This window comes from Chryseobacterium sp. JAH, from assembly GCF_001507335.1.
Lineage (GTDB): Bacteria > Bacteroidota > Bacteroidia > Flavobacteriales > Weeksellaceae > Chryseobacterium.
Genome location: NZ_LMAH01000009.1, coordinates 115,343 through 158,012, shown reverse-complemented (window position 1 = coordinate 158,012; position 42,670 = coordinate 115,343). Strand labels below are relative to the sequence as shown.

Annotated in this window: 43 protein-coding genes (1 of these 43 only partly in view); 15 read left to right on the top strand and 28 right to left on the bottom strand. The window is 35.3% G+C overall.

What is annotated here, in order from left to right; translation table 11 throughout:
• Positions 1–349: 349 nt before the first annotated feature.
• Entirely contained in the window at positions 350–820 is a 471-nt protein-coding gene (locus AR685_RS16530; RefSeq protein WP_052188073.1) for a VanZ family protein, read from the bottom strand.
• A 186-nt stretch (positions 821–1,006) separates the two neighbouring features.
• Positions 1,007–2,635: an acyl-CoA carboxylase subunit beta gene (locus AR685_RS16525; RefSeq protein ID WP_047447421.1), complete on the bottom strand. Its 1,629-nt coding sequence runs from the start codon at positions 2,633–2,635 to the stop codon at positions 1,007–1,009.
• Positions 2,636–3,028: 393 nt separating this feature from the next.
• Between AR685_RS16525 and AR685_RS16515 the strand changes: the two genes are divergently transcribed.
• The 4 genes from AR685_RS16515 to AR685_RS16500 all read left to right on the top strand — a co-directional run bounded on the left by AR685_RS16515 (position 3,029) and on the right by AR685_RS16500 (position 6,822).
• Entirely contained in the window at positions 3,029–3,976 is a 948-nt protein-coding gene (locus AR685_RS16515) for a hypothetical protein (RefSeq protein ID WP_131777647.1), read from the top strand.
• Between the two features lie 23 nt (positions 3,977–3,999).
• Positions 4,000–4,878, top strand: a complete 879-nt coding sequence (locus AR685_RS16510; RefSeq protein WP_059125230.1) for a DMT family transporter — start codon at positions 4,000–4,002, stop codon at positions 4,876–4,878.
• A gap of 12 nt (positions 4,879–4,890) precedes the next feature.
• On the top strand, positions 4,891–5,973 hold the full coding sequence (locus AR685_RS16505) for a PorV/PorQ family protein (protein ID WP_059125229.1): 1,083 nt from the start codon (positions 4,891–4,893) through the stop codon (positions 5,971–5,973).
• 87 nt (positions 5,974–6,060) lie between these two features.
• A complete protein-coding gene (locus AR685_RS16500; RefSeq protein ID WP_059125228.1) occupies positions 6,061–6,822 on the top strand; it encodes a hypothetical protein in 762 nt (253 codons plus the stop codon).
• A gap of 62 nt (positions 6,823–6,884) precedes the next feature.
• Here AR685_RS16500 and AR685_RS16495 read toward each other — a convergent pair whose 3' ends face one another.
• Positions 6,885–7,454 carry a fasciclin domain-containing protein gene (locus AR685_RS16495; RefSeq protein ID WP_047447400.1) on the bottom strand — a complete coding sequence of 190 codons (570 nt, stop codon included), beginning with the start codon at positions 7,452–7,454 and terminating at the stop codon, positions 6,885–6,887.
• 136 nt (positions 7,455–7,590) lie between these two features.
• Positions 7,591–8,067, bottom strand: a complete 477-nt coding sequence (gene msrB / locus AR685_RS16490; protein WP_228376456.1) for a peptide-methionine (R)-S-oxide reductase MsrB — start codon at positions 8,065–8,067, stop codon at positions 7,591–7,593.
• A 142-nt stretch (positions 8,068–8,209) separates the two neighbouring features.
• Between msrB and AR685_RS16485 the strand changes: the two genes are divergently transcribed.
• Positions 8,210–8,776: an RNA polymerase sigma factor gene (locus AR685_RS16485; protein WP_228376455.1), complete on the top strand. Its 567-nt coding sequence runs from the start codon at positions 8,210–8,212 to the stop codon at positions 8,774–8,776.
• A gap of 2 nt (positions 8,777–8,778) precedes the next feature.
• Positions 8,779–9,609 (top strand): anti-sigma factor domain-containing protein, encoded by an 831-nt coding sequence (locus AR685_RS16480; RefSeq protein WP_047447394.1) that lies wholly within the window; start codon positions 8,779–8,781, stop codon positions 9,607–9,609.
• 70 nt (positions 9,610–9,679) lie between these two features.
• Here the strand turns inward: AR685_RS16480 and AR685_RS16475 are convergent, their stop codons facing one another.
• From AR685_RS16475 to AR685_RS16465, 3 genes are all read right to left on the bottom strand, one after another.
• Complete coding sequence (locus AR685_RS16475) at positions 9,680–10,465, bottom strand: GEVED domain-containing protein (protein WP_059125227.1); 786 nt, start codon at positions 10,463–10,465, stop codon at positions 9,680–9,682.
• Positions 10,466–10,594: 129 nt separating this feature from the next.
• Positions 10,595–12,385, bottom strand: a complete 1,791-nt coding sequence (uvrC, locus tag AR685_RS16470; RefSeq protein WP_059125226.1) for an excinuclease ABC subunit UvrC — start codon at positions 12,383–12,385, stop codon at positions 10,595–10,597.
• Between the two features lie 79 nt (positions 12,386–12,464).
• Positions 12,465–13,226 carry a hypothetical protein gene (locus AR685_RS16465; protein WP_047447383.1) on the bottom strand — a complete coding sequence of 254 codons (762 nt, stop codon included), beginning with the start codon at positions 13,224–13,226 and terminating at the stop codon, positions 12,465–12,467.
• Between the two features lie 128 nt (positions 13,227–13,354).
• Here AR685_RS16465 and hutH point away from each other — a divergent pair, with 128 nt between their 5' ends.
• Together hutH and AR685_RS16455 are read left to right on the top strand one after the other, a co-directional pair.
• Complete coding sequence (gene hutH / locus AR685_RS16460) at positions 13,355–14,845, top strand: histidine ammonia-lyase (RefSeq protein ID WP_047447457.1); 1,491 nt, start codon at positions 13,355–13,357, stop codon at positions 14,843–14,845.
• A 412-nt stretch (positions 14,846–15,257) separates the two neighbouring features.
• Positions 15,258–16,760: a S8 family serine peptidase gene (locus AR685_RS16455; protein ID WP_047447380.1), complete on the top strand. Its 1,503-nt coding sequence runs from the start codon at positions 15,258–15,260 to the stop codon at positions 16,758–16,760.
• 58 nt (positions 16,761–16,818) lie between these two features.
• Here the strand turns inward: AR685_RS16455 and AR685_RS16450 are convergent, their stop codons facing one another.
• The 3 genes from AR685_RS16450 to AR685_RS16440 form a co-directional block, all read right to left on the bottom strand.
• Positions 16,819–17,988 carry a carboxypeptidase-like regulatory domain-containing protein gene (locus AR685_RS16450; RefSeq protein ID WP_052188072.1) on the bottom strand — a complete coding sequence of 390 codons (1,170 nt, stop codon included), beginning with the start codon at positions 17,986–17,988 and terminating at the stop codon, positions 16,819–16,821.
• 211 nt (positions 17,989–18,199) lie between these two features.
• Positions 18,200–19,027, bottom strand: a complete 828-nt coding sequence (gene ygiD / locus AR685_RS16445) for a 4,5-DOPA dioxygenase extradiol (RefSeq protein WP_059125225.1) — start codon at positions 19,025–19,027, stop codon at positions 18,200–18,202.
• A 75-nt stretch (positions 19,028–19,102) separates the two neighbouring features.
• Positions 19,103–19,615: a YceI family protein gene (locus tag AR685_RS16440; protein WP_047447374.1), complete on the bottom strand. Its 513-nt coding sequence runs from the start codon at positions 19,613–19,615 to the stop codon at positions 19,103–19,105.
• Positions 19,616–20,274: 659 nt separating this feature from the next.
• Here AR685_RS16440 and AR685_RS16435 point away from each other — a divergent pair.
• Positions 20,275–22,416: a S9 family peptidase gene (locus AR685_RS16435; protein WP_059125224.1), complete on the top strand. Its 2,142-nt coding sequence runs from the start codon at positions 20,275–20,277 to the stop codon at positions 22,414–22,416.
• Positions 22,417–22,632: 216 nt separating this feature from the next.
• Positions 22,633–23,652, top strand: coding sequence for an LLM class flavin-dependent oxidoreductase (locus tag AR685_RS16430; protein ID WP_047447371.1), 1,020 nt, complete (start codon positions 22,633–22,635; stop codon positions 23,650–23,652).
• 52 nt (positions 23,653–23,704) lie between these two features.
• On the opposite strand, the gene AR685_RS16425 is transcribed toward AR685_RS16430, so the two are convergent.
• The 4 genes from AR685_RS16425 to AR685_RS18175 are packed head-to-tail and all read right to left on the bottom strand — an operon-like array spanning position 23,705 to position 28,657.
• Positions 23,705–24,154 (bottom strand): STM3941 family protein, encoded by a 450-nt coding sequence (locus AR685_RS16425; protein ID WP_047447368.1) that lies wholly within the window; start codon positions 24,152–24,154, stop codon positions 23,705–23,707.
• Between the two features lie 40 nt (positions 24,155–24,194).
• The gene (locus AR685_RS16420; protein ID WP_059125223.1) at positions 24,195–27,233 is read right to left on the bottom strand and encodes an AAA family ATPase; all 3,039 of its coding nucleotides are present in this window, start codon (positions 27,231–27,233) and stop codon (positions 24,195–24,197) included.
• A 57-nt stretch (positions 27,234–27,290) separates the two neighbouring features.
• Complete coding sequence (locus AR685_RS16415) at positions 27,291–28,490, bottom strand: exonuclease SbcCD subunit D (protein WP_047447363.1); 1,200 nt, start codon at positions 28,488–28,490, stop codon at positions 27,291–27,293.
• A complete protein-coding gene (locus AR685_RS18175) occupies positions 28,487–28,657 on the bottom strand; it encodes a hypothetical protein (protein WP_165592829.1) in 171 nt (56 codons plus the stop codon). Before AR685_RS18175 ends, AR685_RS16415 begins: the two co-directional genes overlap by 4 nt.
• A 503-nt stretch (positions 28,658–29,160) precedes the next feature.
• Between AR685_RS18175 and AR685_RS16410 the strand changes: the two genes are divergently transcribed.
• Both AR685_RS16410 and AR685_RS16405 read left to right on the top strand, forming a co-directional pair.
• On the top strand, positions 29,161–29,412 hold the full coding sequence (locus AR685_RS16410; RefSeq protein ID WP_047447360.1) for a VF530 family DNA-binding protein: 252 nt from the start codon (positions 29,161–29,163) through the stop codon (positions 29,410–29,412).
• Between the two features lie 102 nt (positions 29,413–29,514).
• The gene (locus tag AR685_RS16405; protein WP_047447445.1) at positions 29,515–30,015 is read left to right on the top strand and encodes a peptidylprolyl isomerase; all 501 of its coding nucleotides are present in this window, start codon (positions 29,515–29,517) and stop codon (positions 30,013–30,015) included.
• Between the two features lie 161 nt (positions 30,016–30,176).
• Here AR685_RS16405 and AR685_RS16400 read toward each other — a convergent pair whose 3' ends face one another.
• From AR685_RS16400 to AR685_RS16390, 3 genes are all read right to left on the bottom strand, one after another.
• Complete coding sequence (locus AR685_RS16400) at positions 30,177–30,554, bottom strand: YchJ family protein (protein WP_047447356.1); 378 nt, start codon at positions 30,552–30,554, stop codon at positions 30,177–30,179.
• 22 nt (positions 30,555–30,576) lie between these two features.
• Positions 30,577–30,909: a superinfection immunity protein gene (locus AR685_RS16395; RefSeq protein ID WP_082671958.1), complete on the bottom strand. Its 333-nt coding sequence runs from the start codon at positions 30,907–30,909 to the stop codon at positions 30,577–30,579.
• Between the two features lie 135 nt (positions 30,910–31,044).
• Positions 31,045–33,186 (bottom strand): M3 family metallopeptidase, encoded by a 2,142-nt coding sequence (locus AR685_RS16390; RefSeq protein ID WP_059125222.1) that lies wholly within the window; start codon positions 33,184–33,186, stop codon positions 31,045–31,047.
• Positions 33,187–33,354: 168 nt separating this feature from the next.
• On the opposite strand from AR685_RS16390, the gene AR685_RS16385 reads away from it, so the two are divergent.
• Entirely contained in the window at positions 33,355–34,164 is an 810-nt protein-coding gene (locus AR685_RS16385) for a head GIN domain-containing protein (RefSeq protein WP_047447351.1), read from the top strand.
• A 2-nt stretch (positions 34,165–34,166) separates the two neighbouring features.
• Here the strand turns inward: AR685_RS16385 and AR685_RS16380 are convergent, their stop codons facing one another.
• The 8 genes from AR685_RS16380 to AR685_RS16340 form a co-directional block, all read right to left on the bottom strand.
• Positions 34,167–36,053 (bottom strand): monovalent cation:proton antiporter-2 (CPA2) family protein, encoded by a 1,887-nt coding sequence (locus AR685_RS16380; RefSeq protein WP_059125221.1) that lies wholly within the window; start codon positions 36,051–36,053, stop codon positions 34,167–34,169.
• A gap of 1 nt (position 36,054) precedes the next feature.
• Complete coding sequence (locus AR685_RS16375) at positions 36,055–36,576, bottom strand: NAD(P)H-dependent oxidoreductase (protein ID WP_047447345.1); 522 nt, start codon at positions 36,574–36,576, stop codon at positions 36,055–36,057.
• Positions 36,577–36,648: 72 nt separating this feature from the next.
• The gene (locus AR685_RS16370; RefSeq protein WP_082671957.1) at positions 36,649–36,969 is read right to left on the bottom strand and encodes a TlpA family protein disulfide reductase; all 321 of its coding nucleotides are present in this window, start codon (positions 36,967–36,969) and stop codon (positions 36,649–36,651) included.
• A 187-nt stretch (positions 36,970–37,156) separates the two neighbouring features.
• Positions 37,157–37,573, bottom strand: a complete 417-nt coding sequence (locus AR685_RS16360) for an NTF2 fold immunity protein (protein ID WP_059125219.1) — start codon at positions 37,571–37,573, stop codon at positions 37,157–37,159.
• A gap of 10 nt (positions 37,574–37,583) precedes the next feature.
• The gene (locus AR685_RS16355) at positions 37,584–37,886 is read right to left on the bottom strand and encodes a hypothetical protein (protein WP_047447343.1); all 303 of its coding nucleotides are present in this window, start codon (positions 37,884–37,886) and stop codon (positions 37,584–37,586) included.
• Positions 37,887–37,903: 17 nt separating this feature from the next.
• Positions 37,904–38,698 (bottom strand): TPM domain-containing protein, encoded by a 795-nt coding sequence (locus tag AR685_RS16350; RefSeq protein WP_059125218.1) that lies wholly within the window; start codon positions 38,696–38,698, stop codon positions 37,904–37,906.
• Positions 38,679–39,107 (bottom strand): TPM domain-containing protein, encoded by a 429-nt coding sequence (locus tag AR685_RS16345; RefSeq protein ID WP_185096022.1) that lies wholly within the window; start codon positions 39,105–39,107, stop codon positions 38,679–38,681. Before AR685_RS16345 ends, AR685_RS16350 begins: the two co-directional genes overlap by 20 nt.
• Positions 39,107–39,715 carry a LemA family protein gene (locus AR685_RS16340; protein WP_047447333.1) on the bottom strand — a complete coding sequence of 203 codons (609 nt, stop codon included), beginning with the start codon at positions 39,713–39,715 and terminating at the stop codon, positions 39,107–39,109. Before AR685_RS16340 ends, AR685_RS16345 begins: the two co-directional genes overlap by 1 nt.
• A gap of 131 nt (positions 39,716–39,846) precedes the next feature.
• Here AR685_RS16340 and AR685_RS16335 point away from each other — a divergent pair, with 131 nt between their 5' ends.
• Together AR685_RS16335 and AR685_RS16330 are read left to right on the top strand one after the other, a co-directional pair.
• Positions 39,847–40,338, top strand: a complete 492-nt coding sequence (locus tag AR685_RS16335; RefSeq protein ID WP_059125217.1) for a dihydrofolate reductase — start codon at positions 39,847–39,849, stop codon at positions 40,336–40,338.
• Between the two features lie 86 nt (positions 40,339–40,424).
• Positions 40,425–40,991: a hypothetical protein gene (locus tag AR685_RS16330; RefSeq protein WP_059125216.1), complete on the top strand. Its 567-nt coding sequence runs from the start codon at positions 40,425–40,427 to the stop codon at positions 40,989–40,991.
• Between the two features lie 73 nt (positions 40,992–41,064).
• Here AR685_RS16330 and AR685_RS16325 read toward each other — a convergent pair whose 3' ends face one another.
• The 3 genes from AR685_RS16325 to AR685_RS16315 form a co-directional block, all read right to left on the bottom strand.
• Positions 41,065–41,697: a trimeric intracellular cation channel family protein gene (locus AR685_RS16325; protein ID WP_059125215.1), complete on the bottom strand. Its 633-nt coding sequence runs from the start codon at positions 41,695–41,697 to the stop codon at positions 41,065–41,067.
• A 76-nt stretch (positions 41,698–41,773) separates the two neighbouring features.
• Complete coding sequence (coaD, locus tag AR685_RS16320) at positions 41,774–42,238, bottom strand: pantetheine-phosphate adenylyltransferase (protein ID WP_047447322.1); 465 nt, start codon at positions 42,236–42,238, stop codon at positions 41,774–41,776.
• 95 nt (positions 42,239–42,333) lie between these two features.
• Positions 42,334–42,670: the 3' portion of a D-alanine--D-alanine ligase gene (locus AR685_RS16315; RefSeq protein ID WP_047447437.1), read on the bottom strand. Its footprint extends 653 nt past the window's final position; the window shows 337 of its 990 coding nt (coding positions 654–990); its start codon lies beyond the right edge, outside the window — the gene reads right to left on this strand; it ends in the stop codon at positions 42,334–42,336.

The window sequence follows — 42,670 nt, the reverse complement described above, 5'->3', positions numbered from 1 at the left end:
CATCAATCTGATTTATAAAACAATGATCGGCAAACAGAATCATTTTAAATTGAGTTTGAAACAGATTTAATATAAGAAAGAATTCTAAAATTTCAGTAATGTTGAGTTAATGGATAACTACAGCTCTCCTACGGAGCTCACGGGACTACAGAGTATAATTGAGACAGTTGGTTAAAATCTAATTTTGATTTAGTGTCTTACTTCTAGTATAGGTGATATTATATATAATGTTGTTTGCTTTCCAAGCACTAAATTATGCAAGGATTGACATTAAAATGTACAATAATCTGCCCTTCAAATAATTTAGTAATAGCAAAAATATCACTAATTAAAATGTAAGATGCTCTAGCTAGGTGGTGCTTGAAATGTGTCTTTTAGGTTCAATCAAATCAAAATGGAATTTAATATTCGCAATGTTTTTCCAAGTTGCATATTTGAATAAAATAAAGCCAAAGAGCATTCCTATGGTATTCAAAAAGATATCATCAACGTCAGCAACGCCTCTTCCTGTCATGTATTGGATTGACTCAATAATGCTTATCGCAATGAGAAAAAACAGAGAAATGTGAACGAAACGATTAAATTTTTTAATACATAATCCTAACCACCCAAACGGACTGAATAAAAATATGTTACCAAATATATTTATTATAAATGCTTGATTGTCGATATTATTATCATTGAAAAAATGCTGTATTGTTATAAATGGCTGATGTTGGATATACGATATTTCTGAAGGTTCTCTACCTGAAGCATAAAACATCATGTATAATAAAACAATGGAATATAAGGCAATAAATACTGCAAAATATCTTTTCATAGGTTTCCTTTTGGGATTAGTAATTAAAAAGAGGTTGAAGTGCTTATTAGTTTTTGTATTCTTTAATAACAAAAATCTTACCCTTATGGTATGTCATTAAGACAGTTTATCATTCTTTAGGACTCTTTAACATAAAAAAAGCCTCACTAATAAGTGAGGCTGAAAATTTTGTCTAATATGGGTAAATCAAACTTGAATAACCCCTAAATTGAATTTCTCAGTAATAGGTGAATGGTCGGCAGCTTCAATTCCCATCGAAATCCATTTTCTGGTATCGATTGGATTAATGATTGCATCGGTCCACAATCTTGATGCCGCATAAGTGGCTTCTGTCTGTTTTTGATATTTTTTTGAAATAGAATCTAAAATTTCTTTATGTGCTTCTTCAGTAATTTCTTTTCCTTGTTTTTTCAAAGTAGATTCCTGAATCTGAGCTAAAACCTTTGCAGCCTGTGAACCACCCATAACTGCTAAATCTGCCCAAGGCCACGCAACGATTAATCTCGGATCATACGCTTTTCCGCACATTGCATAATTTCCGGCTCCGTAAGAATTCCCTGTAATAATTGTGAATTTAGGAACGACAGAATTTGCAACGGCATTCACCATTTTTGCACCGTCTTTAATGATTCCGCCGTGTTCAGATTTTGAACCCACCATGAAACCTGTTACGTCCTGTAAGAAGATCAAAGGAATTTTTCTTTGGTTACAGTTCGCGATAAATCGCGTTGCTTTATCTGCAGAATCAGAATAAATCACCCCACCAAACTGCATTTCACCTTTACCACTTTTTACAAGTTTTCTTTGATTAGCAACAATTCCTACAGACCAGCCATCCACTCTTGCTGTTGCACAGATGATACTCTTGCCATAATCTGCTTTGTATTCTTCAAATTCAGAATTGTCAACCAAGCACTTTATAATTTCTAAAGTATCGTATTGATCAGCACGTGAAACCGGCATGATTCCGAAAATATTATCAATTTTTTCTTTTGGTGGGAAGCTTTCAATTCTGTCGAAACCAGCTTTTTCATAACTTCCAATAGATTTCATGATATTTTTTATTCTGTTCAAGGCATCTTGGTCATCTTTAGCTTTGTAATCTGTAACTCCGGAAATCGAACAGTGCGTTGTTGCGCCACCCAAAGTTTCGTTATCAATGCTTTCACCGATTGCAGCTTTTACCAAATAACTGCCGGCAAGGAAGATAGAACCTGTCTTGTCAACAATCATAGCTTCGTCGCTCATAATTGGCAGATAAGCTCCTCCTGCAACACAACTTCCCATTACTGCCGAAATCTGAATGATTCCCATCGCGCTCATTTTAGCATTATTTCTAAAAATTCTACCGAAGTGTTCTTTATCTGGGAAAATTTCATCCTGCATTGGAAGATACACTCCTGCGGAGTCAACAAGATAAATAATTGGAAGCCTGTTTTCCATCGCAATTTCCTGTGCTCTTAAGTTTTTCTTCCCCGTAATAGGAAACCACGCACCAGCTTTCACAGAAGCATCATTGGCTACAACTAAACACTGTTTTCCGGAAACATAACCCATCACTACCACAACGCCGCCACTTGGACATCCACCGTGTTCTTCGTACATTTCGTAACCTGCAAAAGCACCGATCTCAATGGAATCTGAATCTTTATCGAGAAGATAATCTATTCTTTCTCTCGCTGTCATCTTTCCTTCATCGCGAAGCTTTTGAAGTCTTTTTTCTCCACCACCTTTTTTTATTTCAGAAAGTAAACGATTTATTTCAGCTAATTTTAATTTGTTTTGATCTTCCCGCTTGTTGAATTCAATATCCATGAAATTTCTATTTTAATGTGCGTAAGATACTACTTTTATAAAAAATAAAATGACATAAAGTTTTATGATTCAACGCATTGAAAATCATAAAATTATGAAATATTTAACACTGATATGTTTTTTTATGTTTGTTTTTTTTATAATTTTACATAAGAGGAGAGGAGCTGATTACTCCGTTATAATCCTCTGTTCCTAGTTTATTTTTTTAATAGTTTATTATTTGAAGGCCCTGAAAGTTGAACAGACTTTCAGGGTTTTTTAATGGATTTTAATTAAATGCATTTCAATAGGCTTAAAAGTCAAATTTATATTGCAGAAATAGCATTTTTTATAAAAACGTATTTGTAAATTTGCGCTACTTTAACAGTCACATTAATAAATATAATTGCATAGATGAAACAATATTCAGGAATTATTTTTTCTACTATGTATGCTTTATTCTTCAGAGTTTTAGTGGAATGTAATGTTGTTGAAATTAATTCCTGGACGTACATCATTCTTGTTCCAATTATAATTGGTTTCATACCTTTTATTCTTGACAAGAAACTGATTCTTGAAAGTCGAGTAAAATCAGCTTTTTTTCCGATAATCAGTGTTTCTCTTTTTTTGGTTATTGCATTCATATCCCGATTGGAAGATTTAGGATGTGCTCTTTTCCTTTTTCCTCCATATGTGGTTTTTTCACTTGCGATCAGCATGTTTCTAAGAGCTATCTTTAGAGAATATGACGATACTGATTCTTCTAATACTATTACAAAGAATAGCTTATTCATCGTTGCGATACCAATCTTATTGGGTAATGTTGAAAAATTATTTGAAAAAAGAGAAGAACAATTTACTGTTTCTGATAAAATCATTATTAAAGTTCCTAAACAAAAAATCTGGAAGAAATTATATTCTGTTCCAGATTTATCAAATTACATTGAAACTTCAGCATTCAACTATTTTGGTTTCCCAAATCCCGTAAGATCCCGATATGATAAAAAATCAAATACAAGATTGGGATATTTTAGTAACGGAATTGTTCTGAATGAAAGTGTTGGATATTCAAAACCATTTGAAGAATTATCATTCAAGATAAATGTTGACAAGTCTGATTTAGAGCAAAGTCAAACTTTCAGCCATATTTTAAAAAATAAAAATTTGGTTTTTAACAGAATCTCTTACCAATTACGAAATATTGGTAATCACTCTACTGAATTAACGTTGGTTTGTGATTATAAAGTTAAATCTAACCTTCCTTTTTATGGAGAGCTATGGTCAAAAAGAATAATTGAAGATTTTGAAGAAAAGCTTTTAAAGGCTTTAAAAAACCAAAGCGAAAATATACCAGTACGATAATAGTAATTATAAATAACTAACGAATGCAAAAACTAGCTCTTTTCAGATTGCACTTAATTGTTTTTTTATGGGGATTTACTGCAATTTTGGGAAAACTGATTACCGCCAATGCACAAATTCTCGTTTTTTACAGAATGTTGTTTGCATCCCTATTTTTATTTGTCTTCATCCGGGTTTTTAAAAAAGAAAGTATTAGAGTTTCCAAAAAACTTTTTTTGCAGCTTGCTGCGATAGGATTTTTTATGGCTTTGCACTGGCTCTGTTTTTTTTACTCCATTAAAGTTTCCAATGTTTCTATTGCCTTGAGCTGCCTGTCTCTTTCAACATTATTTGCAGCCATTTTAGAACCTTTGGTATTTAAAAGAAAAGTAGATATTTCAGAAGTCGTCATGGGAATTGTCATCGTTGCCTGTATTCTTCTGATTTTTAAAACAGAATTTCAATATAAAGAAGGTATTTTCTTTGGAATACTTTGCGCAGTTTTTGGAACAATATTTTCAGTTTTTAACGGGAAAATGTTTGGAAAAACCAGTCCTGGAAACATTATTTTTTACGAAATATTCAGTGGATGGCTTATTTTGACTATATTTTATTTATTGTCTGGTCAAATATTTTCAATGAATGAAATAAATTACAGCGATTTGGCGTTAATATGCTTGTTGGCAAGTGTTTTCACGGCTTTTCCGATGCTCGAATCGGTAAAGCTGATGAAGTATATTTCGCCTTTCACACTAATTTTAACAGTAAATTTAGAACCAGTCTACGGAATTATACTAGCTTTTTTTATCTTTGGGGAATCAGAACACATGAGTCCAGTATTTTACGTGGCCTCAATCGTGATGATTTTGGCAATTGTAGTCAATGCGCTGATTAAAACCAGGAAACAAAAAACAATTAACTAAGCGTCAATTTGCATGATGAAAAAATATCTTTTATTACTATTTTTCCTTGTATTTGGGTTTTCACAATCTCAAATAATCAGAAAATATTCCAATGAATTTTTAAATATTGGAGCCGGCGCAAGAGGTCTAGCCATGGGTGGAGCTGTCATCTCAAATCAGGATGATGTGTACTCACCAATGTGGAATCCTGCAGGTTTAAATGGAATCACGAGAGACTGGCAGGGTGCTGCAATGCACGCAGAATATTTTGAATCGATAGCGAAGTATGATTATCTGGCTTATGCAAAGGTTCTAGAAGAAGGTGTTTTTGGAGTTTCGATCGTAAGATTGGGAGTGGATAATATTTTAAACACAACTCAATTGATTGATACCGAGGGAAATATTGATTACGATAAAATCACCAAGTTTTCTCAGTCAGATTATGCAGGAATTGTTACGTATGCATTCCATCCCGGAGGTAATCCTAAATTAGATGTAGGTATCAATGCGAAAATCGTTTATAGAAATGTTGGGAAATTCGCAAGTGGTTACGGTTTTGGTTTTGATGTAGGTGCAATTTATAAAGCAGATAACGGTTGGAAATTCGGGGGAATACTTCGAGATGCTACGACTACGGTGAATTTCTGGAGCATCAATCAAAATGAATTGTCTGCAGTTGTAAATGGTGAAGAATTTAACCCTGCTCCAACAGACAAGATGGAATTGACCATGCCTAAACTTAATGCAGGAGCAAGTAAGCTTTTTGAAATTAACAGCAGCTTGTATATTTTGCCTGAAGCGGGTATCAATGTAGATTTTGCGAAAACGGCAGCACTTCTTTCGACAGATTTTGCTAGTATCACTCCTTATGCAGGTGCTGAATTGGGGTATCAGAAAATGATTTTCGTAAGATTAGGAATCAACAGATTCCAGTCTATTACAGATATTGAAGATTTGAGCAGAAAAGTTTCTTTTCAACCGAGTGCTGGTTTGGGAATCAGATATAGAGGATTGACGCTTGATTATGCGATTAGCAATTCGGGAATTGGTGGATCTAATTTCTTTTCCAACTTTTTCTCTCTGAAACTGGATATGGGAGAGTTTAGGAATGATTAAATACATCAAAAACATCTCCTAGCAGTTAATAGATTTGGATGAATTTTTAAAAGTATTAAAAAAAACAATTATTTTAAACGTATTACAATGAAGAAACTTTCAACTATTATAGCCGCACTTTGCATTACATTTTCGTACGCACAAAAAGTTTCCGATTATAAATATATAGCAGTTCCTGAGAAATTCAGCGGATTTAAAAATGATCAATACAAAATGGATATTTTGCTTTCTAAGACACTTCAACAGAAACAGTATTCTGTAGTTGCAGGAAACAGAAGTCAATGGACGGCCGAAGCTAATTCAAATCCATGCAGTGTTTTGAATGCAGATGTCATTAACGATAGTGGTTTTTTGAGGAATAAAATCGTTTTAGAATTTAAAGATTGTAACGGTAAATTGGTTGCAAGTCAAAAAGGAAGCACCTCGATTAAAGAATTTGAAGAAGGTTATCAAGATGCTTTGAAACAAGCATTGGTGAGCGTTCCTGTTTCGAATCCCAAACCAATGGCAATTCAAACAGAACCTGCCGTACGGGAAGTACAGCCATCAGAGCCTTTGAAAGAAATTGCTCCTCAATCCACGGAAACTTCCTTGGGGGAATCTGGAAAATATTCTAATGGAAAAGTAAGCTTGCAGAAAGTTCAGATTGACGACAGTCAGTTTATTTTAGTTGAAAGCAATAGTGCTGTACCGTTTGCAACTTTTAAATCAACAAGCAAGAAAGATACGTTTAAAGTAAAACTAAAGTCGGGAGAATCTACCATAGGATACTACGAAAACGGAAATATCGTGATTGAAATGCCAAAAGGAAATGATGATTATTCGAAAGAGTTTTTTACACTGAAATAAAAAACAAAGAAGCCTTATCTGTCTGCAGATAAGGCTTCCTAATAAACCATAAAAAACTAAAACTATGGTAATAGAACGGTGTCTATTACATGTATAACTCCGTTTGACTGATTAACATCGGCAATGGTTACTTTTGCTTTGTTGCCTTTTGCATCAGTTACGTATAAATCCTTTCCTTTTGTCCAAAAAGTGAGTTCTTCACCTGCTACCGTTTTCATCATTGCTTTGCCGTTTCCTGCTTTTACTGCTGCCCAAACCTGTTTAGCGCTGTACTTTCCAGGAAGAACATGGTATGTTAAAATCTTGGTAAGCATTGCTTTGTTTTCAGGCTTTACCAAATTCTCAACAGTACCTGCTGGCAATTTTGCGAAAGCTGCATCCGTCGGAGCAAATACAGTGAAGGGACCCGCACTCTGTAATGTTTCTACCAAACCTGCTGCTTTTACTGCGGCAACTAATGTTTTGTGATCTTTAGAATTTACTGCATTTTCTACAATATTTTTAGAAGGATACATTGGCGCTCCGCCAACCATTACTGTCTTTTCTTTCATTTTCTGTGCAGCAACATTTCCACTTAATGCGAATGATAATGCGACCATCCCTAATGCTGCGAATTTTAATCTTGTGTTCATTTTTTGATTTTTTAAATTATTTTTTATTTGAGTTTATCTAAAACTGTGTTCTTGCATTCATCTACGACAGTCTGTGGGTTTTAGTTTTAAAAAATTTAAATATTATTTCATTTATCTGAAAATCAGTATTTTAAATTTATTTTTTTGCTTTTTGTTTTGGAACAAAGTCCAGAGAAACAGAATTCATACAGAATCTTTTCCCGGTTGGTTTCGGTCCGTCATCGAAAATATGTCCCAAATGAGAGTCACATCTTCCACAAAGGACTTCAGTGCGCTCCATGTTATGAGAATTGTCTTTTTTATATTTTACGCCCTCCTTCCTCAATGGCTCGTAGAAAGAAGGCCAACCGCAGGTAGTGGCAAATTTTGAAGTGGAGAGAAATAATGCATTTCCACAAACGGCGCAGTAATATGTTCCTTTCACATCAAACTCATAATACTTTCCTGTAAAAGCCATTTCAGTCGCTCCTTCTCTTGCAACCTGATAAAGTTCGGGTTTCAGAATTTTTTTCCATTCAGCATTCCTTACTTTCAATGGTTTTGTATTTGTTTTTGAGTAATAGGGATTTTTTGTTTTAAAGTTTCCGGTTTGTGCAGCCATATTTCCAAACATCAGAATTAGCAGGAGAGACGAAAATATTTTCGTGATTGTACTTTTCATGTTTACTTATATTTTATAATCGTTGTTGATAAATATATATACGAGATAAATTTTTTGAAAGATTTTTGCAGATGTCCATTTTATTTTGATAAATTTGGTAGGTAAAATACAAGATATTAAAACAACCTATTCGGAAGATGAACTGATTGCTTTACTACGAGAAAAAAGTGAAGCAGGTTTCCACCATTTATATGACCATTACTCTGGTGCATTATATGGGGTGATTCTCCGAATCGTGCAGTCAAAAGAATATACTGAGGAGATTATTCAGGATGTTTTTATGAAAATCTGGAATTCTATCCACCAATATGATTCTGCTAAAGGAAGATTTTACACTTGGATGATCAACATAGCTAGAAATACAGCTATTGATTATCTAAAATCCAAAAGCTTTCAAAACGAATTAAAAAACCAATCCTTGCCTGATTTCGTATATAATAATGCGGAACTTTCAACGACTAATAATTCTGATTTTATTGGTTTTAGCAATGTGCTTGAAACTTTAGAATCTGACAAGCAGGAGCTAATCAATCTTGCCTATTACCAGGGGTTTACGCAGAGTGAGATATCAGAAAAACTGAATATGCCTTTAGGTACTGTAAAAACGAAAATGCGTAATGCATTGATGAAATTAAAAGATTTATTAAAAGATTATCAATAAAATTGAATAGTAAAGAATACATATCATCCGGAATTCTAGAATCTTACATTCTAGGCCAAGCTTCTCCAGAGGAAGCAGGTATCTTGGAGTGTGTAATGAAGAACAATAATGAAGTAAGAGAGGCTTTTGAAGAAGCACAAAAAACTTTTGAGATGCTTGCCACTGCGCAGGCCGTGACCCCGCCAGATAATTTAAGATCTACTATCTGGAACAAAATTCAGCAACAGGAAAAAGTTGAATTAAATATTGAACAGCCAGCTAGTCCTATTCAAACCAATATCCGCCTAACTGAAGAAAAAAAGGAGGTTTTGGAAATTGAAAAAGAGAAAAAAGATAATTGGAAAAACTATGCTATTGCTGCATCACTACTGTTTTTAGTAAGTTCAGGTGTGAATCTTTATTGGATGAACAGTCAGGCTGAGATTAACGAAAAAATGGTAAAACTGGAAAGTGAAACAAAATCTAAAAATCTTGCGATGCAGAATATGCAGCAGAAATTAGATATTGTCGCAAATCCCGATATGAAGAAAGTGGTTTTGGCTGGTGTAGACAAACATCCGGAATCTAAAGCAACAGTTTTATGGGATACTAATTCTAAAGATGTTTACCTTAATGTAAATAGTCTCCCGGAAGCTCCTGAAGGAATGCAGTATCAACTTTGGGCCATTGCTGACGGCAAACCAGTTGATGCAGGAATGTACTCTGAAGACAAAGACGGAAGAATTGCTTTATCTAATATTCCGAATGCACAGGCATTCGCCATTACGCTCGAGAAAAAAGGAGGAAGCGATGTTCCGACCATGGAAAACATGTATGTGATGGGAGGTGTATAAGTGATTTTAGTGAAAGTAGATAAAAAAATCAGCTCAAAATTTTGAGCTGATTTTTGTTTTTTAGAATTAATTATTTTTTGATAAATTTTATGACTTGATTGCCGGTTGCAGTATTGACTTTAGCAGTGTAATTTCCAGAAACTAATTCAGATAAGTTAATTGATATTTTAGTACTGTTTTCAGAAATAGTTTTTAATAATTTTCCATTGTAATCATAAATTTCCACAGATTTTACCGTTTCTTTATTTTCAATATTCAAAACGTTTGAAGCAGGAATAGGATATACTTTTGCTGTTGATTTTGTAACTTCTGAAGTTGATAATTGACTTAGATTTACGTTATAATCAGTCCATGTTCCGTATCCATATGTTGCGCAAGCAGAATTTGGTACAGGAGTACCATCTCCTGAGTTAGCAACACGATTCCAGACCCTCATTCTATAATTTCCAGCTGTTACAGAAGTGGGAATAGTAAAGTTTCCTGAATAAGTCTGATTCTGATTTGCAATGTAGCTAGGTAAAAATAGCGCTTCTCCTGTATCGTCAAAATCTCCGTCTTTATTAAAATCTATCGCCATTCCACAAGAAATCCAGTTGGTTGTAGATATATTTATTGTATAACTTACGTTAGTACTTAAATTAATGGTTACAGATGTTCTGTCTCTCCCTGTGATACATGTTCCTGCTGCAAAGGTGTTGTCGAAATTTGCTAAAGGAATTGTAACCTGCGAAATTCTCCAAGATGTACAGCCACTTGAATAAGTTGGATAGCAATAGGTTTGGGCACTGAAAAGATTTGAGATCGTTGATGCCACGAAAAGCACAAAAGCTTTTGCTAGAATGTAATGTTTGTTCATGCTAAATTTTTTTTGTTTCTGAAAAACGAAATTAGTAATTACATCATAAAAATACAATTATAACTTAACTTTATTTAACTATAAACTATTATGGGTGATTTAAATTGAATTTTTTAATTTAAATACAGATTAGTTATTAAAAAATTCAAACACGATTTTTGCTTTACTTTTCCCCAAAATTTCTTCTAAGGTTTCCTGGCTGGCTTCTTTTATTCTTTTTACAGATTTTAATTGAGATAAAAGCATTTCAATTGTTTTACCACCAACGCCAGGAATTTGCTCGAGCTCAGATTTTATCGTAGAATTACTTCTTCTTGTTCTGTGATGTCTCACTCCGAAGCGGTGTGCTTCATCACGCACCCTCTGTAGGATTTTCAACGTTTCAGATTTTTTATCGAGATATAAAGGAATAGGATCTTCGGGAAAGAATATTTCTTCCAGTCTTTTGGCGATACCTACGATGGTTATTTTTCCATAAAGTCCGAGTAATTTTAAACTTTTAATAGCTGAAGAAAGTTGTCCTTTTCCACCATCAATCAAGATCAGTTGTGGCAAAGCTTCACCTTCTTCAAGCATTCTCTTATACCGGCGGAAAATCACTTCTTCCATGGTTTTGAAATCATCGGGTCCCGTAACGGTTTTAGGGTGAAAAATTCTGTAGTCTGCTTTACTAGGTTTTCCGTCTTTAAAAATAACACATGCCGAAACAGGATTTGTTCCCTGAATATTGGAATTGTCAAAACCTTCAATATGACGTGGTTCCACAGGCATTCTCAAGAGTTTTTGCATTTCTGCCATAATTCTGTTGGAATGTCTTTCAGGATCTATGATTTGAACCTGTTTCAGCTTTTCGATTCTGTATTCCTTGGCATTTTTTTCTGAGAGTTCCACAATGCGTTTTTTATCACCCATTTTTGGAACAATGAGTTTCACATTCGGAATTTCCACTGTTAAATGAAAAGGAATCAAAACTTCTTTTGAATCTGAATCAAATTTCTGACGGATTTCAATCATTGCTTCTTCCAGAATATCTTCGTCGCTTTCCTCAATGATTTTTTTGATTTCTGTGGTAAAACTCTGAATAATATTTCCGTTTCTGATTTTAAAGTAATTCACATACGCTGCCGTTTCGTCGCTTGTCATCCCGAAAACGTCTACATCATCAATATTTGCATTTACTACAGTGTTTCTAGATTGATAATCTTCTAGAATGTCTATTCTTTCTTTGATTAATTGAGCGTTTTCAAATTGTAAATTTTCCGCATATTTCATCATTTGATTCACCAAATAATCTTTTGCTTTTCTAAAATCTCCTTTTACAATTCCGCGAATTGCATCAATCTTCTCGTCATAATCTTCCTTGTTTTCCAATCCTTCACATGGTCCTTCACAATTTTTGATATGATATTCTAAACAGACTTTATATTTGCCATCTTCAATCTTTTTTGGAGCTAAATTGAGATTACAGGTTCTGAGTTTATAAATGTGTTTTATGGTATCTAAAAGAATCTTTGCCGGGCGAACTTTTGCATAGGGTCCATAATATTCTGAGCCATCTTTAATTTTTGTACGTGTCAGAAAAATTCTTGGAAAATCTTCATTTTTAATGCAAATCCATGGATACGTTTTATCATCTTTCAGCATTACATTGTAGAAAGGCTGGTGTTCTTTAATCAGATTATTTTCTAATAGAAGAGCATCATATTCGCTATTTACAATCGTAGTTTCCAGTCGGTGAATTTTCCCAACCATGATTTTTATTCTGGAACCTAGAAGATTTTTATTAAAGTAGGAGAGCACTCTTTTCTTCAAATGTTTAGCCTTTCCCACGTATAGCAAATTTCCGTTCTTATCGTAGTAACGATAGACACCAGGTTCTGATGGTAAAGTTTTGAGCTGTAATTCTAAAGAAGGATTCATAATGCAAAATTAAGGAATTTAGAGGCGTAAAAAAAGCTACAGATTTTTCTATAGCTTTTTAAATATTTGTATCTTGAATTTATTGTGCAGACATTTCCGTATATTTCATCACCAAAAAACTGAAGTATCCCCAATCTACTGATTTTTTAGGATATTTTGCCATGAATTCGGGATTGTCTCCAAAAAGGAAATCATAATTGTCGTCAAAATCACTTTTCTCCAGCCATAAAATCTTTTCACCCTTTTTAACATAATAAGACTTTAGAATACCTCCTCCCAATTGTACCGGACCGACAGCTGCAAATCCATTTGTTTGATTTGCTCTGGGATCATTGTATACTGAAATAATTTGATCGAATTCAGGATTGATGAGCTGCATTAAAAATTCTTGATCTTCTTGTTTGTTTTTTAAAGATGCCGATTGGTTTACGAAACGGACATATTCTTTTGAAGTAATATCACCCAGCTTTTTAGTCTGATAATTTCTAATATTGGTCATGTATTTACTTACCATCACTGCTTTACCAAAGCCAGATTTGTACAGATATAATTCACTAACATTTTCTGCATCAAAGGTCATGGGCTTTTTAGTAGCGCTATCTTTAATAGAAATCGAATAAATTTGGCTTTTTTTTGATTTTATATTTTCGTAATAACCTTTATGAACGCTTCCGTCTTTAAGGATAATTGTAGAAACCTTTTTTTTGGAAGACCCTGGAAATTGCGCATCAAAAAAATAGGTTTCCATAATTTTTTCTTCTTCATCTGTGTATTTTACCTTTTGAGCAAAGGTATTAGCTCCTAATAATGAAGCTAGAAGGAATAAAGCTTTAATTTTCATACATTTAGTTTTAATGATAGGGTGTAAAAATAATAAATAATTTGATTGGTTTTTTAAAATAAATTATGACCTCTGTTCTGCATTTTCAGTTCTCTTCAAAATGTGTATTTTTAACCAAATTTTTTGAAATGATATACGGAGTAGACGTTTTAAGTTTCCACGATGTTTTGGAAATCTGTAAAACCCCAAATAAGGCTAGTTTAAATAAAGCTGCGAAAGAGCAGATCCTAAAATCTCAGGATAATGTAAAGAAAATTGTAGAGTCAGATCGTTGTGTTTATGGGATTAACACAGGATTCGGGCCACTTTGTGATACTAAAATTTCCGCTGACGAAACGGCTCAGCTTCAGTATAATTTAATAATTTCTCATGCAGTAGGCGTTGGTAAACCGATTGATAAAGAGTTTTCAAAAATCATGATGATTGCGAAAGTTCATGCGTTGTCAAAAGGTTTTTCGGGAGTTTCTTTGGAAGTAATTGAAAGATTGATTCTGATGCTTGAAAAAGACATCATTCCTGTCGTTCCGGAACAAGGTTCTGTAGGTGCTTCAGGAGATTTGGCTCCTTTGTCACACCTCGTTTTACCGCTTTTAGGATTAGGACAAGTTTGGGTTGGCAATGAAATCTTCGAAACTGCTGAAATTCTAGAAAAAAATAACCTTGAGCCTTTAGTTTTAGGCCCGAAAGAAGGTTTGGGATTAATCAATGGAACTCAATTTATTCTGGCGCATGCGATCAAAGGCTTAGAAAAATTCGAATATCTTTTAGATCTAGCTGATATGACTGCTGCAATGAGCCTTGAAGCATATCGAGGTTCTGCAAGCCCGTTTAAAAAAGAGCTTCACGACATCAGACCTTTCGAAGGAAGCAAGAAAGTAGCGGCAAGAATGCTGAAGTTTTTGAAAAACTCAGATAATTTGAAAGCCCATGAATACTGTGATAGAGTGCAAGATCCGTATTCGATGAGATGTGTTCCTCAGGTACATGGGGCGAGCAGAAATGCTTTTGAACATTTAAAGTTAATGGCAGAAACAGAATTGAATTCTGTAACCGATAACCCAATTGTTTTGAGCGCTGAAGAATCTATTTCTGGAGGGAATTTCCACGGACAGTTGATGGCGATGCCTTTAGATTATGCAACTCTGGCGGCGGCTGAACTGGGAAATATTTCAGACAGAAGAAGTTATCTGCTATTGGAAGGAAAATACGGCTTACCAAGATTATTAACGGAAAGTTCAGGATTAAATTCAGGATTTATGATTCCTCAATATACTTCTGCAGCTTTGGTTACAGAAAATAAAACATTATGTTTCCCTGCTTCAGCAGATTCTATTCCTACAAGTTTGGGGCAAGAAGATCACGTTTCGATGGGAAGTATTTCGGGAAGAAAATTTAATCAGGTTTTAGGAAATTTGGTGAATATTTTAGCAGTTGAATTGATGTTTGCAGCGCAGGGATTAGAATTCAGAAGACCGGCAAAATGCTCAAAAATTATTGAGGAAAACCATGCAGTCATTCGTTCAAAAGTTGCAAAACTTGAAGATGACAGATTAATCGGGAAGGATATGCTGGCGATTGCTGAATTGATTAATAACAGACAATTTGTAGTGAATTTTTAATTCTTTCATTTTATAAATAAATCAAAGCTTCCATTTCGGAAGCTTTTTTATGTTGAAGTACTAAGTAAATCTTGTTTTTCAAAAATAAGTGAAACGCATTAATTTATCTTAGAACCTGTTTAAATTTCATCAAAATTAATTTCCCCGACCCTAAAGGGTATAATTTTGATGAAATTTTCGAAGCTTTTTCTCCCTTTAGGGTCGGGGAAAAGAAAAAAGCTTTGGAAATTTGTTTTTTACTCATTTTTAAACAGGCTCTTTAAAAGAATTAATAGTTTAAAATAATCTTAGTTTGCCTTTGCGTTTGATGTTAAGCTTGAAAATTCTATGCCTTCAATATTAAATTTCAGCCATCAAGTATCTGTAATTCAGTAGAAAATACTAATTTGGTTAAACCAAACAAAATTTTACTATGAAAAAATGTGTATTCCTCTTACTCAGTGCATTTGCTTTGAGTTCTTGCAGCAATGATGATCTTCAGACATCAGCTATTGAAAGTGAAATGGTACAGACTGATCCGCTCACGGCGAAGCAAATCAATGATAAAATTAACGAAACGACCAAAGCCAAAGGCAGATTTTCATGGAATGAATCTTCTTCCTATTTTTTATGGAGCGGAATTGTTCGAGGAAATAAAATAGCATCCATCGGTTTTGGAGATTCTAAAGACGATTTCGACAGAAGTAAATCTTCCAATTCTGAAGCTTTACAAAGTGAAATTCTTGAGGTAATTTCTAAATACGAAGGTAAGAAAGACCGGATTCTCATGGCTTCCGACGAATATCTGAACCAAATTGATGTGTACATCGAGAAGCAGGAAACGGTTATTGCGTTGCGTCAATTACAATCAATTCGCTATTTTGAACCCGCAGATTATCATTATTTTGAAAATGAAAGCAAAATAAGCGGTGCTGCTAAATCAAGCGGAAGCTCATCCGGTTGCGGATTGGAATCAACAGCTTTAAGTTCCGCAGATTACACAACAGTTTCACCCAATGCTAAAGTACCTTGGTCATTCGCAAAACACAATATTACCAGCGCATGGAATTACAGCACTGGAGCAGGAATTACGATTGGATTGATCGATTCAGGGGTTTCTTTCAATCAAGGTTTGTTGAGTGGCAGTTTTAATAACGGTTCATCTTCGGGACGGACGATTAGCAAAAATGGAGTCTATGTAGATTCTGTCTGGCCCTGGAGTTCCGGTTATGACGGCGCAGATGACAAATGCGGTCACGGAACGAGCATGGCTTCGGCAATGGCGGCCCCGAGAAACAGTTTGGGACAGCCGGTTGGTGTGGCGTATAATGCAAATCTTGTTTCGTATCGAGCTGCTTCGAACGTAGTATTAGACGGTTATCATGAGCAGGAAGGTGTAAAATTAGCATTCACGGCATTGGCTAATAATACTTCGGTAAAGATTATCTCGATGTCGATGGGACATATTTTTTCAGTCGGAAAAATTGAAGACGGTGTAAAATATGCGTACTCAAAAGGAAAATTAATTTTCTGTGCGGGGGGAACATCTACAAGTTTTACCACTTTCGTCGGCGTCATTTTCCCTGCATGGATGGCTGAAACACAGGCGATCACAGGGGTGAAAGAAAATACATCCAATCAAAAATGTGATGTCTGTCACTCAGGAGCAGAAATTGATTTCACTTACCAAATGGAAAGAGCGTCTGGAAATAATATTCCGGTGTTGAGTTATTACAATGCACAGACCGATTACGTGGGAGGTTCTTCGGTTGCCACAGCATCCACAGCAGGAATTGCAGCATTGGTCTGGTCAAAAAATCCTTCATGGACTAGAGATCAGGTTTTAGCTAAAATGAGACAGTCTTCCACTTATTATCCTACCAAGAATGCAGATTTTGGCTATGGAAATATCAATGTACTGCAGGCTGTGCAATAATATTGACATTCAAATTTAAATAAAGAGAGCTTTCACATTGGAAGCTCTCTTTATTTAATCAATCACCAAGTTTATAATCCAGCGGTAGTAATTTTTCAATTTTATCTTTAGCAAATTCTCCCTGATTCGTCAGCATTCCGGGATTCGAAGTGTTGCCATCAGGATAAATTTCAAATGTGTCACCGTCGGGATGAAGAAAAGAAGTCTGAATAATAGGAATTGTAGATTTCACAAACTGTCCTTTCTTCAGCTCATAAAAGTATCTTTTAAAATTAATCTGCATCATAAAATCGTAATCCAAAAACAATTTTCCGTCTGTTTTTTTAGTGTAGTCAGACTCTGGTATCTGAGTTTTAGTGACCGCTATTTTATAAGGTGGTTCGTTTCTTTTTCTGGTTCCGATATCCAGAATGTCTTCCGGAACGTTGAGCGTACTCTTTGCTTTCAAAGTTTTTGCAAAATCTTTCAGCCGCTGCAATTCTTCTTCTGTAGGATATTTTGAATTTGGAAACTTGGTAATCTGATTGACGATATAGCCTTCATCTGCTACTCTTTTGTCATATACACTTCTAAAAAAATGAACCTGACTGCCGTCATAAGCATTCATTCTGTTCAGTTTCACTTTATCATTGGCTTTTGTTTCTCTGAAAAAACTGGTACCCATAAAGCGGGTGGTGTTTTCATCAAAATTGGCGGAAAATTCCACCAGATTATAATCAATCGTGTAGCCTAAATTTTTATTTTCGATAATTAAAGTCTGTGGAGCTTTTACTTTTAAAATTTTATTTTCTTTATCATAAGAGAATTTCAGTGAACGTTGATTTTTGATTCTTACATTCTCCTTATCGTAGCCTATAAAAGAATCCAGAAAAAAGTTAATATAATTTTTGTAAGCTGCTTCTGTGTAAGGAACGATTCTTACTTCCTCAATTTCTTGGGCTTTAATTAAAACCACCTTCAAGGTCTTATTCAAAACTTCCGAAGTGCTGATGGTAAATGTTTCGTAATCATCCTTCTGAAAAACCAAGCTGTTGTTGTTCGCAGAAGGCAGTTGAAGTGTAAAACTTCCGTCTGGCCCTGAAATTGTTCCGGTCTTGGTTCCGTCAAGATAAATATTGACGTTGGGAATCGGTTTCTCAATATCATTCACCACTTTTCCCTTAACAGTCTGGGCGAAAGAAAGATAAAACGGTAAGATAATTAATAAAAGGAATACTGTTTTTTTCATGGTAAACAATATTACTAAATTTATAGTGATAAAAAAAGAGGAGGAAATAAATTCTACTTGTCCGTACGTGTTAATGATTAAAAACCTGGTGAACTTTTTGTAAGTGAGATGCATTTTTGTACCTTAAAAGCAGTCACCTCTCAAAAAATATTTGCACGTTTTGCCTTTAAATCAGCATTAGGATTAACAGGCATCATCAAAATAAATTCACCTATCCAATCTTTACACTCGTCATACTCAGTGATCCCGCAATTAAATCATCATTAAATAAAACCAGACCCTCAGACTTATTTTTCAAACCTAAAGAATAAATCAACGACAGATAATGATCAGGTGTTGGGATTGCATATTGTAAAGAAAGTCCTTGCTTTTGATAATCAATCAGATTTTGGAAATTTCCGTCTACAAGCCAGTTGTTGGTTTTTTCTCTCGCTTCAATAGCCCAATCCCAGCCGGCGCCGACGGTATTGATGTTTTTCCAGTCGACCATTCTAAGATTATGAACGATGTTTCCACTTCCGATAATCAAAATTCCTTTTTCTCTCAGTTTTTCCAATCTTTTAGCCAAGTTAAAATGATACTGTGGCGGTTTTGTATAATCAATGCTCATCTGAATGACCGGAATATCGGCATTCGGATACATGTGTTTAATCACCGACCATGCGCCGTGATCTAAACCCCATTGATGATCTTCTTCCACGAAAACAGGAGACAGAAGTTCAGCTGTTTCTTTTGCCAGTTTAGGATTGCCGGGAGCTGGATATTGTACATCAAACAAAGCCTGCGGAAAACCTCCAAAATCATGAATCGTTTTCGGCATATCCATCGCAGTGACTTTCGTTCCCTGAGTAAACCAATGTGCAGAAATGCACAGAATTGTATTCGGTTTCGGGATTTCCTTTGCCACATTTCTGAATCCCTGAACAAACTGATTTTCTTCAATCGCATTCATAGGAGAGCCATGGCCAAGAAATAGTACTGGCATTTTCTGAGTAGTTTTAAACTGATCGCTGATGTTTTGTAAGTCGTTAAGTTGCATAACCTTTATTTTTTAAAATAAAAAGATTCGGTGATTATAGCAAACCACCGAATCTCAAAAACTATATTTAATTTACTATGCTTGCTTTACAAACTGCAGTTCACCTGCAACTTTCACATCTTCACCTACCATTACACCTCCTGCTTCAAGAGCTGCATTCCAGTTCAGTCCAAATTCTTTTCTGTTGATTTTTCCTTCAAAAGAAAAACCAGCTTTTGTATTTCCCCATGGATCTACATTGATTCCTCCGAACTCAACATCCAAAGTAATAGGCTTTGTAATACCATTTACAGTAAGATTTCCTGTAACAGAATTATTTAACGCATCAGATTCAAAAGTAATTGTAGGGTTAGCTTCTACATTGAAGAATTCTGCAGACTTTAAATGGTTATCTCGGTCTGTATTGTGTGTAGAGATAGAATCTGTCTGAATGGTAGCGGTAGTTTTTGCGTTCGCAAAAGTATCGTCTTCAGCATCGATTTCTGCAGTGAAGTTGGTGAAATTTCCTTTGATGTTTGAAATCATCATGTGCTTTACTTTAAAAGTAATTTCACTGTGTGCTGGGTCTAAATTCCATTTTGTAGCCATTGTATTTATTTTTTGTTGTTATTTATAATGCAAATCTACGGCAAGAGCGATCTCGGATTCATTGATTTAGGATAAGAAATTAGATTTACTATAAATTTAAAAAGAATTCTTGTTTTGATCATTACTTATTACCAATTACTCATTACTCATTATTTTGGGGAGCTTAATCCCGCTGTCCACTATATCTTTTTTGCCAACGCTTTTCTCAAGCCAATGCAAAAAAGGATGTCGTTTCCATCGGGGCTAGCGTAGTGGTCTGTTGATTTTGGTTCATCTGAGAAATAATTACTGTCCATTCACTGACGATGCGCATTTTGAAACCACCCCGTCAAAAATTCTATAAGAATTTTTGACACCCCTCCAGAGGAGGGAAATTCTACGATTTGTCATTGAGAGGAAAAGAGCAATCATACTTGGAGGTCTAACCAATAATTAAAAATTATTTTTTTACCACTAAGGTCATCTAAGAAATAAGTTTCAGCAGGGAATTATTAAATTTTGCGAGAAACGAAGTATCTTATGATTTAATGAACATTTCTATTAAACATAGAAAGATTGCAACTCAATCATCGTAACCGCTTAAATAAGTTCATCTTTTATTTAACATTTTTTAACGGTTGAGTTTTATTTCTTACTTTTGACAGATTCAATTTTATACAATGCAATTACATAAATTTTCTTTATTGATGGTTGTTTTGGGCGGAACTGCTTTTGCGCAGACCCAAAAATTCACCATGGCAGAAGCAGTCAACGGAATGCGCAGCAATTTAGCTGTAAAAAACATCTCCCAGTTTTCATGGTCTACGGACAATAAATCTTACATTCAAGCAGTAAAAGGCGGATATCTTTTAACGGATCTGAAGACCAGCAAACAGGATACTTTGATTTCTTTACATCAATTAAATAAAAACTTCGCTGACAAAAAACTGAAAGGTCTTCCACCGGTCAAATTCACAAGTAATTCAAACGCTTATTTCTCTGCCAATAACCAGATGTATTGGGTAGAGAAATCTGGAAACGACTGGAAAGTGAAACGTTCTGCAGCATTGGGAGATAATCCGGCTAACGTGAAAACGCTTGCCGATAACCAGACTTTGGTCTATACCAAAGGAAATAATCTCTTTATCAACAAAAACGGAAAAGAAGTTGCGGTAACGAATGATACCAACGAAAATATTCTGAATGGAGCTTCCAATGTTCACCGAAACGAATTTGGAATCGACAGCGGAATTTTCCCTTCGCCAAACTCTGAAAACATTGCGTTTTACAGAATGGATCAGACGATGGTTGCAGATTATCCTGTTATCGACTGGTCTGTAACTCCGGCTGTAAATACAAACATCAAATATCCAATGGCAGGAAAAACTTCTCATGAAGTAACGCTTGGAGTGTATAATATTAAAAACGAATCGACAACTTTCCTGAAAATTGAGGGCGAAAAAGATCAGTATTTAACGGCAATTACCTGGAGCCCGGATTCTAAATTTATATTTGTAGGAGTTCTCAACAGAGGTCAGAATCATTTAAAAATGAATCAGTATGACGCTTTCACAGGGAATTTAGTGAAGACTTTATTCGAAGAAACAGATAGTAAATATGTGGAGCCACAGCATCCGTTACTGTTCTTTCCAAATTCTAATACAGATTTTATCTGGCAAAGTCAGAGAACAGGATACAATCACCTTTTCCATTACAGTTTAGAAAAAGGTTTGATCGCGCAGATGACCAAGGGAGACTGGCTTGTTACCGACATTTTAGGATTTAATGAGAAGAAGAAAGAAATCTACTACGTTTCCACTCAGGATAGTCCTACCGAAAGACATTTGTATAGAATCAACTGGGCAACGTTCAAGACGCAAAAACTAGACATTGCAGAAGGAATGCACACCGCCGTTTTGAGCAGCGATGGAAATCATTTGTATGATTCTTATAGCAATACCAATACACCGAGAGTTGCCAATATCGTCAATACAGCGACTTTAAAAACAACGAATCTTCTGACCTCAGAAAATCCGTTGAAAAACTATCAGCGTCCTGAAATTAAAAACATTAATCTAAAAGCCGATGACGGAACTTTACTGTACGGAAAAATTATTCTTCCGACCAATTTTGATCCGAATAAAAAATATCCTGTCATTGTTTATCTGTATAATGGACCGCATTTACAGCTAATAACCAACAGTTTCCCGGCTTCGGGGAATCTTTGGTATGAGTACATGGCACAAAATGGATACATCATTTTCACAATGGATGGAAGAGGTTCTTCAAACCGTGGGATGAAATTTGAGCAGGCAGTGTTCAGAAATCTGGGAACTACGGAAATGAGTGATCAATTGCAAGGTGTGAAATATCTAAAATCACTTCCGTATGTAGATTCTGAAAGATTAGGGATCCACGGATGGAGTTTTGGTGGTTTTATGACGACAAGTTTTATGCTTCGTCAGCCTGATGTTTTCAAAGTGGGAGTTGCAGGCGGGCCGGTAATCGACTGGAGTATGTATGAAATCATGTACGGTGAAAGATATATGGATTCTCCGCAGGAAAATCCTCAAGGTTATGCAGCTTCCAATCTTTTGGATAAGGTTCAGAATTTAAAAGGAAAACTGTTGATGATTCACGGAGCGCAGGATGATGTGGTAGTTTGGCAGCATTCGATGAAATTCATCAAGTCTGCGGTTGACAACGGAGTACAGCTCGATTATTTCGTATATCCAGGACATCCCCACAACGTCATCGGAAAAGACAGAGTACATCTGATGCAGAAAGTGACTGATTATTTTGATCAGAATCTGAAGAAATAGCAGGCAGATCGTTTTTGGCCTTTAGCTTTAAAATTTATTTAATTATATCAAATCCAGTCTAAGCAAGGCTGGATTTTCTTTTTTAACACAGATGCCACAAAAATTAATTGTACCATTTGAGAAATATTCGAGCTATTTGTGTTGAGTTCTTTCTTACCAAACATCAACGGTTTTAATCATTCATTACCCTAATTTTGTCTTATAAATATCAACAATATGGAATTAGGAATAGGAATGTTTGGTGACTTGGCATTTGACCAAACCACCGGAAAATATAGAGATGCGGGAATCAAAATCAGAGAAATTCTGGAGCAGGTAAAATTAATGGATGAGGTGGGAATTGATGTTTTTGCAATGGGAGAACATCACCGAGCAGATTATGCTGTTTCTTCACCCGAAATGGTTTTAGCTGCGGCAGCAAGCATTACAAAAAATATAAAATTGGCAAGTGGTGTAACGGTTTTGAGTTCGTCTGAACCTGTGAAAGTGTATGAAGATTTTTCTACTTTAGATTTAATCTCAGACGGAAGAGCCGAAATCTATGTGGGCCGTGGAAGTTTCATAGAATCTTTTCCTTTGTATGGATATTCTCTGAATGATTACGAAGAATTATTTGACGAAAAATTAGAATTATTGTTAAAAATAAATTCAGAGGAAAACGTTTCCTGGTCGGGAAAACTCCGTGCTCCAATGCAGAGTCAGACCGTTTATCCGAGAGCAAAAAATAATGGTAAACTTCCAATCTGGAGAGCGGTTGGAGGAACTCCTCAATCTGTCTTAAGTGCGGCACAATTAGGAATGCCTTTAGTGGTAGCAATTATCGGAGGAATGCCGATCCAGTTTAAAAATTTAATTGAATTTTACAAACAGGAATACCGTAAAGCAGGTCATGATGAATCTGAAATGCAGATTGCCATTCATTCGCATACTTTTGTGAGCGAAGATGAAAATGTGATTGAAGGATATTTTAATACCTATAAATCTCAGATGGACAGAATAGGAAAGTCAAGAGGTTGGGCGCCATACACAAAAATGCAGTACGACGGCGGAAAAGCCAGAGAAGGAGCTTTATTTATTGGTAATGCAGAGCATGTCGCTGATAAAATCAACTATATGAAAGAGATTTTCGGAATAACTAGATTTATCGGTCACATGGATGTAGGAGATCCGGCTCACGATATCATGATGAAGTCAATCGAATTGTTTGGTGAAAAAGTTGCTCCAAAAGTAAAATAATAGAAAGTAGAAACTCCGGCGAAATATCATCGGAGTTTTTTTGTGAAATTATTTAAGCTCTTGAATCAAATTTAAGTTTATACTCGTTCAGAAAATCTGCAAGATTCTCAGCCGACATTCCATACGTGTCAGGAAATGCACCTGCCTTTCCTTTTATGTTCGAGTCGGTAAGAAGATTTTTATCAATATTGAATGTCACTATTTTTTTTAAGAAAATAGATTTAGTTTTAAAACTACTGACCGCTTTCCAGGGGATAAAAGTGATTCTGAAAAGATTTTTCATTTCAATGCCGCTTTCATCAATCTTCAGGTAAGAAGAATTGGGAATCATGTTTGTAAGGAAAATAATGAGGCAAATTCCAAAGAAGAAAATGTTTAAAACTCCGATCCATAATTTTTTTTCAAGGAGCGAAATACCCAATATTACAAAGCCTAGGCTTATGATAATCAGGAAGATGTTTTTGACTTTACTGGGTTTTAAGATGAGCGGTAGATTCTGCATGAAGATTTTAATTAGTCAAAAGTAAATAAAAAATAAATTATCAGACAATCTCAATCAAACTTCCTCTTTCCTCATCCTTCGTAATATGCAACGAAACCGGAATTTTTTCTTTCAGTTCTTCCACGTGGGAAATGATACCGACAATCCTGTTTTCTTTCTGTAAATTCATCAGTGTTTCAAAAACAATATTTACTGATTCTACATCCTGAGTTCCGAAACCTTCATCGATAAAAAAGAAATTCTTCTCAGATTGAGCATTGGTCTGAACACTTTCTGCCAAAGCTAATGCGAGACTTAGAGATACCTGAAAAGCCTGTCCGCCAGATAAGGTTTTTACGCTTCGGCTGCGGCCTTCGTTGAGGTAATCGATGATTTCAAAATCATTGTTTTCGTTCAACTGTAAACTCAGTTGATTTCTCGTCATCCGGTGGAAACGGACGTTGGCATGATCGCACAACTGTCGCAGATAAATTGAAGAAACATATTGCACAAAACCGGCTCCTTTAAAGAGATTGGTCATTAATTTGAGGTTTTCTGTGCGTTTCTGAAGGATTGATAATTCGATTAAAAGATTTTCTTTTTTCTTAAATTCTTTTTCCAGTCTTTCAATTTCTGAAATTATTTTTACGACAGAATCGTTGGCGAGTTTCAAATCACTTTCAGCAGTTGTAAACTTGTTTTCCGCTTCAGCAAACTGTTCTTCATCAAAAGAAAAGTCTTTGAGCTTGTTTTCCAAATCAACAATTCCATTTTTTAATGTTTCAAATTGAATTCGGAATTGTTGAATGGTAGTTCTCATTTCCTGAACATTAATTTCCTGCAATAGAATATTTTGAACAGCAATTACATTAATGAGATTATTTTCAATTAATGATTTCGTTAAAATATTTTTGTTCTCTGAAATGTCTTTTTTCAATTCGGAAATTCTGGTTTCCAAGTGATTTACAATAGTTTTTTGTTCAGTTAATTTTGGTGAAATTTCCTTCTCATCTTTTACCAATTGCTGATAATTCTGCTCAGTTTCAAGGTTGGATTGTGAAAGTTTTTTATAAATATCTACAATCTCAGCAGTTTCTTTTTCTTTATAATCTGACCATTTTAAAATTTTCAAATTGGCTTCACTCGTTTTGATCTGCTCATCTTTTTTAGCTTCATCAAGTTTAAATTCTTCCAAAGCTTTTTTATATTTTTCCAGATGTTCACGCTCTTTTTCCAGAGCTTTTTGCTGCCCGGAAATCTGTTGTGTCAGTTCTTCAATCTGCTTTTCAATTTCAAGGGACTGCTGGCGTTTTTGCTCAAATGCGGCTTCATTTTCAGCATTAAAATCATCCCAGACAAAGTTTTTTCTGTGAGTTTCAGTTTTAATTGTAATCTGATTTAAATTTTCCTGCTCAGTTCTCTGTTGATCCTCAAAAATCTTTTTTCGGTCAAGAATTTTTTCTATTTCAGAAAGTTGTTTTTGGTTTACATCTTTTTGAATTCCGGTTTTCTCAATCTGTTTTTTAATTTCAATTAATTCAGCATTCACATCATCAAATTCCACAATATTCGGATGTTCGAGCGCACCACACAGCGGACAGGATTCTCCGTCGTGCAATTCTCCCGCGAAATGGGCCAATTTCTGCTGAACTTCAAGCTGGTTTCTTCGTTCTGAAAGCCTTTTTGTTTCGGTTTCTAATGCATCAGATTTCAGTTTAAAATCTTCTTTATAGGTTTCAAGATCGACAGCAAAAGGAATGAGTTCAGTATCTAATTTTTCAATTTTAATGTGAAAATCTTCAATTTTTCTATTTTGATCTTTTGCTGAATCAGCTAGATTTTTTTGCTCCAAAAACCAATTTCCAACATTGATTAAAGTATTGGAATCTATTTTTTTAGGTTTTAAAGCCTCAGCTATTTCAGTAAGGTCTGTTATTTTTTTCTCAATCAGATTCTGTACCGCTTCAACTTCTTTTACTTTTTGCGAACCTTTTTCAGTTCTGATTTTTAAAGTTTTAATATCATCAGAATATTCAAGCATTTTCAGAATCAAACTCAAATCATTCTCCTGAGTTTTCGATTGCTCTAACGCTTCAAATTTCGGCAAAACTGCAGCCAGCTTAGTTTTTATATCTTCAAATCTTGCTTCAGTTTCCTTTAAAATTTTAAATTGACTTTCTTTATTTTTCAGTTGTTCTGAAATTTCCTTCTCCAGCTTATTTTTCTCCGTAATGATTGGGGTGAAGATCCTGAAAACCTTATCGAAAAGTTCTGTTTTAATTTCTAATTCGTCAACTTCCGTTTTCTGCAAAATGAGTTTTTCAAAATCAAATTTTTTCTGTTTTAAAGATTCAAAATCGGTCTTTAAAGTTTTTAACTGTTGGTATTTTTCTTCAATAGTTTTAAACTGAACTTTAATCTCTTCAAACTTCTGCTGTTCAAGTTTCAAATGTTCTTTCTGCGCTGAAATCTGCTCTGCATTCACCTCCTCAAAACCTTTTAACTGACCTTCCAACTGATCGAGTTCAGATTTGTTTTTAGCATTTAAAACCGACACATTATTTTGCAAATCAAAACGGTGAAGACTGAAAATCTCCTTCATCATATTCGTGCGCTCGGTTGCTCCCAGTTCCAGAAACTCTTTAAACTGACCTTGCGGAATGATGATTGTCCGTTTAAAATTCGCATAACTCAACCCAATAATTTTTTCCGCATTGGAATGTTCTAGTGGAATCCAGCTTTCATTTTTCCACTCATAGAAAGTGACTTCAGGTGTTTTAACATCTTCAAAATTCTTTGAATTCCTTTTAAATTCTCTCTTTGCGCGGAATTTTTTGTTTTCATAATTAATAAAATCAAACTCAATCAGAGACTTATTTGATTTCAAATTCATCATATTGTAAGCACGCTTATCGCGGGAATTCAACCGTTCCGTTTCGCCATACAACGCAAAGGAAATCGCTTCCAAAATAGAAGATTTCCCGGAACCTACCGATCCGAAAATACCGAACAAACCTGCTTCCGTCAGACTCTCAAAATCAATCTTCTGACGCTCTTGGTACGAGTATAAACCTTCTAAAGTGAGTTGAATTGGAATCATTTTTTATGGTTGATAGTTAACATTTGATGGTTTTTGGTAGCATTGAGTGAAGTTTTCCTAGAGTAATTCGGTGAAAATTTTCATTAAATCTTCATTCGGCTCTTGACCTGAGTTTTTAGATTTAAAATAATCTTTAAACAACGCCTGAATATCCTGATTAAGATTAATTTCGCTTAAATTATTATCATTAAAATCCTGATTTTTCACTTTTGGAATCAGATGAACAATCCCGCCATGAGACTGATAAATCAGTTTTCTTTCTTCTGCTTTTAAAAAAGTTTTGCTTTCCAATGTGAGTTCTAGCAAAGTGTTTGGGTTTTCCTGAAGCCATTCAATTGTTTTTTCTACAGAATCAAAGGTCTTTCTGACCAAAGGTTTTCCGTTTTCTAAAGCTATTTTTTTAAATGAAATGGATTTCTTTGGTTCTGCTTCAATGACGGAAACATATTTCGTCTGTCCGGCCTCGCTGAAACTGTAGCACAAAGGCGATGAAGAATAAACGACAGGTTTTTCAACAGTTCCGATATTTTGAAAACCATGCAGATGCCCCAATGCCGTATATTGAATCTGATGCGGAATAATATCCGACCAGATCAGGTCTGCATTTCCGATTTTGATGGGTTTTTCACCTTCAGGTTCTTCCAGGATCGGCGCACCTTTTTTGTTCATGTATAAATGAGCCATCAAAAGATTAACTCCGTTTTCGTCACAGAATTCATCTGCAGTTTGCATCCAGTTTTCTCTCAAAACCTGGTTGAGTTCCTCGTCCTTATTTTCTCCCAGATATTCTTTCAGACGGACTTCATTCGCATAAGGCGTGTGCAAGATTCTTACAGGAAAATTTTGATTTTTAAATTTAAGTTCGATAAAACCAGCTGCAGTTTTAGAAATTTTAAAATGTTCAAGTTCAAAAGGCGTAATCTGAGCTTTCGGATGACCAATCAAAATAATTCCACATTCTCTAGCCAAAGGATCCGGCGCGTCGATCAGACTCGGAGAATCATGATTTCCCGAAATGGCGATCACAGGACGTTTTCCGTTTAGAGATAAACGTTTTAAAGTTTTATAGAAAAGTTCAGTCGCCTCAACACTTGGATTAAAATTATCAAATAAATCTCCGGCAATCAGAACCAAATCGACGTTTTCACGGTCTGCAATTTCAACGATTTCATTCATCACTAAAACCTGTTCTTCAAGTCGTGAAAAACGGTCAAGACGTTTGCCTAAATGCCAGTCGGCGGTGTGGAGGATTTTCATTTTATTTCGTCTTCTTGTTCCTTTTCTGCAGCTAATTTAGCTTTCGTATTTTCTCGCATTTCCTTCAAACGGTTCTTTCTTTTCAGCTCGGCTTCCTGAATTTTCCGCTTCTTGTTGGCGATTATCTTATTGTATGTTTTTTTGTTGGCGTCTGTATTTCTACTCATCTCAAATTTATTGTATGTTCATTCAACTTTGAAATCGGTTTAGCTAAATTAATCTATTCTTGAGAGAAAACATTAATTTGAAACTAATTAAGATGTTCCTTCCTGTATTTGAACTTATTAGATTTTTAATTCTAATTTACGCTGAACACAATCATTTTATCTAGGGTTTTTCTCAAATTAAAATCTGTATTTTTCAGATCTGTTGGTTTTAAAAAATTAAAAATTTCTCTTTTCTATAAAATATCCTTGTTTGTAAACAAATGAGGTTTACATATAATAAAATAAGGTTGTTTGTACTTGTTTGTTTCACTATTGTTTGTGATAAAATGCGGAATAATTGTTCAAAACAATATTATTTGCAATATCAAACTTAAAGGGTTTCTAAAACCCGTTAGGTTTAGAAATGCATATCTCTCATTGTTGTAAATAAGTTTAAAGAATGAAACCTCATAGGTTTTCAAAACTATGAGGTTTAGAAATGAAATAATTAACTTTGTCAAATTATGGAGCAACAATCAAAAGATCCTTTACACGGAAAACGTCTTGATGCCATTCTCGAGGAACTGGTAGAATATTATCAGGGTTTTGAGGAATTGGGAAAACAAATCAATATCAAATGTTTTACCGATAATCCAAGCATCAATTCATCATTGAAATTTTTGAGAAAAACAGATTGGGCAAGAGCAAAAGTGGAAAGTCTTTATCTGTATGTTTTGAGACAGAAAAAGAAGGAGGATGCAAGAAACAAAAAGTAATATTCTTTAGATAATTCTTTAAACGTATTTTCTGAATCAATTCTTTCAAAAACAGTATATTTGTGCCGTTTAATCGTGAAAAAATCACGCAAAAAAAGAAATATGACAATTGATAACAATCATGTGGTAGCTGTAAAGTACGTTCTTCACACTATCGAAGAGGATGGAAGCAAAATCCTTGTAGAAGAAACGACAGCAGAAAATCCGCTTACATTTTTATATGGTGTAGGAATGATGATTCCTAAATTTGAGCAAAATATCCACGGATTGACAGCTGGTGATACCGCTGCTTTTGTGATTCAGCCTGAGGAAGCCTATGGTGAAAAACAAGAAGATGCGATTGCACAATTGCCAATCGAAATGTTCGGTGACGGTGGACTTCCACCAGTGGGAGCTATTTTGCCACTAACGGATAATGAAGGGAATAATTTCCAGGCTTTTGTAGTTGAAGTAACTCCTGAAGCTGTAATTGCAGACCTTAACCACCCAATGGCTGGGAAAGTTTTAGATTTCCAGGTTGAGATTTTAAATACCCGACCTGCAACGGAAGAGGAATTGTCTCACGGTCATGCTCACGGTATCGACGGAAACGAGGCTCACTAAGAGATATTTAAGGTAAAATATGAATGTCCGATTTTTGATCGGACATTTTTTTTATTTATTTTTTACAATAGAATTCGTCAAAAATTAATTTCCTCATCCCTAAAGGAAATTTTCACGAAACTTTTCTCCCTTTAGGGTCGGGGAAAGAAAATTTCCAGTTGTCATTCTAAAAATTCACCGCTCACATAGTACCAACGGTTTTGAATCATTTTGAATTTTGATAATTCGTGGTGAACCTGCTTTTGTCGGTCTTCATCGGTGTAGAATGCTTTAAATTCCACTTTGCTGATGGAAGGTTTTGCAACGATTTCCAGTTTTGTCCATTCGTTGATTTCTCCCCATTCCTGTAGATCTTTGGTATTGTGAAATTGTCTTTTGCTTGGCGAAGTGGTTTCCATTAAATATTTTCCATTCGGAATGGCAAATGCAGAAAATCTCGAACGCATCAAAGCTTCTGCGGTCGGAGCAAATTTTTCTGCGGTATGATAGGGTTTGCAGCATTCTTCGTAGGTTTTTCCGGAGCAGCAGGGACAGTTCATTTTTCAATTTAGTTAAAAAAGTTTACTTAAGCAATTTTTGTTTCTGAGTTGTGAATTCTTCATCGGTGAGGATGCCTTTTTCGTAAAGTTCGTTCAGTTTTGATAATTGATCAATATTGGAATTGTTTGATGTAGTAGAATTAATAATTATTTGTTGATCTGATAAAGCCCATACTAAAGCAACTACCCACCCAATTAATGACCAACCTAAAAATAAATTTAAAGCGAAGATAGCGCCAGCATTTGTTTTTTTTCTGCTGTATGCTATAAATGTAGGTAAAAAATAAGGGATTATTATAATTGATAAAATAAGAATATGTTGCCAGGAGAGACTTAAAAACAGTAGGGATTTCATAGGTTGTTAAAGTTTTATTTCAAGACAAATATATTTATTTTTAAATCATTATATAATTCCTTATTTCTGAAACATTTAGAGTGCATGAAATTTTTAAAAAAAAAGAAGCATCCATTGCTGAATGCTTCCTAAAATTTATTTAATAAAACCTCTGTTTCTCAACAACGGCTTAATATCCGGATCATGTCCTGTGAAATCTCTGAACGCCTGATTCAAATCAACAGAATTTCCTACGGATAGAATATGTTTTCTGAAACGGTCGCCATTTTCTCTGGTCAGTCCACCATTCTTTGAAATCCATTCCCAAGCGTCACTGTCTAAAGTTTCAGACCATAAGTATGCGTAATATCCTGCAGAATATCCACCTCCCCAAATGTGTGCAAAATAAGGAGTGTGATATCTCGGTGGAACGGTAGATAAATTAAATCCGTGGTTATTTAATGATTGTTTTTCAAAATCTAATACCGGAAGCAATTGACCTTCATTGGTTACAGAATGCCAATCCATATCTAAAGCTGCTGCCGAAACCAGTTCAGTCGTCATATAACCCTGATTGAAAGTGGCTGCATTTTTAATTTTATCGACCAAAGCTTGCGGAATCGGCTGTTTAGTTTCATAATGAATCGCATAGTTTTTTAAAACGACAGGATCTAAGGCCCAATGTTCATTAATTTGAGAAGGAAATTCCACAAAATCTCTCGGCACATTGGTTCCAGAGAGTGAAGGGTATTTCTGGCTTGCAAACATTCCGTGAATGGAGTGTCCAAACTCATGGAAAATCGTGGTTACATCGTCATAACTAATTAATGAAGGTTTTCCGGCAGCTGGTTTTTGATAGTTGTAGCAGTTAACAATCACCGGTTTTGTTCCCAAAAGATAAGATTGCTCAACAAAATTACTCATCCATGCACCACCATTTTTAGAATCTCTGGTGTAGAAATCCAAATAATAAATGGCCAAAGATTTTCCGTCGTGATCGAAAACTTCATAGGTTACCACATCAGGATGGTAGACAGGAAGGTCGGTTCTCTTCTTAAATGTCAGTCCGTAGAATTTTTCTGCGGCGAAGAAAACACCTTTTTCCAGAACGGTTGTGATTTCGAAGTATGGTTTGATTTGGTTTTCATCTAAATCAAATTTTGCTTTTCTCACTTGTTCAGCATAGAAATTCCAGTCCCAAGGTTCCAGTTTGAAACCACCTTTTTGCTGGTCGATCAAATCTTGAATATCTTTTGCTTCACGTCTCGCAGTTTCTACAGCTGGAGTTGCCAATTGGTTCATTAATTTAACTGCCGCGTCTGGATTTTTCGCCATCTGATCCTGCAGTTTCCATTCTGCGAAACTTTTTTTGCCTAAGATCTGTGCTTTTTTCAGTCTTAATTTTGCCAGCTTTTCGATGGTTTCTCTCGTGTCGCTGTTCCCACCTTTTTCCGCTCTCATCCATGAAGCTTTGAAAACTTTTTCACGAGTTGCTCGGTTGGTCAGGTTTTGAAGAACGGGCTGTTGTGTTGTGTTTTGAAGAGCTAAAAGATATTTTCCTTCTTTTCCTGCAGTTTTTGCATCTGATGCGGCTGCAGCAATTTCGTCAGCGGAAAGCCCGTCTAATTCTTTAACATTATCGATAATAAATCCACCTTCTTTTCTCGCCTCCAATAATTTATTTGAATACTGAGTGGAAAGTGAAGCCATTTCCTGATTGACTTGCTTTAATTTTTCTTTATCAGCCGCAGAAAGATTAGCTCCAGCGATTTCGAAGTTTTGCTTGTAAAACTGTAACAATCTTTTGCTTTCAGAATCTAAACCGCTATCTGTAATTGATTTAATTCTGTTATATAAATTTTCATTCAGATACATTTTATCAGAATGTGCTGCGAAAATCGGAGCATACTCTTCGTCTAAAGCCTGTAGAGTAGGGTTTGTATTTGCGCTCGTCAAATTTGAAAAGATGGTTACGGCTCTTTTTAAAACTTCTCCACTCTTTTCTAATGCGACAATGGTATTTTCAAAAGTTGCTGTTTCAGAATTGTTCGCAATTTTAAGGATTTCAGCATCGTGCTGTTTTAAACCAAATTCAAATGCAGGTTTGAAATGCTCGTTTTTAATTTTATCAAATTCAGGAGCTTCATATTGAAGTTTGCTTTTCTTCATAAAAGGATTTGAAGAAAGCGAAGCATCAGGAACTGGAATTTCCTGTTTTACGTCGTTTGTTTTCATTGTAATACATGAGTAATTGAATGCCAAAGCAGAAATTAATAATGCTGATGAAATGTTTTTCATAAATGAATTATTATTAAAGTCTAAAGGTATTAAAAGTAATTGATAAATGATGTGCAACTACTTTTTACGCATCAGAACAGACACTAATTCATAAATGTTTTAAATGATGTAATATTTTTTATATTTTAGTTGTTATTAATAGAACAAACAAATTTTTAAAACCTTACCATGAAATACACATCAATTTTACTTTTATCAGGAATTATCACTTTGTCATCGTGCAAAGAAAACGAGAATAAGAACGGAAAATCAACGTGGCTTCCCGATGTCACCAATAAAGACCACGGACCGTTAAAACAAAAAGAATTCAGCGGAGATTTTGACGAAATTGAAGTTTCTCAGGCCATTGAAGCTGAAATTATTAAATCTGATGTGGAAAAAATAGTGATCTCTGCACCGGCGAATATCATCGATGAAGTTTTAGTAGAAAGAAGAGGCGGAAAAGTTCACATTCATTACAACACAGGTTTCCGTGTGATGAATACGAATAACGTAACTGCAAAAATTTATGCTAAAGATTTTGTGAAGCTGATAGCTAATTCTGCTGCGAGCATTAGAGTGAAAGATAAATTTACACAAGAAAAAACCGATGTTGAAGCTTCTAGCGCTGCAAGTATCACAGGTCATCTGGAAGCCAATGATCTTGAAATCTCTGTTGACAGCAGCAGTAGTTTTGATGGGAAGATTTGGGCTGTAGATTTGGATGTTGATGCATCTTCTGCAGCAAGTATTTCTATTTCGGGAAAATCTAAAAATGCAGAGATGAGTTCTTCATCGGGAAGCAGTATCAACGGAAAAGATGTGATTGTAGAAAATCTGAAAGCGAGTGCTTCAAGTGGTGCAAGCTTAGAAGTGAGCGTAAGTTCTACGGTAGATACGGAAGCTTCTTCTGGAGGAAGTATTAATGTGTATAAAAAAGGAAATGTAACGACCGTGAAAAAAGAAGAAAGCAGCGGCGGAAGTGTTTCAATTCAATAAAACTAATCTTTATTTTCCTCATCGTCTTCTTCGGCAGATGATGAAGAACCCTCCCAGTTTTTACCGTCAAAATTAAGATTGTCATAAGCTAAAAGCTCCTCCTCTCTCTGGAGGAGTTCTTTTGTTGCAAACAGACGAACTTCATCGTCATCGTCAGATTTTGCTAATTTTCGGATAGAATCTTTATCAATCGCCATAAAACGCTGGCCCAGGCGTCTCGCAGCATATTTTCTCATTCCGGTTTCGTGAAGAATATCTACTGCCATATCTACCGCAGTGCCTAAAGTCTCGCGGTAAATATTGTCAATTCCGTTGTTTAAATAAGAGTAAGCGTCGATTCTATTCTTGGCTCTGACAAAAATTTTCACATCAGGATAATGTTCACTTACGAGCTCAGCTATGAATTTGTTGTCTCCGGAATTGTCGAGGCAGAGGACAAGAATTTCGGCATCTTCTATTCCTGCGGCTCTTAAAACGGGGATTCTTGTGGCGTCACCGTAATAAACTTTAAATCCGTAGCCACGCAATAATTTGACACGGTCAGAATCTCTGTCAAGAACAGTAGCTTTAATCTTGTTTGCTTTGAGCAATCGACCCACGGTACTTCCAAAATGACCGAAACCAACAATGATGATTTTCTTTTGTGCGATATTATTTTCAAGAATATTGAAATCACTCTTTTCGTCAGGAATACCTTTGATAAATCTTGGCGTAATTAATTTGTCATTAATAATTAAAAGAAATGGCGTGATGCACATTGTAATGGCGGTAACGGCCATCATCTGCGCATTTAATTCTGCTCCGAAAAGATAGAGATCTGAACCATAATTAATCAGTACAAAAGCAAATTCTCCCACCTGCGACAATGCAAATGCATAGAACAAACTTTGAGGATTTTCCATCTTGAAAAACTTTCCAATCGCAAATAACACCAAAAATTTTACAGCAAGAACCGTAAAAACCGTGGAGAAGATAAATAAAGGATCTGCTGCGATCACGTTGAAATTCATAGTTGAGCCAACGCTCACGAAAAATACGGCTAGGAGCAGTCCTTTAAACGGATCAATTTGTGCTTCTAATTCGTGACGAAATTCACTGTTGGCCAACATGACACCCGCCAAGAAAGCGCCCAATGCAGGTGAAAGTCCGATTGAAACCATTAATTCTGAAACTCCAATAACGAGAAATAGGGAAGAGGCCGTCAGCAGTTCTGTCATTCCGGCTTTTGAAACATATCTTAAGAAGGGAACGAAAACATATCTGCCCAATAGAATCAAGATGACAACGCCCATGATGACCGTTCCGGCCTGTAGCCATTCAGGAAGTTTCTGAATTAAAACCTGAACTTCATTTTCGTTATGTTTTACTTTAGAATGAGCAAGCAAAGGCATTATCGCCAAAATAGGAATCACCGCAATATCCTGAAATAATAAAGTAGAGAATGATGCTTCTCCCGCTACTGTTTTGAAACTGTTTTTTTCCTGCAAAGTCTGAAGCACAATTGCCGTGGAGGATAGTGCAAAACACATCGCAATTGCAATAGCTTTATCAGTTTTCCAGCCTACAGAAATGAATATTAAAAATAATAATGCAATCGTTAAAACCATTTGCGTCATCCCCAAACCCAGAATTTTCTTCCGCATTTCCCAGAATTTTCTGGGCTCCAATTCTAATCCGACTAAAAATAAAAGCATGATGACCCCAAATTCACTGGCATGCATGATGTCGTTAACATCTTTTCCAGTTAGTTTCAGAATGTAAGGGCCAATAATAATTCCACCTAAAATATAGCCGATGACCGAACTTAAACCCAATTTTCTCGCCAACGGAACCATGATAATGGCAACGCCTAAGAAAAGAAGAGTATTCATGGCTAAAGTAGATTCCATATTATTGATTTAGTAGTTCTGCGAATTTTTGTTTGTGTAAAATGATTTCTTTTTTTGAAAGTTTGTTGGCTTCGTATACGATGATAGTGTCTTTGATATTGGCTTTAAATACTTTTAAAGAAACAATCAAACCGCTGATGAGTTCTTCAACCGTGTACCCATAGGTGCCTTCTTTGCTGAAAGATCGTTCTTTTCCGCCCGTGGTCACAACGATGTATACTTCTTTACCCTCCAAAGGATTTTCTTCTCCCTCATTAAGCCAGTTTCTGTCGAAAACTTCGTCTATCCAAAGTCTGAGCAAAGGGGGCATTCCGAACCAGATAATAGGAAACTGAAAAATAAATCGGTCGTAATTTTTCAAACGTTTTCGCTCACGAAAAGCAGCGATATGAAAATCAGGATATTCTTCGTAGAGATCGCGTAGGGTGAAATGCTGGTGACGAACGTAGAAGTTAATCAACTCCACGTTTGAGTTTGAGTGTTCCAGATAAGGATGCGCAAAAACTGCCAGCGTTTTCTTCATAGAACCTGTTTTCAGTAAATATAATGAAAATTTGCTGAAATTTTGTTGGTTTTTTCCGCTGTTTTTGATTATTTAATATTCTAACAGTGTTTTTTTAATGGTATCTGCATTTTCCGGATTCAATTTTCCAATCACATACTGAAGAATTCCATCTTTATCAAGAATAAAAGTCATTGGATACCGTGTAATTTTGTTTTTTTCGAAGAGTTTATATTCTACATCTGTAATAAAATTGAAAGAAAACTCGTGTTTTGTAAGGAAGTTTTCTACTTTTTCTTTTGTGCTGAACGTAATTCCGATGAAATTAACCTTATCCTCCAAATCTGATTTTAACTCATTAAGTAAAGGCATTTCTTCAATACAAGGCTCACAGATTGTTGACCAAAAGTTAATAAGTGTTGTTTGCCATTCAGGTCATCAATATTGAATGTAATTCCTTTATTGTTATTAAATTGCTCTACTAAAAACGGTTTTCCCAATATATCTTGATAACCAAGAAAGCTTATTAAAGTTTCATTTGATTGAGAAAAAATGGTGATGAAACTCAGAATTGAAATGATTGAAAATAGTTTTCTCATAATTATTCTCCATGTGTAAGTTTTATTACTTTACCATCTTTAGAATTCATAATGATTATAAATGATCCTCCAATTTCAGATTTTGGTAAAGTTCCATTAATAACAAAATATCCATCAATGAAGTTTACATTGTAAGGTCTTTGTCTGATAATGTTTTCTTTACCATATATAGGAAACAAAATGCTTTCAGAAATTTCCACTGCTGTTGTTGAATTAGGAATTACTTCCGTAGGTGAAAATTCATTGCTAATTTTTGCATTGTCTAGTTCTTCTCTAGCGTATTCAGAATATTTATTTTCAATAAAGATTTCAATGTTGCTGGGGTCAGGCTTTTGAGATGATATTTTACCACAATTTTCTTTGTCAGAACATGAAAAAACAAGAAAGCCTAATGAGTACAATAATGACAATATTTTCATAAATCTTAGATTATTTAAACCACTTCCAAAAATTTATAAATATTGATAAAATTGCAAGCCCTAATGAAATTAATGCTGCGATTTTAACAACTATATCTTCATTCTTCTTGTAAGCGTAACATAAAAAAATAAAAGAAACCAATATGATTGAGAGAAAATAATATTTGTAGATGTATTGTAATTCAATCAGCCCAAAAAGTGCTTTCGTTTTACCGTCAGTATTTATATATTTTTCAAAAATTGAAACATTTATTCTTACCAAAAACCATATTACAATAAAGTTTGATACAATTGATAATAAAGAATATTTCATATTGGTATTTTATAAATCTACCATCCTCCCGAAGCTCCACCGCCTCCAAAACTTCCGCCACCGCCGAATCCTCCAAATCCGCCGCCACCGCTGCCACCAGAACTTCCGCCGCCAAAGCCACCCGGAAAAGGGAAAGGAAAGAATCCACCTGGATAATTTCTCCGTCCTCTTCGGCTAATTATGACATCGTCGTCGTCATCGCCACCGCCTCTATTTTTGAAGAGGAAAATAAGAATGATGAAAATTACAAATCCGATAAGGAGTAGTTTTGAAACATTAATTTCGCCTGATTTTTTTTTATTGTTTAGGGGTTTAAACTTCCCCTGAACCGCTTCCATAATTGCCGATGTACCCCCGTTAATTCCTTCAAACCATTTACCCTGTTTGAATTTTGGGGTAACAATGTAATCGAGAATCTGTCCTGCAACGGAAGCTGTTAAATATTGCTCAACTGCACGTCCCTGTTGGATCGACATCGTTCTGTCTTGAGTTGCAATCAGGAAGACAACACCGTTGTCAACATCTTTTTGTCCGATTCCCCACTTTTCCCCAAACATAGTTGCAAGATAATTGATGTCTTCACCTTTGGTTGATGGAATAATGATGACCTCAATTTCCGTTGAGGTAGAATCTGCAAATTTAATGAGCTTGTTGTTGAGTTCGTTTTTTTCCTGCTGCGTCAGCAAATTCCCTTCATCATACACCGGATATAAAACAGCAGGCTTTTCAGGAATAGTATACTGTGCCGATACGATAGTGTACAAGCAAAAGAATATAAATGAAAATAATATTTTAAGAGAACGTAATCTCATTGGGAAGTTCGTTGTTGTTTTCTCCCGTTACCGGAAAATGTTTTTTGAGTTCGAGACCGGTTTCAAGAATAGCACTTTTTAATGCTTTAAAATAGTTGCCTTTTGCGAATTCTGAAGTGATAAAGTCATGCAGATGATCCCAATATGACTGATGTACTTTTGCATGAATGCCCGTGTCACCAATGATGGTGAGGTATTTCTTTTCAAAATTAATGTGGAAGAGAACGGCGTTTTTTTCTGCAGTTTTATCTTTACATAATTCGTTGAAGACCTCATAAGCAATCGCTGCATTGTTATTTTCAGTGGTAGAATCAATGTGCACACGAATTTCTCCGGTAGAATGGTCCTCTGCCGACTGAATAGCTTCCACGAGGGAAGCTATCTGTTGATCTGTTAGATAATGGCTCATTATTCTGTGAAAACGTCCGGTGCTTTTTCAGCTCCTGCAGCTGCTTTAAAGTATGGTTTTTCTTTAAAGTTGGTGAAGTTCGCCAGGATATTATTCGGGAAAGTCTTGATTGAAGTATTGTAATCCTGAGCGGCTCCGTTATAATATACAGTCTCTGTTCTAATGCTGTTTTCGATCGCAGTATATTCTCTCTGGAAATTAATGTACTGCTGGTCTGCCTTCAAATCAGGATATTTTTCAACAACCATCATCAATCGACCTAAAGCTCCGGATAATTCTCCCTGTGCTGCCTGGAATTTTGCCAAATCAGCTTCGGTCATATTGGTAGGATCGATATTGATAGATGTAGCTTTTGAACGTGCTTCCACAACTTTGGTTAAAGTTTCCTGCTCAAATTTAGAATAAGATTTTACCGTTCTTTCTAAATTTGGAATGAGGTTGGCTCGTTTTTGATAAACTGTTTCCACGTTAGACCATTTTGTATTGACATTCTGTTCTTTGGTGACGAATTTGTTGTATCCGCTTTTCCCCCAGAAAAATAATACGGCAACGATAATTAAAAGAGCAATGCCGATGGTTCCGGCGCTCAGGCAACCTTTGTTTTTCATATGTGATTTTTATTTATTTAATAGTTAATTGTTGAAGGTCTAAAAAAGATTTGATGATTATAATTCTTTTAAATTTTCTTGTGCTACCCAAATATACAAATTATGTGCTAATTTTGCAGAAAATTAATTGAATGACAACAATCCTGGTTGCGATGGGAGAGAAAAACGAAATTGGTGCTGATAACCAATTGCTTTGGCATCTTCCAAAAGATTTAAAACATTTTAAAGACCTTACATCGGGACATCCGATTATTATGGGGAGAAAAACCTATGAGAGCATAGGGAAAGCGCTCCCAAACCGCACCAATATTGTCATTTCCAGAAAGAAAAACTGGTTTGAAGAAGGGATTTTAATTGTGGGAAGTATCAAAGAAGCTGTAAAATTTGCCAAGAAAATTAACGAAAATGTTTTCATCATCGGCGGTGGAAATGTATACGAACAGACGATGGAAATTGCTGACAGATTGGAAGTTACTTTAGTGAAGGCTGAACTAAAAGCCGATACTTTTTTTCCTAAAATTGATCCGAAAATCTGGAAGTTATCTGAAGAAATTTTCCATGAAAAAGATGAGAAAAATCAATACGATTTCTCATTTCAGACTTATGAGAAAATTGAACATTAAATGTTGATGGTTGATCATTTTACAAACAACCATATACGGTAAATTATCAATCAAAATTATTACCTTTGCACTTCTAAATTTTAATAATGAACAAATACATAAAAATCGCAGTAGCGGCAATCCTGATTCTTGGAGGCTTATATATGATGATTTACACAAGGGAAAAAGGTTGGGGAGTTGTTGTCTTCCTTTTGGCTGCTTTGCCCATTTTTCTTTTCTTTAAAAATGAAAATATCCTTTTGGCATTCTGGCAATTGAGAAAACAGGATATGGTAAAAGCGTCAAAGTTTTTAAATAATATTAAAGATTATAAAACAGAACTTCATAAAACCCAATACGGTTATTACCATTACTTACAAGGTTTGGTTTTGGCTCAAGATCATCCAACGAAAGTTGAGCCTTTGATGAAAAAAGCATTGGAATATGGTCTGAATATGAAGCACGATAGAGCAATGGCTACATTGAATTTAGCTGCAGGTGCAATTTCTAAAGGAAGAAGACAGGAAGGACAAAGACTTCTGGATGAAGCTAAAGCACTTGACACAGCAGGAATGATGACCGATCAAATCAAAATGATGAAAGATCAGTTGAAAATGCCAACCATGCAGAAGCATATTCACAATCCTCACATGAGAAACAGAGGGAAGTTTTAATAAAATTATTCTTTTAAATAAAATAAAAATGCACCAAATCATTTGGTGCATTTTTTATGTTTTGTAACTCAATCTACATTTCAGAATTACTCTCATACCCATAAAATTTGGGAATTTGCCAATGGTATTTTACCGCTAATGTTCTCACACTTACAATCATTAAAATAGTGAAAACCTGAATAAAAGTATAAGAAAGCGAAGTGAAATGGGTTAATATTAAAAATGTTGAACCGCCAATAATACAGGCACTTGCGTAAATTTCTTTTCTGAAAATCAAAGGAATCCTGTTGAGTAAAATATCCCGGATAATTCCACCAAAACATCCGGTGATTGTTCCTAATCCGATGCAGATTAAAGGATGAATATCCAGGTTTAATCCTTTTTGTACACCTATAATCGTAAATAACCCCAATCCGAAGCTGTCAAAAATAAATAAAGTAACCTTGAAGTTTTTCTCAATCGATTTAAAGATCATAGAGAAAATACTCGTCGCCAGAATTAAACCGCACATCAAAAGATCATGCATCCAGAAAACAGGAATGTCTAAAAGTAAATCTCTTACCGTTCCGCCACCAACTGATGTAACGAAGGCAATAATCAAAACGCCAAACGGATCAAGTCTTTTCTGCATGGCAGCAAAACTTCCCGACATCGAAAATGAGATCGTCCCGAGAATTTCTATGGCAAAATTGAGCTGTTCGTGCATAAGATATGGGTAATGATTGATGAATAATAACTGATAATTTTGCGGTTTAATCAATTATTAACATATCATTTAAGTATTATTTTTCAACTCTCACTGCGTCCGGAACCAATAATTCATATTCACCGCCGTGGTTGATGATCTCTCTCACGATGCTGCTGCTGATGAATGATTTTCCTGATGAGGTCAATAAGAAAACAGTTTCCAGTTTTTTGTGGGCTAAAGTACGATTGGTATGGGCAATTGCTTTTTCAAATTCGAAATCAGCAGGATTTCTCAGACCTCTTAAAATGAACTGAGCATTTTTTTCGAAGCAGTAATCAACAGTTAGACCTTCAAAATGATCTACTTCAACATTGGGAAATTCAGCGACTGAATTTTGTATGAATTCCATTCTTTTTTCTAGCGGAAACATGTATTTCTTCTGAGAATTTTGTCCGATGGCAATAATCACTTTGTCGAAAAGTGCCGCCGCTCTCTCAATAATATCGTAATGTCCTAATGTGATCGGATCAAAAGACCCCGGAAAAACAGCAATTTTCATGCGTAATTAATTATAAGTTATGAGATTGAGTGATTAGCAGAAAGAAAATTATCACAAAGGATAACTTCAATCTTACAGTATTCGTCTTTCAGCCTCTATTGTTTTTTTTGTAAAGCTTTCTCCACTTCATTTCCGCAAAGATCTTTAATAGAAATTCCATAGATTTTTGCCTGTTGCGGAAGAATGCTTGCCGGAGAAAATCCTGGGTTGGTATTCATTTCCAACATATACGGAATTCCATCCATTAAAATAAATTCACTTCTTGAAAATCCGCTCATTCCCAAAGAATCATAGGCTCTCTTGGCGATTTCTTCCACTCTTTTTGTGGTTTCACCATCGATTCTTGCTGGAGTAATTTCTTCTGAAGCACCTTCGTATTTCGCTTCATAATCGAAGAATTCATTTTGAGGCACAATTTCAGTAATTCCCAAA

What these genes read in the sequence shown, in the direction of transcription:
- AR685_RS16335 (WP_059125217.1), top strand. Translation starts at nt 39,847, where the DNA reads ATGACAACAATCCTGGTTGCGATGGGAGAGAAAAACGAAATTGGTGCT.
- msrB (WP_228376456.1), bottom strand. Translation starts at nt 8,067, where the DNA reads ATGTTTGGAAATATGGCTGCACAAACCGGAAACTTTAAAACAAAAAAT.
- AR685_RS16525 (WP_047447421.1), bottom strand. Translation starts at nt 2,635, where the DNA reads ATGGATATTGAATTCAACAAGCGGGAAGATCAAAACAAATTAAAATTA.
- AR685_RS16350 (WP_059125218.1), bottom strand. Translation starts at nt 38,698, where the DNA reads ATGAGATTACGTTCTCTTAAAATATTATTTTCATTTATATTCTTTTGC.
- AR685_RS16495 (WP_047447400.1), bottom strand. Translation starts at nt 7,454, where the DNA reads ATGAACACAAGATTAAAATTCGCAGCATTAGGGATGGTCGCATTATCA.
- AR685_RS18175 (WP_165592829.1), bottom strand. Translation starts at nt 28,657, where the DNA reads ATGAGTAGAAATACAGACGCCAACAAAAAAACATACAATAAGATAATC.
- coaD (WP_047447322.1), bottom strand. Translation starts at nt 42,238, where the DNA reads ATGAAAATTGCTGTTTTTCCGGGGTCTTTTGATCCGATCACATTAGGA.
- AR685_RS16515 (WP_131777647.1), top strand. Translation starts at nt 3,029, where the DNA reads ATGAAACAATATTCAGGAATTATTTTTTCTACTATGTATGCTTTATTC.
- AR685_RS16435 (WP_059125224.1), top strand. Translation starts at nt 20,275, where the DNA reads ATGCAATTACATAAATTTTCTTTATTGATGGTTGTTTTGGGCGGAACT.
- AR685_RS16395 (WP_082671958.1), bottom strand. Translation starts at nt 30,909, where the DNA reads ATGAAATCCCTACTGTTTTTAAGTCTCTCCTGGCAACATATTCTTATT.
- AR685_RS16450 (WP_052188072.1), bottom strand. Translation starts at nt 17,988, where the DNA reads ATGAAAAAAACAGTATTCCTTTTATTAATTATCTTACCGTTTTATCTT.
- AR685_RS16505 (WP_059125229.1), top strand. Translation starts at nt 4,891, where the DNA reads ATGATGAAAAAATATCTTTTATTACTATTTTTCCTTGTATTTGGGTTT.
- AR685_RS16325 (WP_059125215.1), bottom strand. Translation starts at nt 41,697, where the DNA reads ATGCACGAACAGCTCAATTTTGCCATAGAAATTCTCGGGACGATCTCA.
- AR685_RS16510 (WP_059125230.1), top strand. Translation starts at nt 4,000, where the DNA reads ATGCAAAAACTAGCTCTTTTCAGATTGCACTTAATTGTTTTTTTATGG.
- AR685_RS16455 (WP_047447380.1), top strand. Translation starts at nt 15,258, where the DNA reads ATGAAAAAATGTGTATTCCTCTTACTCAGTGCATTTGCTTTGAGTTCT.
- AR685_RS16360 (WP_059125219.1), bottom strand. Translation starts at nt 37,573, where the DNA reads ATGAAAATATTGTCATTATTGTACTCATTAGGCTTTCTTGTTTTTTCA.
- AR685_RS16355 (WP_047447343.1), bottom strand. Translation starts at nt 37,886, where the DNA reads ATGAAATATTCTTTATTATCAATTGTATCAAACTTTATTGTAATATGG.
- AR685_RS16390 (WP_059125222.1), bottom strand. Translation starts at nt 33,186, where the DNA reads ATGAAAAACATTTCATCAGCATTATTAATTTCTGCTTTGGCATTCAAT.
- AR685_RS16465 (WP_047447383.1), bottom strand. Translation starts at nt 13,226, where the DNA reads ATGAAAATTAAAGCTTTATTCCTTCTAGCTTCATTATTAGGAGCTAAT.
- AR685_RS16420 (WP_059125223.1), bottom strand. Translation starts at nt 27,233, where the DNA reads ATGATTCCAATTCAACTCACTTTAGAAGGTTTATACTCGTACCAAGAG.
- AR685_RS16400 (WP_047447356.1), bottom strand. Translation starts at nt 30,554, where the DNA reads ATGAACTGTCCCTGCTGCTCCGGAAAAACCTACGAAGAATGCTGCAAA.
- AR685_RS16475 (WP_059125227.1), bottom strand. Translation starts at nt 10,465, where the DNA reads ATGAACAAACATTACATTCTAGCAAAAGCTTTTGTGCTTTTCGTGGCA.
- AR685_RS16380 (WP_059125221.1), bottom strand. Translation starts at nt 36,053, where the DNA reads ATGGAATCTACTTTAGCCATGAATACTCTTCTTTTCTTAGGCGTTGCC.
- AR685_RS16385 (WP_047447351.1), top strand. Translation starts at nt 33,355, where the DNA reads ATGAAATACACATCAATTTTACTTTTATCAGGAATTATCACTTTGTCA.
- ygiD (WP_059125225.1), bottom strand. Translation starts at nt 19,027, where the DNA reads ATGCAACTTAACGACTTACAAAACATCAGCGATCAGTTTAAAACTACT.
- AR685_RS16405 (WP_047447445.1), top strand. Translation starts at nt 29,515, where the DNA reads ATGACAATTGATAACAATCATGTGGTAGCTGTAAAGTACGTTCTTCAC.
- uvrC (WP_059125226.1), bottom strand. Translation starts at nt 12,385, where the DNA reads ATGAATCCTTCTTTAGAATTACAGCTCAAAACTTTACCATCAGAACCT.
- AR685_RS16415 (WP_047447363.1), bottom strand. Translation starts at nt 28,490, where the DNA reads ATGAAAATCCTCCACACCGCCGACTGGCATTTAGGCAAACGTCTTGAC.
- AR685_RS16375 (WP_047447345.1), bottom strand. Translation starts at nt 36,576, where the DNA reads ATGAAGAAAACGCTGGCAGTTTTTGCGCATCCTTATCTGGAACACTCA.
- AR685_RS16410 (WP_047447360.1), top strand. Translation starts at nt 29,161, where the DNA reads ATGGAGCAACAATCAAAAGATCCTTTACACGGAAAACGTCTTGATGCC.
- AR685_RS16425 (WP_047447368.1), bottom strand. Translation starts at nt 24,154, where the DNA reads ATGCAGAATCTACCGCTCATCTTAAAACCCAGTAAAGTCAAAAACATC.
- AR685_RS16430 (WP_047447371.1), top strand. Translation starts at nt 22,633, where the DNA reads ATGGAATTAGGAATAGGAATGTTTGGTGACTTGGCATTTGACCAAACC.
- AR685_RS16500 (WP_059125228.1), top strand. Translation starts at nt 6,061, where the DNA reads ATGAAGAAACTTTCAACTATTATAGCCGCACTTTGCATTACATTTTCG.
- AR685_RS16340 (WP_047447333.1), bottom strand. Translation starts at nt 39,715, where the DNA reads ATGAAAAACAAAGGTTGCCTGAGCGCCGGAACCATCGGCATTGCTCTT.
- AR685_RS16440 (WP_047447374.1), bottom strand. Translation starts at nt 19,615, where the DNA reads ATGGCTACAAAATGGAATTTAGACCCAGCACACAGTGAAATTACTTTT.
- AR685_RS16530 (WP_052188073.1), bottom strand. Translation starts at nt 820, where the DNA reads ATGAAAAGATATTTTGCAGTATTTATTGCCTTATATTCCATTGTTTTA.
- AR685_RS16330 (WP_059125216.1), top strand. Translation starts at nt 40,425, where the DNA reads ATGAACAAATACATAAAAATCGCAGTAGCGGCAATCCTGATTCTTGGA.
- hutH (WP_047447457.1), top strand. Translation starts at nt 13,355, where the DNA reads ATGATATACGGAGTAGACGTTTTAAGTTTCCACGATGTTTTGGAAATC.
- AR685_RS16345 (WP_185096022.1), bottom strand. Translation starts at nt 39,107, where the DNA reads ATGAGCCATTATCTAACAGATCAACAGATAGCTTCCCTCGTGGAAGCT.